51 protein-coding genes, 3 tRNA genes and 1 pseudogene (1 of these 55 running past the window's edge) are annotated in these 57,671 nt (G+C 34.1%); 35 read left to right on the top strand and 20 right to left on the bottom strand.

Annotation, left to right across the window (positions count from 1 at the left end):
• Positions 1–455: the 3' portion of an NAD(P)-dependent oxidoreductase gene (locus OEW74_RS14990; protein ID WP_265429241.1), read on the top strand. It extends 196 nt beyond the left edge of the window; 455 of the gene's 651 nt are visible here — the last part of the coding sequence; the start codon falls outside the window, past its left edge; it ends in the stop codon at positions 453–455.
• Between the two features lie 133 nt (positions 456–588).
• Here OEW74_RS14990 and OEW74_RS14985 read toward each other — a convergent pair whose 3' ends face one another.
• Complete coding sequence (locus OEW74_RS14985; RefSeq protein ID WP_265429240.1) at positions 589–1,602, bottom strand: M23 family metallopeptidase; 1,014 nt, start codon at positions 1,600–1,602, stop codon at positions 589–591.
• Positions 1,603–1,826: 224 nt separating this feature from the next.
• Between OEW74_RS14985 and OEW74_RS14980 the strand changes: the two genes are divergently transcribed.
• The 6 genes from OEW74_RS14980 (at position 1,827) to OEW74_RS14955 (ending at position 7,122) form a co-directional block, all read left to right on the top strand.
• On the top strand, positions 1,827–2,867 hold the full coding sequence (locus OEW74_RS14980) for an NAD(P)H-dependent glycerol-3-phosphate dehydrogenase (protein ID WP_265429239.1): 1,041 nt from the start codon (positions 1,827–1,829) through the stop codon (positions 2,865–2,867).
• Between the two features lie 205 nt (positions 2,868–3,072).
• Entirely contained in the window at positions 3,073–4,578 is a 1,506-nt protein-coding gene (mqo, locus tag OEW74_RS14975; protein WP_265429238.1) for a malate dehydrogenase (quinone), read from the top strand.
• Positions 4,579–4,661: 83 nt separating this feature from the next.
• Entirely contained in the window at positions 4,662–5,054 is a 393-nt protein-coding gene (locus OEW74_RS14970; RefSeq protein WP_074231781.1) for a hypothetical protein, read from the top strand.
• A 17-nt stretch (positions 5,055–5,071) separates the two neighbouring features.
• The gene (locus OEW74_RS14965) at positions 5,072–5,755 is read left to right on the top strand and encodes a DUF1684 domain-containing protein (protein WP_265429237.1); all 684 of its coding nucleotides are present in this window, start codon (positions 5,072–5,074) and stop codon (positions 5,753–5,755) included.
• Between the two features lie 3 nt (positions 5,756–5,758).
• Positions 5,759–6,244: a GNAT family N-acetyltransferase gene (locus OEW74_RS14960; RefSeq protein ID WP_265429236.1), complete on the top strand. Its 486-nt coding sequence runs from the start codon at positions 5,759–5,761 to the stop codon at positions 6,242–6,244.
• 68 nt (positions 6,245–6,312) lie between these two features.
• Positions 6,313–7,122, top strand: coding sequence for a glucose 1-dehydrogenase (locus OEW74_RS14955; protein WP_265429235.1), 810 nt, complete (start codon positions 6,313–6,315; stop codon positions 7,120–7,122).
• A 1-nt stretch (position 7,123) separates the two neighbouring features.
• Here the strand turns inward: OEW74_RS14955 and recO are convergent, their stop codons facing one another.
• The 4 genes from recO to OEW74_RS14935 are packed head-to-tail and all read right to left on the bottom strand — an operon-like array spanning position 7,124 to position 11,772.
• The gene (recO, locus tag OEW74_RS14950; RefSeq protein WP_265429234.1) at positions 7,124–7,810 is read right to left on the bottom strand and encodes a DNA repair protein RecO; all 687 of its coding nucleotides are present in this window, start codon (positions 7,808–7,810) and stop codon (positions 7,124–7,126) included.
• Positions 7,810–10,065, bottom strand: a complete 2,256-nt coding sequence (locus tag OEW74_RS14945; protein WP_265429233.1) for a hypothetical protein — start codon at positions 10,063–10,065, stop codon at positions 7,810–7,812. The genes recO and OEW74_RS14945 overlap by 1 nt, the downstream gene beginning before the upstream one ends.
• A 1-nt stretch (position 10,066) precedes the next feature.
• A complete protein-coding gene (locus OEW74_RS14940; RefSeq protein ID WP_265429232.1) occupies positions 10,067–11,017 on the bottom strand; it encodes a bifunctional metallophosphatase/5'-nucleotidase in 951 nt (316 codons plus the stop codon).
• Positions 11,017–11,772 (bottom strand): 5'-nucleotidase C-terminal domain-containing protein, encoded by a 756-nt coding sequence (locus tag OEW74_RS14935; protein WP_265429231.1) that lies wholly within the window; start codon positions 11,770–11,772, stop codon positions 11,017–11,019. The genes OEW74_RS14940 and OEW74_RS14935 overlap by 1 nt, the downstream gene beginning before the upstream one ends.
• Positions 11,773–11,878: 106 nt before the next feature.
• Here OEW74_RS14935 and dapA point away from each other — a divergent pair, with 106 nt between their 5' ends.
• Positions 11,879–12,751, top strand: a complete 873-nt coding sequence (gene dapA, locus OEW74_RS14930) for a 4-hydroxy-tetrahydrodipicolinate synthase (protein WP_265429230.1) — start codon at positions 11,879–11,881, stop codon at positions 12,749–12,751.
• 307 nt (positions 12,752–13,058) lie between these two features.
• Positions 13,059–13,556, top strand: a complete 498-nt coding sequence (locus OEW74_RS14925) for a GNAT family N-acetyltransferase (protein ID WP_265429229.1) — start codon at positions 13,059–13,061, stop codon at positions 13,554–13,556.
• A 3-nt stretch (positions 13,557–13,559) separates the two neighbouring features.
• On the opposite strand, the gene OEW74_RS14920 is transcribed toward OEW74_RS14925, so the two are convergent.
• The 7 genes and pseudogenes from OEW74_RS14920 to OEW74_RS14890 form a co-directional block, all read right to left on the bottom strand.
• Positions 13,560–14,126, bottom strand: a complete 567-nt coding sequence (locus OEW74_RS14920) for a hypothetical protein (protein WP_265429228.1) — start codon at positions 14,124–14,126, stop codon at positions 13,560–13,562.
• A 23-nt stretch (positions 14,127–14,149) separates the two neighbouring features.
• Positions 14,150–16,240 (bottom strand): annotated as a pseudogene (gene recG, locus OEW74_RS14915) (ATP-dependent DNA helicase RecG); the annotation flags it as partial.
• A 124-nt stretch (positions 16,241–16,364) separates the two neighbouring features.
• On the bottom strand, positions 16,365–16,898 hold the full coding sequence (locus OEW74_RS14910; RefSeq protein WP_265429227.1) for a thioredoxin family protein: 534 nt from the start codon (positions 16,896–16,898) through the stop codon (positions 16,365–16,367).
• A gap of 20 nt (positions 16,899–16,918) precedes the next feature.
• Positions 16,919–18,430, bottom strand: coding sequence for a peptide MFS transporter (locus OEW74_RS14905; protein WP_265429226.1), 1,512 nt, complete (start codon positions 18,428–18,430; stop codon positions 16,919–16,921).
• Positions 18,431–18,467: 37 nt separating this feature from the next.
• A complete protein-coding gene (locus OEW74_RS14900; RefSeq protein WP_265429225.1) occupies positions 18,468–19,463 on the bottom strand; it encodes a PDDEXK nuclease domain-containing protein in 996 nt (331 codons plus the stop codon).
• Between the two features lie 66 nt (positions 19,464–19,529).
• The gene (locus OEW74_RS14895) at positions 19,530–20,924 is read right to left on the bottom strand and encodes a peptide MFS transporter (protein ID WP_265429224.1); all 1,395 of its coding nucleotides are present in this window, start codon (positions 20,922–20,924) and stop codon (positions 19,530–19,532) included.
• Between the two features lie 132 nt (positions 20,925–21,056).
• Positions 21,057–22,724 (bottom strand): peptide MFS transporter, encoded by a 1,668-nt coding sequence (locus OEW74_RS14890; protein ID WP_265429223.1) that lies wholly within the window; start codon positions 22,722–22,724, stop codon positions 21,057–21,059.
• 87 nt (positions 22,725–22,811) lie between these two features.
• Here OEW74_RS14890 and OEW74_RS14885 point away from each other — a divergent pair, with 87 nt between their 5' ends.
• Both OEW74_RS14885 and OEW74_RS14880 read left to right on the top strand, forming a co-directional pair.
• A complete protein-coding gene (locus tag OEW74_RS14885; RefSeq protein WP_265429222.1) occupies positions 22,812–23,057 on the top strand; it encodes a hypothetical protein in 246 nt (81 codons plus the stop codon).
• Positions 23,050–23,349, top strand: coding sequence for a type II toxin-antitoxin system RelE/ParE family toxin (locus OEW74_RS14880; protein ID WP_265429221.1), 300 nt, complete (start codon positions 23,050–23,052; stop codon positions 23,347–23,349). Before OEW74_RS14885 ends, OEW74_RS14880 begins: the two co-directional genes overlap by 8 nt.
• Before the next feature lie 56 nt (positions 23,350–23,405).
• On the opposite strand, the gene OEW74_RS14875 is transcribed toward OEW74_RS14880, so the two are convergent.
• Positions 23,406–25,535 carry a S9 family peptidase gene (locus OEW74_RS14875; protein ID WP_265429220.1) on the bottom strand — a complete coding sequence of 710 codons (2,130 nt, stop codon included), beginning with the start codon at positions 25,533–25,535 and terminating at the stop codon, positions 23,406–23,408.
• A 116-nt stretch (positions 25,536–25,651) separates the two neighbouring features.
• Here OEW74_RS14875 and OEW74_RS14870 point away from each other — a divergent pair, with 116 nt between their 5' ends.
• Entirely contained in the window at positions 25,652–26,116 is a 465-nt protein-coding gene (locus OEW74_RS14870; protein ID WP_265429219.1) for a hypothetical protein, read from the top strand.
• 12 nt (positions 26,117–26,128) lie between these two features.
• Positions 26,129–26,320: a DUF6496 domain-containing protein gene (locus OEW74_RS14865; protein WP_265429218.1), complete on the top strand. Its 192-nt coding sequence runs from the start codon at positions 26,129–26,131 to the stop codon at positions 26,318–26,320.
• Positions 26,321–26,391: 71 nt separating this feature from the next.
• Here the strand turns inward: OEW74_RS14865 and glgP are convergent, their stop codons facing one another.
• Both glgP and OEW74_RS14855 read right to left on the bottom strand, forming a co-directional pair.
• Entirely contained in the window at positions 26,392–28,056 is a 1,665-nt protein-coding gene (gene glgP, locus OEW74_RS14860) for an alpha-glucan family phosphorylase (RefSeq protein WP_265429217.1), read from the bottom strand.
• Between the two features lie 18 nt (positions 28,057–28,074).
• Positions 28,075–28,860 (bottom strand): DUF3667 domain-containing protein, encoded by a 786-nt coding sequence (locus OEW74_RS14855; protein ID WP_265429216.1) that lies wholly within the window; start codon positions 28,858–28,860, stop codon positions 28,075–28,077.
• A gap of 190 nt (positions 28,861–29,050) precedes the next feature.
• Between OEW74_RS14855 and OEW74_RS14850 the strand changes: the two genes are divergently transcribed.
• A complete protein-coding gene (locus tag OEW74_RS14850) occupies positions 29,051–29,848 on the top strand; it encodes a hypothetical protein (protein WP_265429215.1) in 798 nt (265 codons plus the stop codon).
• Between the two features lie 132 nt (positions 29,849–29,980).
• Entirely contained in the window at positions 29,981–32,077 is a 2,097-nt protein-coding gene (locus tag OEW74_RS14845) for a T9SS type B sorting domain-containing protein (RefSeq protein ID WP_265429214.1), read from the top strand.
• A gap of 51 nt (positions 32,078–32,128) precedes the next feature.
• Here the strand turns inward: OEW74_RS14845 and OEW74_RS14840 are convergent, their stop codons facing one another.
• Entirely contained in the window at positions 32,129–32,488 is a 360-nt protein-coding gene (locus tag OEW74_RS14840; RefSeq protein WP_265429213.1) for a nuclear transport factor 2 family protein, read from the bottom strand.
• Between the two features lie 70 nt (positions 32,489–32,558).
• On the opposite strand from OEW74_RS14840, the gene OEW74_RS14835 reads away from it, so the two are divergent.
• The 3 genes from OEW74_RS14835 (at position 32,559) to OEW74_RS14825 (ending at position 36,123) form a co-directional block, all read left to right on the top strand.
• Positions 32,559–33,152: a DUF1572 domain-containing protein gene (locus OEW74_RS14835; protein WP_265429212.1), complete on the top strand. Its 594-nt coding sequence runs from the start codon at positions 32,559–32,561 to the stop codon at positions 33,150–33,152.
• Positions 33,153–33,217: 65 nt separating this feature from the next.
• Positions 33,218–34,564 (top strand): tRNA (N(6)-L-threonylcarbamoyladenosine(37)-C(2))-methylthiotransferase MtaB, encoded by a 1,347-nt coding sequence (mtaB, locus tag OEW74_RS14830; protein WP_265429211.1) that lies wholly within the window; start codon positions 33,218–33,220, stop codon positions 34,562–34,564.
• 56 nt (positions 34,565–34,620) lie between these two features.
• A complete protein-coding gene (locus OEW74_RS14825) occupies positions 34,621–36,123 on the top strand; it encodes an FMN-binding glutamate synthase family protein (RefSeq protein ID WP_265429210.1) in 1,503 nt (500 codons plus the stop codon).
• A gap of 47 nt (positions 36,124–36,170) precedes the next feature.
• Here the strand turns inward: OEW74_RS14825 and OEW74_RS14820 are convergent, their stop codons facing one another.
• Entirely contained in the window at positions 36,171–36,905 is a 735-nt protein-coding gene (locus OEW74_RS14820; protein ID WP_265429209.1) for a hypothetical protein, read from the bottom strand.
• 54 nt (positions 36,906–36,959) lie between these two features.
• On the opposite strand from OEW74_RS14820, the gene OEW74_RS14815 reads away from it, so the two are divergent.
• Positions 36,960–37,397, top strand: coding sequence for an RNA-binding S4 domain-containing protein (locus OEW74_RS14815; RefSeq protein WP_265429208.1), 438 nt, complete (start codon positions 36,960–36,962; stop codon positions 37,395–37,397).
• A gap of 25 nt (positions 37,398–37,422) precedes the next feature.
• On the opposite strand, the gene OEW74_RS14810 is transcribed toward OEW74_RS14815, so the two are convergent.
• Positions 37,423–37,938 carry a shikimate kinase gene (locus tag OEW74_RS14810; RefSeq protein WP_265429207.1) on the bottom strand — a complete coding sequence of 172 codons (516 nt, stop codon included), beginning with the start codon at positions 37,936–37,938 and terminating at the stop codon, positions 37,423–37,425.
• Between the two features lie 116 nt (positions 37,939–38,054).
• Here OEW74_RS14810 and OEW74_RS14805 point away from each other — a divergent pair.
• The 3 genes from OEW74_RS14805 to OEW74_RS14795 all read left to right on the top strand — a co-directional run bounded on the left by OEW74_RS14805 (position 38,055) and on the right by OEW74_RS14795 (position 38,398).
• Positions 38,055–38,127, top strand: a tRNA-Lys gene (locus tag OEW74_RS14805).
• 35 nt (positions 38,128–38,162) lie between these two features.
• Positions 38,163–38,245 (top strand) — tRNA-Leu (locus tag OEW74_RS14800).
• Positions 38,246–38,325: 80 nt separating this feature from the next.
• Positions 38,326–38,398 (top strand) — tRNA-Lys (locus OEW74_RS14795).
• Positions 38,399–38,487: 89 nt separating this feature from the next.
• Here the strand turns inward: OEW74_RS14795 and panC are convergent.
• Positions 38,488–39,336, bottom strand: coding sequence for a pantoate--beta-alanine ligase (gene panC, locus OEW74_RS14790; RefSeq protein WP_265429206.1), 849 nt, complete (start codon positions 39,334–39,336; stop codon positions 38,488–38,490).
• A 167-nt stretch (positions 39,337–39,503) separates the two neighbouring features.
• On the opposite strand from panC, the gene OEW74_RS14785 reads away from it, so the two are divergent.
• From OEW74_RS14785 to OEW74_RS14750, 8 genes are all read left to right on the top strand, one after another.
• Positions 39,504–40,274: a glycogen/starch synthase gene (locus tag OEW74_RS14785; protein WP_265429205.1), complete on the top strand. Its 771-nt coding sequence runs from the start codon at positions 39,504–39,506 to the stop codon at positions 40,272–40,274.
• Between the two features lie 11 nt (positions 40,275–40,285).
• The gene (locus OEW74_RS14780; protein WP_265429204.1) at positions 40,286–41,890 is read left to right on the top strand and encodes a DUF4270 family protein; all 1,605 of its coding nucleotides are present in this window, start codon (positions 40,286–40,288) and stop codon (positions 41,888–41,890) included.
• A 28-nt stretch (positions 41,891–41,918) separates the two neighbouring features.
• Positions 41,919–43,772, top strand: a complete 1,854-nt coding sequence (gene glmS / locus OEW74_RS14775) for a glutamine--fructose-6-phosphate transaminase (isomerizing) (protein WP_265429203.1) — start codon at positions 41,919–41,921, stop codon at positions 43,770–43,772.
• Between the two features lie 108 nt (positions 43,773–43,880).
• Complete coding sequence (gene gldK / locus OEW74_RS14770; protein WP_265429202.1) at positions 43,881–45,293, top strand: gliding motility lipoprotein GldK; 1,413 nt, start codon at positions 43,881–43,883, stop codon at positions 45,291–45,293.
• Positions 45,294–45,349: 56 nt separating this feature from the next.
• Positions 45,350–46,042, top strand: a complete 693-nt coding sequence (gldL, locus tag OEW74_RS14765; RefSeq protein WP_102979805.1) for a gliding motility protein GldL — start codon at positions 45,350–45,352, stop codon at positions 46,040–46,042.
• A 41-nt stretch (positions 46,043–46,083) separates the two neighbouring features.
• Positions 46,084–47,673, top strand: coding sequence for a GldM family protein (locus tag OEW74_RS14760; RefSeq protein ID WP_265429201.1), 1,590 nt, complete (start codon positions 46,084–46,086; stop codon positions 47,671–47,673).
• A 17-nt stretch (positions 47,674–47,690) separates the two neighbouring features.
• Complete coding sequence (gldN, locus tag OEW74_RS14755; protein WP_265429200.1) at positions 47,691–48,629, top strand: gliding motility protein GldN; 939 nt, start codon at positions 47,691–47,693, stop codon at positions 48,627–48,629.
• A gap of 119 nt (positions 48,630–48,748) precedes the next feature.
• Positions 48,749–49,780: an NAD(P)/FAD-dependent oxidoreductase gene (locus tag OEW74_RS14750; protein ID WP_265429199.1), complete on the top strand. Its 1,032-nt coding sequence runs from the start codon at positions 48,749–48,751 to the stop codon at positions 49,778–49,780.
• Between the two features lie 33 nt (positions 49,781–49,813).
• On the opposite strand, the gene OEW74_RS14745 is transcribed toward OEW74_RS14750, so the two are convergent.
• Positions 49,814–50,194, bottom strand: a complete 381-nt coding sequence (locus tag OEW74_RS14745; RefSeq protein ID WP_265429198.1) for a hypothetical protein — start codon at positions 50,192–50,194, stop codon at positions 49,814–49,816.
• A gap of 296 nt (positions 50,195–50,490) precedes the next feature.
• Between OEW74_RS14745 and OEW74_RS14740 the strand changes: the two genes are divergently transcribed.
• From OEW74_RS14740 to OEW74_RS14720, 5 genes are all read left to right on the top strand, one after another.
• Positions 50,491–50,826 carry a hypothetical protein gene (locus OEW74_RS14740; protein WP_265429197.1) on the top strand — a complete coding sequence of 112 codons (336 nt, stop codon included), beginning with the start codon at positions 50,491–50,493 and terminating at the stop codon, positions 50,824–50,826.
• Between the two features lie 144 nt (positions 50,827–50,970).
• Positions 50,971–52,053 (top strand): efflux RND transporter periplasmic adaptor subunit, encoded by a 1,083-nt coding sequence (locus OEW74_RS14735; protein WP_265429196.1) that lies wholly within the window; start codon positions 50,971–50,973, stop codon positions 52,051–52,053.
• A gap of 73 nt (positions 52,054–52,126) precedes the next feature.
• Positions 52,127–55,321 carry an efflux RND transporter permease subunit gene (locus OEW74_RS14730; protein WP_265429195.1) on the top strand — a complete coding sequence of 1,065 codons (3,195 nt, stop codon included), beginning with the start codon at positions 52,127–52,129 and terminating at the stop codon, positions 55,319–55,321.
• Positions 55,308–56,750, top strand: a complete 1,443-nt coding sequence (locus OEW74_RS14725; RefSeq protein WP_265429194.1) for a TolC family protein — start codon at positions 55,308–55,310, stop codon at positions 56,748–56,750. Before OEW74_RS14730 ends, OEW74_RS14725 begins: the two co-directional genes overlap by 14 nt.
• A gap of 159 nt (positions 56,751–56,909) precedes the next feature.
• On the top strand, positions 56,910–57,608 hold the full coding sequence (locus tag OEW74_RS14720; RefSeq protein ID WP_265429193.1) for a hypothetical protein: 699 nt from the start codon (positions 56,910–56,912) through the stop codon (positions 57,606–57,608).
• The last annotated feature ends 63 nt before the right edge of the window (positions 57,609–57,671 follow it).

The following is a 57,671-nucleotide window of genomic DNA, read 5'->3' as shown; positions in this document are numbered from 1 at the left end:
CGGTAATCAGCAGTTTTAATGCGGGTTGGACGAACCCAAATCTTTATAACGATTTCCTAAATGGTTCAATCAATATCGAAAAAGCAGTTGAAAAATCGGGCGTGAAAAGATTTATTACAGTTGGTGGTGCAGGAAGTTTATTTATCGATGGAAATCAATTGGTTGATGGACCAGATTTTCCGGCAGACATCAAGCCAGGAGCAACTGCAGCAAGAGATTATTTAAATAAAATCAAAGAAAATACAACTTTAGACTGGACTTTTTTCAGCCCCGCAATCGAAATGCATCCAGGAACAGCAGGAATCAGAACCGGAAAATATAGAACCGCTCTTGAAAATCCTGTATTCAATGAAGAGGGGAGAAGTGTACTTTCTGTAGAAGATGTCGCTGTTGTTTTGGTTGATGAATTGGAGCAAAACAATCACATCCGAGAAAGATTCACCGCAGCTTATTAATTATTTTGAAAATCCCGAAGGGACGACTTAACAAAGCATCGGATAAAATCCGATGAAAACCGATTCAACAGATCAAAAAAGCTTCGGCGACACCAAAGGTGCCGCCGAAGCTTTTTTGATACAAATAATTTATTTACAAATTCATAAACAACTTCGGATTAACCGGAGCATTGTTTTTATGCACTTCATAATGCAAATGCGGTCCCGTAGAACGTCCTGAATTCCCTGATTTTGCAATCACTTGTCCAACTTTTACTTTCTCATTGGTTTTTGCAACCAATTGTGAAAGATGACCGTAAAGTGTTGCCAATCCATTTCCGTGAGATACAATGACGCAGTTTCCATAACCGCCTTTCTGTCCTGAGAAAATCACAGTTCCGGCGGCAGTTGCTATAACATCAGATCCAAAAGGAACGGCAATATCCAAACCTTTGTGAAATTGCATTTGATCAGCTTCTGCAGGAGCATTATTCTTTTCTGCCGGAGTTTTAGAAGCAGCTACATTTTTAGTTGTAGAGTTTGTTGGAGAAGGAGAAGCTGCACTTGCTGCTTTTGGAGTTACCATCACCTTTATTTCTCTCTTATTGCCGTAACTGTCGGTTACTTCTACAATTTTTTCTACCGGTTCAGCTTTTACTTCAGGTTTTGGAGTTGCTGCAACGGCGGTAGGAGTTGCTGCAATTGGTTTTACAGATGCATAAACAGTTTTAAAAGGAATTGGGTTTTTTCTAATTCCAAAGTTGGATGAAATATACCCTTCAGTAGGCATTCCTAGAGGAACCTGCATTAATTTTTTCTGCAAGTCCATCAGATATTGGCTGTATCTGTTTGATTGTTTTGCCAGATAAACTGAGTTTGAAATACTGTCGTTATCAAGAACCATTAGTTTTTCGCTCTTAATATCTTTTGATTTTAGAAAAGAATTCAGTTGAGAAACCGTTTGATCTACCAAGCCAAGATCTGTTTTCATTTTCAGATAATCAACGCTGTCTTTTTCTGTATTTATTTTTACCAAATTTACTTCATAGTTTTTGTCATCTTTCTCAGAAAACAATTTGGCAATGAAAATACTTTGTGCAAAAACGACCAGTGAAAGCCCTCCAATTAGAACTGTTACTTTCTTTTTGCTGCCTAAAAATTTCTTCATTTTTCTTTCTCTTAGAATTTAAAAAGGTTTTAAGGGTGCAAATTTAGGTAAAAATAAACTTTCGACCTTATTCTTAACAAAAATTTAGAAAATATTGTAATAAACGTATTTTTAGATATTTAATTGTGCGAGAGTGTTAAATTTTTCAAAAAGTGATTCATGTTGGGTGATATAAAGTTTCGATATTTCTCGGTTTTAATATATTTGCAAATCACATTTCAATTATGGCGAAAAAGAAAAACAACTCAGAATCTTCTACTTCTAAAAAAACCAAAAATGACGTTGCAGTTGGCGTTGTTGGTAGCGGAAGTTTTGCAACAGCAATTGTAAAAATGCTTGTTGAAAATTGCAAAACCGTGCATTGGTGTGTTAGAAATGAGTTTGTAAAAGGAGCAATTGAACTGCGTGGGCACAATCCTACTTATCTTACGGCAGTTAATTTCAATCTTAAAAATTTAAAATTAACAACTGATGTCAACGAGTTGGTGACAGCTTGTGATGTTGTTGTCTTGGCAACTCCATCTATTTATCTTTCAGATACTTTAGATAAAATGACTTGTGAGTATAAAGACAAAATCTTCGTTTCGGCAATTAAAGGGATTATTCCGAAAGTGAACGATGTTGTGGCACATTATCTGAAAGAAGAATTCCAGATAGGATTCAGAAATCAGGCGGTTATTGCAGGACCGTGTCACGCTGAAGAAGTTGCAATGGAAAGACTTTCTTATCTTACGGTGGCAACGGTGGAAGACGAAGTTTCTGAAAAACTGGTTAATATTTTCAATTCAGATTTTATCAAAGTAAATTCCAGCAAAGATATTTTAGGAAACGAATACAGTGCTATCCTTAAAAATATTTTTGCAATCGGAGCGGGTATTGCAAGCGGTTTGGGTTACGGTGATAACTTTACGGCAGTTTTTGTATCGAATGCGATTAGAGAGATGGAAACTTTCCTTGAAGCGATTTATGAGGCTCCTAGAGATGTTAACGAAAGTGCTTATTTGGGAGATTTATTGGTTACAGCATATTCTTTGTTTTCAAGAAACAGAAATTTAGGAAATCTTATCGGAAAAGGATATACCGTGAAATCTGCAATTCAGTCGATGAACATGGTTGCAGAAGGATATTACGCTGCAGATTCTATTTATAAAACAGCAAAACAGAAAAAACTGGAATTACCGATTATTGATACGGTTTATACAATTTTGTATGAAGGCAAAAATGCTGAAAAACAATTTAGAAAACTAACGGCAAAGCTGAACTAGAATTAATTTCCTTTAAAAATATATAGAAGCATCAGTGATTTTCATTGATGCTTTTTTATTGAATATATCGATTCTATTATTTAAAATTGATAATTTCCATCGTCTTCGCTGGGTTGGTAAAAATTTTGTTTTCGGCACAGAATTAAATAGTTAAATCTTATTTTAATCTAAAACTTTTCCCGAAATTCGTATTAAAATTCACACAATGCCACATTCAATTACTAATAGAACGCCTAAGCCAAAATATGATATTGTGCTTATAGGAGGCGGAATTATGAGTGTTACTTTAGCCACTTTACTTCACGAGTTTGATCCCAATTTAGATATTGCTATTTTCGAAAGACTGGGAAGATTTGCCAAAGAAAGTACCGCTGCATGGAACAACGCAGGAACGGGTCACTCTGCATTTTGTGAACTCAATTATACACCCGAAAAAGAAGACGGAAGTATAGATATTTCAAAAGCTGAAAAAATTGCAGAACAATTTGAGATTTCAAAACAGTTTTGGTCTTATTTGGTTGACAAAAAATACATTCAGAATCCTCAGGAATTTATTAATTCTTGCGCTCACATGAGTTTGGTTTTTGGTGAAAAAGATGCAGAATATCTTAAAAAAAGACACGAAGCAATGAAAAATTCACCTCTGTTTTCAGAAATGGAATTTTCTACCGATCATGATATTTTGAGAAAATGGATTCCTTTGGTGATGAGCAAAAGAAACCAATCTGAAGTTTTGGCAGCTACTAAAATGAATATCGGAACCGATGTCAATTTTGGGACATTGACCCGAAAAATGGGACGCCATCTTGTAGAAGATTCTCATGTAGAAGTTTTTTTGTATCACGAAGTAAAAGACATCGATCCCAAAGAAAACGGAAAATGGGAAATGAAAGTAAAAGATCGCATCAACAATCATAAACAGGAAGTTGTTGCAGATTTTGTTTTTATTGGAGCAGGAGGTTATGCATTGCCTTTGCTCGACAGTTCAGATATCAAAGAAAGTGCAGGTTACGGAGGTTTTCCGGTTTCCGGAGAATGGTTGGTTAGTCATAATCAGGAATTGGTAGAAAAACATCATGCAAAAGTTTACACTCAAGCGACAGTTGATGCACCGCCAATGTCTGTTCCGCATTTAGATTTAAGAATTATTGATGGTAAAAAAGCGTTGCTTTTTGGTCCTTTTGCGGGTTTTTCAACAAAATTTTTGAAAGAAGGAAGCTATCTCGATTTACCTGAAAGTGTGAATACCAAAAATCTCCGTTCATTATTTGGAGCTTGGTGGCATAATATTCCTTTAACGAAATATCTAATTCAGCAGGTTGCAATGACAAAAGCTCAGAGAATGCAGCATTTGAGAGAGTTTGTGAAAGATGCAAAAGAAGAAGACTGGGAACTGAAAGTTGCCGGACAACGTGTTCAGATCATCAAAAAAGATGATAAATTAGGTGGTAAATTAGAATTCGGAACTGAGGTTGTCGTTAATGATAAAGGGACGATTGCTTCACTTTTAGGAGCATCTCCGGGAGCATCAACTGCGGTTTTTGCGATGTTGAATGTTTTAGAAAAATGTTTTCCTGAAAAATTAAAAGGAGAATGGAAAGATAAATTGTTGGAAATGATCCCGTCATACGGACAAAAATTATCCGAAAATCCTGAACTGGCAAAAAGAATGAGAGCTCACAGCAAAGAAAAATTAGAGCTTAAGCATTAAATATAAGTGATAAGTAATGGGTAATAAGTAATTTTGTAAAGTTGCTTATTACCCATTATCAATTAATCATTACTCATACCAAGATGGAAGTTATTTCAAAACCGATTATTGCAAAGGAAATCCTTGAAGCTCTTCAGACAAAAATTGAAGAAGAAAAGCAGGTGATTGTACATTGCTGTTTTCCTGCGTCACCGTTTTTGGGAAATTTGATCAGAATTTGGAATACTACTTACCTTGTTGATAATAGTTCCAGCCATAAAAGTAAACTGATTCACGCTGAAAATATTACGATTTATCCGAACTGGACGGTTGTTCCGTTTATGAAAGATTTCTGGTTTACATTAGTGTTTTCTGGTTTGCCAAAAGATTGCAAAAGCTTTGATTTTAAAGAAATAATTCCTGAAGAAGGTGGTTTTTTTGTGAAATCAATTAAAAGAAATTCATCAGATATTTACCGGATAAAAATTTCGGAGTAATTTTTATTAAATCTAAAATGAAGAAAATTATATTAATTCTTATAGCTGTCTTTCCACTTTTCGTGTTTTCTCAAAAAAAGAAAAAAACAAAGCATGCAGTACCTATAATCAAACCAATGATTTGTACTGAAAAAGATATTTTTGGATATTTAATGATAAGAGAAATAAAAAAGTTTCAAACAGATTTAAATAAAGAATACCTCGACAAGAAAGAAACACCTTTGCGAGGAGATAATTATACAAATTTTAAACAACATCCTTTCTTTCCTATTGACTTAAAATACCGCGTAATTGCTGATTTCGTTAAAAATGAAAACCCTGAACCTTTTGATCTACCCACTTCTTCAGGAAAATCGAAGTCATATCAGGAATACGGGAAGGCCCACTTTACGATTGACGGAAAATCTTATACTTTAACGATCTATCAAAGTTTAGATCTGATGAAAATGGAAAAATATAAGGATCATCTTTTCTTGCCTTTTCGTGATGAAACCAATCAAAAACAAACTTACGGCGGAGGAAAATACATGGATTTAAAAATCCCGAAAGGCAACACGATTGTGTTAGATTTTAATCAGTCTTATCAACCTTTCTGTGCCTATAATGCTTATGATTACAATTGCCCGATTGTTCCTGAAGAAAATAAGCTTCCGGTAGAAATAAAAGCGGGCGTAATGTACAACGATATTTATCATCATTAAATTATGATTGATTTACAGTTTTTTAAACCGAAAGATTTATCTGAATTAAATTATGAGCTTGATGAAATTCAGGCGCAGTTTTCAGCTTTGCCAAACCAAGCTTTGGAAAGAATTGAAGCAAGAAATCAAAATGATGATTTTTTTGCCTATCCGATTACTATTTTTTCTGATGAAAAAGCGGCTGGTTTTTGTGTTTTAGATTTTGGTGATGATAAATTAGAATTAACTGATAATCACAATTCGGTTTTACTTCGGTCATTGTCTATAAATCCTGAATTTCAGGGAAAAGGAGTCGGTAAATCTGTGATGATTGTTCTGGATGATTTTATTAAAGAACATTTTAAAGATTGTAATGAAATTGTTTTATCAGTGAATGAAAGAAATGATTTGGCTTTTCAAATTTATACGAAAAAAGGATATGTTTATGCCGGTAAAAAAATAGACGGAAGAAGCGGGCCTCAGTTTGTGATGTCTAAAATTTTAGATTAATTTAAAAATCAAACAGTCAGTTTGGCGTGATACTTTCAATTGATTTTAAACATCATTAAAATCAAAATATGGAAGTTTTATTAAGAAATCAGGTTGCCATTGTTACAGGCGCATCAAGCGGAATCGGAACCGGAATTGCAAAATCTCTTGCTTCAGCCGGGGCAACAGTTATCATCAATCATTCATCTGAAAAATCTAAAGATGAAGCCCAAAAAGTTTTAGGCGAAATTCAGAAAAACGGCGGAAACGGAATGGTTTACCAATGCGATGTTTCTAAAGAAGATCAGGTGGTAAAAATGTTTTCAGATGTAATTTCAGAATACGGAACCGTTGATATTCTGGTTAATAATGCCGGAATTCAGAAAGATGCCAAATTTATCGATATGACTTTGGAAGAGTGGGATACTGTAATGGGCGTGAATTTGCGTGGTCATTTTTTGTGTTCAAGAGAAGCTGTTAAAGAATTTCTCCGCCGGGGAATCGATACAACCCGTTCTGTTGCTTGCGGAAAAATCATTCATATAAGTTCGGTTCACGAAATTATCCCTTGGGCGGGTCACGCAAATTATGCAGCAAGTAAAGGTGCCATAAAAATGCTGATGCAGACTTTGGCTCAGGAACACGGCGCAGATAAAATCAGAGTTAATTCTATTTGTCCGGGAGCAATTCAAACGCCGATTAATAAAGATGCATGGGAAACTCCGGAAGCGATGAATGATTTAATGAAGTTAATTCCATATAACAGAATTGGTCAACCTGAAGATGTTGGAAATTTGGCAGCATTTTTAGCGAGTGATTTGGCCGATTATATTTCCGGAACGAGTATTTTCATCGATGGAGGCATGACAAGTCTGGAAAGTTTTTCAAACGGCGGATAATTTATTCGAAAATCTGCTGGATAATTTCAAGTGAATTAGGCGTTTTAAAATCGGTAATGTGGTAATGATAATAAACCAGCACACTGTCTAAAAAGGTTTTTCTCATAGCTTGCGGAATTTTTATTTGATAAGGATTCTGAGAGGATAAAATCAATTTCCATAGCTGAGAATTTTCACTGTCGAAAAAATGATGAGTTCCTATATTGGAGAATGTTCCTGTTTCGGGATCCAAATAATTTCCATCTCCTAAGAGTGGTGCAACACCCTGAATTTTTAAAATTTTAATTAAAAGAATAAGATGAGAACGGTAATTTTGCTGACTGAGTTCAAAAATAAATTCATCAATCGTGTGAAAGATGATCTGATTTTGATTCTCATTTCTTAAAATCTGATTCAAAAAATCTGCAATAAAAAATATAACCGTATTGGCTTTGATGTCTGTATAAACATCATTTACCTCCGTAATTTCAAATTTTGAAATAGTTTGAATTCCGCTGTTTTTTCCTGCATTAACAGAAAAATTAAGCTTGTTCAATGGAAGTAAAAACGCCTTTTTCTTATTTTTTTTGCTGTAAATTCCTTTCAGAAAATAAGTTTGAAAACCATCTTCTTCGGTGAAACAATGGAGAACTGCGTCGTTTTCTCCATATTTGATGTATGAAAGTAAAAATCCGTCTTGTGAAGTCATTAATTAACTACCGCTATTTTTGCTGTAGCTTTATCTGAGCCGTCTTCGTTGGTCATCAAAACAAAATAAATTCCTGAAGCAACTCTTTTTCCTTTCTGGTTATTAAGATTCCATTCGTAATATCCGGTTCTTGCAACGGCAGAATGTACAAGATTTCCAGCTGCATCAGTAATTCTGATGTTTGTTTTTTCAGCCAAACCTTTGATGGTTACATTGCCTTTAAACTGAGAATAAACCACAGGATTCGGATAAACCAAAACATTTCCAAAGTCTTTAGTTACATCTGCAACATCACCTTGGTAAGTAACGATTCCGTCAAAAGTCACAAAATAAACTTTGCCTGTTTTTTTATCAACTTTAATATCGGTAACAGTATTCGTTGGGAGCGGAGAATTATCTTTATTGAAAAATTTTATAGTTTTTTCTCCGTCAGCAGATAAATAATAAACACCTCCGTCTTCTACAGATACCCATTTCTGGTTTCCGCCATCTACTTCGATATGTAAAATAGTAGCATCTCTGAAAAGTTCTTCGGCAAGTCCGCCTTGTTCGATGACAATAGCTTCAAATTGAGGGTCGTTTTTAATTTCGGTTGCTGCATTGGGTAAAATTCTTATTCCGTCTTCAGTACCTAGCCAAGCATCTCCTGATTTATCCATTGCAAAAGAAATTGTATTTGCAGGAATATTGTTTGATTGATCTAAATAATATTGTGTATCATCAGAAAGACTCGCTGTTTTTTTGGTGTCGTAAACTAAGAAATTAACTGTTCTTGGGATAGGAATCCACAATAAATCATTACTGAAAACAGGATATTGAATCCCGGTACTAACGTTTAAATCTTTTAATAAAAAATTATCTGTTGCTCTGTCATAAAAAGCTAATGCTGCAGTTGGTCCGGAATATGCAATAGATGCAATAATGTTATTCTGATCATCTGAAGTAAAGCCCACAGGTCTTCTTCCATAACCATTGGGTGCACCTAAGTCATAACGTTTTACAAAGTCAAAATCTTTAGAAGTTGAATTGTATTTCATTTTATAAATCCCATGACCTCCAAAATTATTAGTGTAATAATTCGAAAAATATACTTCTGAAGTATTTGCTGGGTCTGGAAAAGCATCTACAACATTGAAACCTATAGTTGTTCCAACAAAAATAGAAGGATAAACCCATTCAGTTCCAGTAAAATAATAAAAACCCGGATTTTTTGAATTAACTTGAGTTTCATTATATCCGTTTGCTCTAATTCCTGTAGAAACTAAAAGCTGATTATCATTAAATAATCTTATTTTGTAAGAATCATTGAAATAGGGGCCATCTGGTTTGTAGGATATATTATCATCGGTTTTAACTCCGGAAAGTTTAGTTCCGCCATATACTTTTGAGCCAATTGTTGTTGCCGTATTGCAAGCTTCTCCCACACTTGTGCTACCACCAAAATTTCCATTTGTATTATAAGTGTAAATTCTGCTGCCGTCTGTAATGATGATATTGTTTGAATTTACAACCACATCATTAATCCCACCAAAAGTTTGTGCAATGGGAGTTGATGTTCCGCTATCGTAAATGTAAGTTGCAGTAGCAGATGAAAAAGCTAAAACAGATTCTGAATCAATATTTGTAAAGTTTCCGGGCATTTCTGTAGCCCAGGTTGTAAACACAGGAAAAGTAGTATTCATTTCATGGGTTTTCAATCCGGTATTGGTTACTGAAAAAACTTTATTTCCTAAAATAGTCGCTTCATTACTGGCTTGAAAAACACCTCCGTTAATAAAGAAAGCAGAGTCAGCAAATTCTTTCTTTTTTAAATCAAAAATAGAAACTCCATAACCTACAGAAACAACTGCTTTATCTCCTGTAATAGAAATGTGATTGATTTTTTTGCTTCCATTGTATCCCGTTGCAATTGGGATATCTACAACATACGTTACGCCTTGTGGAGTAATAATGTCTAAGGCTCCGTTTTGATATCCAACTAAACCTATTTTTGTTTGTGGATTGTAATCAAAAGCAGAAATTTTCACATCATGAAGACCATTAGCCTTTGATAACTTGGTAATTTCTCCTGAAGAAATTGTATAATAAAAAATCCCGTTTTCTGTGGCGGCAACGATTTTTCCGTTATCTTCTTTCATCGCCAGAACATTGTTGTAAGAGAACAGGTCTGCCCATTTTTTTGAAGAAATATTCTGCGCATTTACAAACTGCAACGCTGCGAAAATACCAAAAGAAAGTAATGAGATTTTTTTCATATTATACTGTTATGCTGCTGTCGATTGCCTGATTATTCCAGGAAATCTGTTTTATATTTTTGTTTGAATCAAAAAAGAAATCTATTCTGCCTAAAAGAAGACCTGCCCAACCTACTTGGTTTACCAACACGTTTTTCCCCTGTCTGTTTTTAAAGGTTTGAGGTTCCGGTAGAAAAGTATGAGTGTGACCTCCCAAAATTAAGTCAATATTTTCTGTTTTTGAGGCTAAAATTTTATCACTTATTTTTTCGGGTTCATCTTTGTAATCATATCCGATGTGAGAAAGACAAATCACAAGGTCGCATTTTTTCTCATTTTTTAGAAAATTAGAATAATGTTGCGCCACATCAATAGGATCAGACCAAATGGTTTCTCCGTACTGTTTCTTCCCAACCAAACCATCCAACTGAATGCCTACCCCGAAAATTCCGACTTTGATGCCGTTTTTGTTGAATATTTTATACTGCGAAGTTTTTCCGTCGAGAATTGTGTTTTTAAAATCATAATTCGAACAGATAAATGGAAACTCTGCATTAGGCAAAACCTTTAGAAAACCATCTAAACCATTGTCGAAATCATGATTTCCCATCGTTGATGCATCATATTTCATCATCGACATCAGTTTAAACTCCAGTTCACCTCCGAAAAAGTTAAAATACGGTGTTCCCTGAAAAATATCACCAGAATCCAGCAACAAAAGATTGCTTTCTTCGCTTCTTATTTTTTGTATTAAACTTGCTCTTCTCGCAAAACCACCCTGATTAGGATTTTTGGTATAGCTTTCGTCAAAAGGTTCAATTCTGCTGTGTTGATCGTTGGTATGAAGAATCGTTAATTTGTGAGCAGATTTGAATGAATTTAAACTCAATTCTTCCGCCATCATCAAATTGGGAGCTAAAGACATTGCTAAAGTTCCGCCACCTATTGTTTTTAAAAAACTCTTTCTATTCATTATTTCTTCCCAATAAAATTTAAACGAATATCTTCCTTCGGATTGATTTCAGCATTTTTCTTAAAATAATCAATAAATAAATCTCTCAATTTCATTCCTGTAGGAATTGATTCTCCTTTGCTGAAAAATTTCATATTATCACCTCCCAAAGCCAGATAATCAGACGTTGCAATATAATAATCCTGATTCGGATTTACCTCTTTTCCGTTGATTAAAGTTTTGGTTAATTGTCCGTTGTTGGTTTCTATATATAAATGAGAAACCGGATTATTTACCTGCGTTTTTGCATAGTAATCAAACAATCCCTGCAAATCTGAACCTTTCATTTTTACAATGATGACTTCATTTTCAAAAGGCATAACTTCGAAAACATTTTTCAGAAGAATGTCTCCTTTTCCAATCGTAGTACGAATTCCGCCGATATTGATTAAGGCAGCATCTACGTTTTTATTAAGATTGGCTTTTGTCCAAACATCTGCTCCGTCAAAAGTGTAGTCAGCTAAAAGGTTTCCCAAATTACTGTTGTCTCCTTCCTTGGTAAGATTTACTTGGGTATAAGAGATTTTTTGGTTCATCTCTTTGTTAAGTTTCAGAGTGTAAGGCTCGATAAATTTCGCAAAACCTTCATCGTCCTTCAGCTCTTTATTAATAGAAATGTTCTTCTGTGTCTGCACATTGGCAACCTGTAACGGTGTCGTTTTACAGGCTGTAAGTGATAACAAGGCAATTCCTAGCAATAAGAATTTATTTTGCATAATATCTTTAGTATATGCAAATATAATTATATGTATAATAAAATAGGATTAAATATTGTAAATTCTTGTATGAATTGATTAAATTTGGGGAAAATAATTCGAACAGATGAGCATTTTAAAAGGAGTAGGTGTTGCTTTGGTAACACCCTTTAATGAAGATTTATCCGTAGATTTCGAAAGTTTGACAAAACTTGTTGAGTACAACATCGAAAACGGAACCAACTATTTGGTAGTATTGGGAACTACAGCTGAAGCTGCTACACTTTCTTCAGACGAGAAGAAACAGGTAGTTGAGCACATCATTAAGGTGAATAATAAACGTCTTCCTTTGGTTTTAGGAATTGGCGGAAACAATACTCTTGAAGTCAAACAGCAAATCGAAGAAACTGATTTATCAGATTTTACGGCTGTTTTATCGGTGTCTCCTTATTATAATAAACCTAATCAGGAAGGGCTTTATCAGCATTATAAAATGTTGGCTTCTACCGGAAAGAATATTATCATTTATAACGTTCCTTCAAGAACTGGACAAAATGTAGAAGCTGAAACTACTTTGCGTTTGGCAAATGAATTCCCGAATTTATTCTTAATTAAAGAAGCTGCACCAAATATTCTTCAGTATTTTGATATTTTGAGAAAAAAACCTGAAGGTTTTAATTTGGTTTCTGGTGATGATGAATATACACTTCCTGTAACTTTAGCTGGTGGAAATGGTGTAATTTCTGTAATCGGGCAAGGTTATCCAAAAGAATTTTCTACAATGGTTCAGCTAGCTTTTGATAAAAAAGTGGATGAAGCTTATGAAATTCACAATAAATTAGTGGAGATCACAAGACTGATTTTTGCAGAAGGAAACCCTTGCGGAATTAAAGTTGTTTTGGCAGAAAAAGGATTGATCAAAAATTATTTGAGACTTCCATTGGTTCCTGCTTCAGAAGGGCTTTATGCGAAAATAAAAGCTGAAATGGCGAAAATATAATATTTTATTAAATATCAAAATTTACGCTCTGTTTGTCATGCTGAAAGCATCTTTACAATCTAGCTTAGATTCCTACGAAATGACAAACTTTGCGATAATAAGAGTGAAAAGTATAATGCTTTTCACTTTTTTAATCTAAAATTTTTAACACATGAGTCACATTAGTTTTTAGTTACCATGTTTGAAAACAGTTTAGAGCACCTTAGTTTTGAAAATCTTTGATTTTCTCTCTCTCATGTGTTCTGAAATATTTTCAAGACTAATTTAAATCTTTGTGACTTATGTGTCAAACACAATCTTATTACTAATGAAATTAATCAAAGCAACAGAAGAAAATATCCTTTTAATTCAGGATCTAGCCAAAAGATCTTGGGAAAATGCCTATGCAGAAATTTTATCTATTGAGCAGATGGAATACATGTTAAGCACAATGTATTCTCAATCTGAAATTTCAACTCATCTGAAAAATACTGATTATCATTATTATCTTGTTTTTGATGAAAACTCCAATGAATATGACGGATTTATTGGTTTTGAAAATCATTACGAAGAAAACACAACCAAGCTTCACCGAATTTATTTGGTTCCTGAAAGCAAAGGAAAAGGTTTAGGCAAAAAAACGCTTGAGTTTTTAAATAAAAAAACGTTAGAAAGTGGAGATAATAGAATTATTCTGAATGTCAATAAGCATAATTCAGCGAAGAAATTCTACGAATCTCAAGGCTATAAAGTATATGATGAAGGTGTTTTTGATATTGGAAATGGGTATGTGATGGACGATTATTTGATGGAATTTGTTCTGTAATTCTTATTCTTCAAAAATGTTTTTCGTTGTAAATTGGCTCAACTTTAAAACTCTTATAACATCATCTTTTTTGGAGGAAAGTATCGAATTTTTATGTTCTTCTTCAGGTTGTTTGTATACATTGGTTTTCTTATCCCAAAATAGATAATCAAAAAAATCTTTATCCCAATTTATTACAAATATCTTTGATTTTTCTACAGACTCAGAGATTTCAATTTTTTTGAAATCTACGGGTCTTGCTTTTATGATTGTTTTGCTTTCTGTTTCAATGAATATTGGTTTTTCATTTTGCAGATATATGATGAATTGTTGGTAACCGCCTACATTATCCTTTGAATAATCTACGATTTTGACTGTCTGGTCTCCCTTTTTGAAAACATCAATATTTTCATCTTGTCCATATTTCTTAACCTTAGCAATTTTATCCGAAGGAACTTTATAGATCGTTAAGCTCTCGTCATTATTTATATCCAAAACTTTTTTTTCAATTTCAGAAATAATATTTTTGTTTTGAGCATTAGTATTTATTGCTAGAATAAAGAAAAGGGCGGTTGAAAATATTTGCTTCATCATGGATGATTTTTTGGTTTAAATTACGAAATCTTACTCCACTTATTTTTCCCTTTATAATTTTGGATATAATAATATTTAATGATCTGATGATCAGTTCCTGATAAATGCGGATCTGCTTCCAATATTTTATCAACCATTTTTTTTGTGGTTTTAATGATTGGTGCATCATTCACCAGATCGAGTCTTTTAAAATCAACGACACCGCTTTGCTGAGTTCCCAAAATATCACCTGGACCACGCAATTGCATATCGACCTCAGAAATTTTAAAACCATCATTGGTTTCGGTCATCGTTCTGATTCTTGTTCGGCTTTCGGCAGACATTTTATCGGAGGTCATCAAAATACAGTAGCTCTGTTCGGCTCCTCTTCCAACTCTTCCACGAAGTTGGTGAAGCTGTGAAAGACCAAATCTTTCAGCACTTTCAATTACCATAACTGAAGCATTTGGAACATTTACACCAACTTCAATTACGGTTGTTGCGACCATAATTTGTGACTTTCCTGAGGCAAAATAATTCATCGCGGCATCTTTTTCATCGGGTTTCATTTTCCCGTGAAGCATCGTTACCTCATAATTCGAAAAGTTGTCCATAATATGCTCTAAACCTTCCATCAGATTTTTATAATCTAAAGTTTCAGATTCTTCAATCAACGGATAAACAAAGTAAATCTGTCTGCCTTTTCGTATTTCTTCATGACAGAAATGATAAACATAAGTTCTGTCTTTTTCTCTTCGATGAGCGGTAATGATCGCTTTTCTCCCAACCGGCATTTCATCAATCACAGAAACGTCGAGATCCGAATAAAAGCTCATTGCTAAAGTTCTCGGAATCGGAGTTGCGGTCATCACCAAAATATGAGGCGGAATTTTATTTTTAGCCCACAGTTTCGCTCTTTGAGCGACCCCAAATCGGTGTTGCTCGTCGATAATTGCCAATCCGAGGTTTTTAAATTTTACTTTGTCTTCCAAAACAGCATGAGTTCCTACCAAAATCGACAGCTCACCATTTTCTAATTCATGGTGAATAACCTTTCTCGCAGAAGCTTTTACCGAACCCGTCAAAAGGCTGACTTTAATTTCTGTGTCTTTTAATAGATCTTTAATTCCGTTGTAATGTTGCTGTGCCAGAATTTCCGTCGGAGCCATCAGACAGCTCTGAAAACCATTGTCTAAGGCGATCAACATTGTTAATAAAGCGACCATCGTTTTTCCTGAACCTACATCTCCCTGCAAAAGTCGGTTCATCTGAATCGGCTTTTTCATGTCCATTCGGATTTCCTTTAAAACTCTTTTTTGAGCTCCGGTGAGTTCAAATGGAAGATGTTTTTCGTAAAATCCGGTAAAATGATCACCAACAATCGGAAACGGATTTCCTACAGATTGTGTTTTATGATGAAGCTTTTTTAAAGCATATCCTAGCTGAAAGAAAAATGATTCTTCAAACTTTAAACGCTGATTTGCCTTTTCAAAATAATCTAAATTTTTTGGAAAATGAATGTTTAAAAAAGTCTGTTGCCTCGATAAAAACTTCATCGAACTCATTATAGATTCCGAAAGATTTTCCTGAATAAGATTAGGAATCTCTTTGCAGATATTTCTCAGAATTACCTGAAAGAATTTTTGATTTAAACCTCTTTTCGTTAGCTTTTCAGAACTTGGATAAATAGGTCTTAATCTGTTGTCTTTTTCTTTGTTCTCATCAAGTTCAATTTCCGGATGCGGCATCGAAAACTGATTGTTAAACGCATTGATCTTTCCGAAAATAAAAACTTCGCGGTTGACAGGAAGTTGTTCTTTCAGCCATTTCGAATATTGAAACCAAACCAGATCCATACTTCCGGTGTCGTCATTAAATTTTGCGGTCAGCCTTTTTACTTTTCCGGTGAGGATTTCCTGCACATTGGAAATTTTTCCTTTCAGCTGAATTTCAAGATTGCTTTCCTGAAGTGCGTTTACTTTGTAAACTTTATTTTTATCTAAATACCGGATCGGGTAGAAGTTGAGAAGATCTTCCACAATAGAAATTCCCAACACATTTTTAATGAGTTTGGCTCGCTCAGGACCGATTCCTTTTACATATTCTATGGGGGTTTCTAAAGTCATTTTCCGAGTTTCGTGATGTGTGCTTCGAGTTTTTTATCCGTGTTTTGAATGAAAAAATAAAAGCTCGAATTTCGGTAAAATAAAAAAGACTTCCAAAAAACGGAAGCCTTAATTATATGTTTTAAAACGATTAATCTTTTATTTTAGATCTGAATTTTTTCTGATAATCTTCCCAATCTTGCTTGGTTTTTACTTTTTTGTACAGATCATTCGAGATAAACTCAAGATAAGGTTCTAATTCTTTTGCAGACAATTCGCCTTGCAACATTGTAATAGGTTTTCCATTTTCATCTAGAAAAACTGTACTTGGAACTGCATTTACATTCATAAACTGCGTGAATTCGTGAAGCGAATTTCTTCCTTTTTTGTGAGAAGTGTTTTCATTAGAGAATTTTCGACCGTAGATTTCTATGGTATTTTTATCTTCAGAATTAAATTTAACGGGATAATAATTTTCATTTAAAAACTCATAAATTATGGGATTTCCATACGTTTTTTTATCCATGATTTTACACGGGCCACACCAATCTGCATAAAAATCGATGATGATTTTTTTAGGCTGTGTTTTCTGTGCATTTAATGCTTCTTCAATCGTCATCCATTTTACTTGGGAAAAGGCAAAAACAGAGTGAATAACGAAGATCAATGCAAATATTTTTTTCATCTTATTTGTGATTTAAATTGTTAACGGACTTCCTGCATGAGTTTTTTCACCCACGGAGATATCAAAATTAATACCACACCGGCAATTACGGCATATAATCCTAGTTGTTTGTAACCTTCTGTGTATGTAATTAATGCGTCATAGTTTGTTGAGCCTTCTTTTGCATCCGCTAAACCTGCGCCAATAATTCCAGCAACATATTGACCATAAGCTGAAGCAAGAAACCACATTCCCATCATCATTCCCTGGAGATTTTTGGTGGAAAGTTTCGTCATAATTGATAACCCGATAGGTGAGAGGCATAATTCACCCAAGGTGATTACTAGTAAAGCTAATGTAAAGAAGTTTAAAGAAGTAATTCCCTGTAAATCCGCAAACAATCTGGTCGCAAATAAAACGTAATAGCCTAATCCTAAAAATACAAATCCTAACCCGAATTTAATAATTGTGTTGGGCTCTATTTTTCTTTTGCTCATCCAGATCCATAATAACCCAAGTAATGGTGCAAGGAAAATAATGAAAAATGCTCCTCCGGAATTGTTTACACCATTTGGGTCTAAACCGAATAGATCTTTATTTAAATTTTTAGCAGCAAAAATACTTAATGAACCTCCACTTTGCTCGTAGATCCCCCAGAATAAAATTGAAAACAGAATGAAAATTAAGGCCGCGAAAAGTTTTTTTCTTTCGGTAGCTGTTACTTTGCTCATTTCAAAAAATAGATAAATTAACGTTAAAGGTCCCACTGTCCACATAAAATAATCGGTGTATTCCGGAACGGAAACCATGGTCATAATGATTGGAATGAATATCAATGATAAAATATACACTCCATATTCTTTCCATTTGGGCATTGGAGCTGATTTTGCTTCATGATCAGGATGTCCTGGCTGAAGACCTATTGTTCCTAAACTTCTCTGGGTAAATATGAAATTGATTAAACTGATCACCATTACAATTGCAGCTAATCCGAAAGCAACATTCCAATGCAAACCTTCTGGTATTAAATGGGAAAGTAATTCTCCTTTTCCGATGGCAATACATAAATATCCACCAAGTAAAGCTCCTAAGTTAATTCCTGCATAAAAAAGCGAAAATCCTGCATCAGCTCTCGAGTCATTTGGTTTGTAAAGCTGACCAACCATTGAAGAAATATTTGGTTTAAAAAAACCTGTTCCCACAACGGTAAATGCAATTCCTAAAAAGAAAAATTTATGGGGATCTGTAGCTAAAATTAAACTTCCGATAATCATTAAAAGCCCGCCCCAAAAAAGAGATTTTCTGAATCCTAATATTTTATCTGCGAAAAGCCCACCCACGAAAGTGAAAGCATAAACGAAAGCCTGTGTTGCTCCATATTGAAGATTGGCTTCTTTTTCATGGAAATTAAGTTGTGAAATCATAAAGAAAACCAACATTCCACGCATTCCGTAAAAGCAGAAGCGTTCCCACATTTCGGAAAAAAAGAGTGACCATATTTGCTTTGGATATTTTCCTTTGAAATTTTGTATCTCGTCGAGCGTTAAGTTCATAATAGAAAGTAATTAGAGTATATAATTTTGAAATCGATTAAGATTGTTGTTTTTTGTCTTCCTCATCAAGCTCAAAACGAATTCTGTCTTGATCAATAATTTGTTTTAATTCTTCTTCTTTCGGAAGGTACAATAAATATTTGCTTGCAAATAGATTGTTTTTGTCATTTAAAACAGAATATTTTACAATAGTTTCGTCTTTTTCGGAACATAAAAGAATTCCGATAGTTGGATTGTCGTCTTCGCCTCGTTTAAGATCATCATACATTCTTACGTACATATCGATTTGACCAATGTCTTGATGTGAAAGTTCTCCTGTTTTTAAATCAATAATAACGAAGCATTTCAGAATGTAATTATAGAAAACTAAATCTATGTAAAAATCTGAAGTGTCTGTGCAGATATGTTGTTGTCTTGCTACAAAAGCGAAACCTTTCCCAAATTCTAAAAGAAATTTTTGAATATGGTCGATAATTCTGGTTTCAATTTCTTTTTCTGAAATTTTTTCGTCAGATTTTATCCCTAAAAACTCAAAAATATAAGGATCTTTTAAAACACTATGAATGGTTTCGTGTGAGGATTTTTTATGCTGTAAAACTCTTTCGTAAGCAAGAGAATTGATTTGTCTTTTTAAATCCCGATAGTTCCAGTTATTTTGGATTGATTCATTAATATAATAATTCATTTTATCTGAATTATCTAACCTTATTAACAATCTATAATGTGTCCAGCTCAATTGTTGACGCAATGCGTCAACAATTGGGAAAGCCTGATAAAACTTTCTCATATTGGAAAGATTTGTATAATCAAATCCCTTCCCAAATTCTAAAGTGAGTTTTTTTGAAAGGTTTTTTAAAGTATATTTTCCATATTCCGCTCTTTCTTTTCCTTTTTGTTCGTCTTCAACAATTAATTGTCCGATTTGCCAGTAAGTTAATAATAGAGTAGAATTCGCAATACGAAAAACTTTTTCGCGCGATTGATTAATAATTTCCTTTATGGATTGAAACAAAGAATCTTCAGAAACTTCCATCTTACGAATGTAAAAAAAAACCTCTGAAAAAATCAGAGGTTTTAATTATTATTTTGAAAATACTTTTTATTTTACGCCATGCATCATTTTGCTGATGAATTTGCTTAGTAAAAGAAGCAATAATCCACAAGCAATAACAAATCCTGAAATGTATGTAAATACTTGCCCTGCTCCCAAAGTTTCTACAATTGAAGCTAAGAATCCTCCGATGAAGTTAGCGATTGATGAAGCCAACATCCAAACTGCCATCAAGATTGAAGCTAATTTTGGTGGAGATAATTTTGTAACAACTGATAAACCTACCGGCGAAAGACAAAGTTCACCAATAGTGTGTAGTAAATAAGTCATAATCAACCACATAATTCCTGCTTTGTTTGCAATATCAGCAATGTCTCCGTTTGCATTACGTTCTGCAACAGCTCCAAGCATAAACCAGAAACCAAGACCTAAGATAATCATACCAACACCCATTTTTACAGGAGTAGAAAGTTTTTTACCCAATTTAGAACTCCAGAATATTGCAAATAATGGCGCTAATGTTACAATGAAAATAGGGTTAACCGACTGAAACCAAGATGTTGGAATTTCAAATCCGAAAACATTTCTATTGATAAATTTATCTGTATATAAAGATAGAGAAGATCCTGCCTGTTCGAAACCAGCCCAAAAGAATACCGCAAATAAGAATAAAATAAAGATTACTGTAATTCTTTGTCCTTCTTCAGGTTTAGTTAAAGCTTTTCCTGTTACTGGGTTGATAGATTGTCCTTCAGTAGTTACTTTATCTTCAGTTCCTGTTGTTTTTACAGGTTTTCTACCCAAATCTCCCAAATATTTTTGAGCAAAAATATTAAATACAACCTGACCTAAAAACATTCCGATTCCCGCTGTAAGGAAACCGTATCTATATCCATAAGCAATAGAACCGTCTGCATTGGTTGTTGCAAAAAGGTTATCTGTAAAATATCCGATAATGAAAGGCGCAATTAAAGCTCCTAAGTTGATTCCCATGTAGAAAATAGAGAATGCAGAATCTCTTCTGTCGTCGCCATCTGCATATAAACCACCCACTAAAGTAGAAATATTAGGTTTAAAGAAACCATTTCCGATGATTAGTAAGGCTAAACCGATGTAAAGTCCGGTTGTGGTATTCATTCCGAATAATACAAACTGTCCAATCATCATGGTGATACCACCGATTGTAATTGCCAAACGTTTTCCTAAAAATTTATCGGCAAGCCAACCTCCGATAAGCGGTGTAAAATAAACAAGACCGGTGAAGTAACCATATAATAAGGTTGCATTCTGCTCATCCATTCCTAATCCTCCTTCAATTAATTTCTTAGTTAAATAAAGGATCAAAATTGCACGCATTCCGTAATAAGAAAAACGCTCCCACATCTCGGTGAAGAACAAAAGGTACAAACCTTTAGGATGTCCTTTCTTCTGTACTGTATCCATATTTGATTGTTAAATTTCTGTTAAGACCCACAAATATAGTTTTTTTTGGGTTTTTGGCAAGGTTTTAATTCTATTTTTAAAATAAAAAAGCCGCAGAATCGTCTACGGCTATTTATTTCTTATTTCGGGGGATTAATTTACACCCTTTTCTTTCATGATTTTATTAAGTCTTTTTAATATTGAAAGTCCCAGTAAAGTAGCTAAAAGCAATAATCCGAAATTTACAATGAAGAAATTAGCTTTATTGTCATAGTCGTACCAGAAGCTCGCTAAAACCCCAGAAAGTTTGTTTCCGATTGATGTTGAAAGGAAAAATCCACCCATCATCAAAGCTGTTAATCTTGGTGGCGAAAGTTTTGAAACCAAAGATAATCCCATCGGCGAAAGACAAAGTTCTCCGACTGTAATTACTCCATAAGCTGCAACCAACCATAAAGCAGATACTTTTACTAAACCGTTTTGTCCGGCATAAACAGCTCCAACCATTACCAAACATGATAGTGCGGAGATAAATAATCCTAAAACAATTTTTGAAGGAGTACTCGGTTCTTTTCCTTTTCTGCGAAGCATCATGAAGAATGCAACGACAACAGGAGTCAATAGAATTACCCAACCCGGATTAATCGACTGGAACAATTCTGTATTGTAAAGATTTACTGTTTGTGAAGGATTGGCTTCCAGTTTTGCCTTGTCTGCTTCAGAAATATTTCTGAAATAAATATCTTTTCCTTGCTCCTTTAAAGCTTTGCCGTCTTTGTCTTTTTTTACCTGATATTGGTCGTCATACACAGAAACTTCTTTGTCAAGATAGTCTTTTTTGTCAACTAAGAAAATTGATTCTAAAGGTTTTTCTATAGCTGCAGGAACGGTTCTTTCTGTGTAAAAATTTGCCCAACGAGTCAAAGCGGTTCCGTTTTGCTTGAAAACAGCCCAAAACATTAAGCTTACCGCAAAAATTGCCAATAATGCACCAATTGGTTTTTTGTCTTCTGCATTTGCTTTTACATAAAGCATGACGTAAAAATAAATCACAGGAATACACGCAAAAATAAATGCGTCTGTACTGTTGCTTCCGAAAATATTGCTTCCAAAAATATAGCCAGGTAAAAACCAACCAATCAATCCGAAAATTACTGCAGGTAAAAATACTTTCACCAAAACATCAGAAATTTTAGTATCTCCTTCTTGTGCAGGTTTCAAAACATTTGCCTGAAGAATATGCTGTCTTCCGATGGTGAAAACCAAAAGTCCTACAAACATTCCTACTCCGGCGGTCATGAAAGCTGGTCCCCATCCGTATTTGTTACGCATGAAAGCAGCAATAATATTACAGACAAAAGCACCAATGTTGATTCCCATATAGAAAATATTGTATCCTGCATCTTTATTGGCTTTGTAAGGTTCTTCGTTGTATAAATTTCCTAACAATGTAGAAATACTTGGTTTAAAAAATCCGTTTCCGATGATAATTAAAGCTAATGAAGCATAAAATAGAGGGAGTTCTTTAAAAAAACCAATTCCGAGATAACCCAGTCCCATCAAGAATCCGCCAATGTAGATTGCTTTGATGTATCCTAAAACTCTGTCGGCTAAAAATCCACCCAAAAATGGCGTTAAATAAGTCAGTGCGATAAAAGTTCCGAAAATATCATCAGCGCTTTTATCGTCAAAAGCCAATCCGCCTTTTTCGCTGTCGATCATGTACAGCACAAAAATTCCGAGGATTAAATAATAGCCGAAACGCTCCCACATTTCTGTGAAAAATAGATAGGGAAGTCCTTTAGGATGTTTGGTTTTCATGTATAAGATTTTTACAATTTCACAAATATAAAATTTTAAAAACAATATTTGAATTTTATTAACTTTGAGTAAAATAAAAGATAGAAAATGGAAACCACTATAAAAGATATTGAAAGTAATTTGGAAACCTTACCGAAAGAGTTTCTGTATGAAGTAAATGATTTTATTGATTTTCTGAAGTATAAATATTTTAAGGAAAAACAATATGAAGTTCCTGAATGGCAAAAAGATGAAGTGAGAAAAAGAGTGAGGTATTCACAAAATCATCCTGAAAGTTTTGTTTCTGAGTCTGAAATGAATGATTATCTAAATGACTTAGAAAGTGGTGACTAAATTAATATACAGCCATTTTGTAAAAAATGATTTAAAAGAAATCAATGATTGGTACAGAAAAATTGATAAAAAACTCTGGGCTAATTTTCTTAAAGACTTTCGTTCTAAAATTAATTTTATAAAAGAAAACCCTTTAGCTTGTGAACTTAAATATGATAATAATAGAATCGTTTTTCTCAAGAAATTTCCCTTTGGCATTCATTATTTCTATAACAAAGAGAAGAATTTAATTGAAATATATTCTGTTTTTCACACTTCCAGAAATCCAGAACAATGGAGAGACAGAAAATAAAAAATCCGAATCTTAGGTGAGATTCGGATTTTTTTATATTTAATTCAGATAAAATCTTAAAGATTCTCCAAAATAAAATCTGTCATTTTTTGATATAATTGTGGTCTTGTTTGTCCACCGTAAATTCCGTGGTTTTTATCAGGATAAGCCATAAACTCAAACTGTTTTTTGTTTTGAATTAAAGCTTCAGAGAATTCCATAGAATTTTGGAAATGTACGTTGTCATCGGCTGTTCCGTGGATCAATAAGAATTTACCTTTCAACAAATTAGCATAAGTTGTAGGCGAATTATCATCATACCCTGCAGGATTTTCCTGTGGTGTTAGTAAAAATCTTTCGGTGTAAACTGAATCATAATATCTCCAGTTGGTCACTGGTGCAACGGCGATTCCTGCTTTGAAAACATCGGCACCTTTTGTCATTGCCAAACTTGCCATATATCCTCCAAAACTCCATCCGAAAATTCCGATTCTTGTTTTATCGATATATTTTTGATTTCCTAACCATTTTGCTGCAACAATTTGATCTTCAATCTCGTATTTTCCTAAGTTTTTATAGGTTACTTTTTTGAATTTTGCTCCTTTATAACCAGTTCCACGTCCGTCTACACAAGCAATGATGTATCCTTTTTGAGCCAACATTTCAAACCAAAGTGCATTTCCATTGTCCCAAGAATTAGAAACTTGTTGAGATCCGGGACCAGAATATTGGTACATGAATAATGGATATTTCTTGTTTGGGTCGAAGTTTTTAGGTTTAATGATCCAAGCGTTCATCTGATCTCCTGCAGCATTCGGAATCGTAATAAATTCTTTTACTGCAAATTGATCTGCTTGTAATTTTTTAAGCTGATCATCATTATTTTGAAGTTCTTTCAACTGCTTTCCGTTCCCGTCTTTCAAAACAAAAGTGTAAGGTTTTGCTGCTGTAGAAGAAGTTTCGATGAAATAATTGTAATTCTTACTGAAGTTTGCGTCATTATTTCCTTCTGCATTTGAAATCAACTGCGATTTTCCATTCTGGATATTGATTTTAGAAACCACTTTATTGATGCTTCCTTTTTCTGTAGTCTGAACGAAAATTTCCTGAGATTTAGGATTGTAACCATAGTATTCTGTTACTTCCCAATTTCCTTTTGTAACCTGCTTTTTCAGCTTTCCATCTTTGTCAAACCAATACAAATGACGGAAACCATCTCTTTCTGAAGCCCAAAGAAAACTGTTGTCATCAAGGAATTCTAAAGTTACATTGTCTGTATCAATCCACTTGTCATCAGTTTCTGTAAACAATTTTTTTGCTTCACCGGTTTTGGTATTTACTTTTAAAACATCAGACGCATTTTGTGTTCTTTGTGAAGTAATTAAAACAATTTCATCTGCATTCGCTGTCTGAATAACATTTGGAATGTAATAGTTTTTAAATTGATCAAGATCTACTTTTGTCTTTTTCCCGTCTGCTAAATGATAAATATGAGCGGTTGCAACAGAGTTTTTTTCTCCAGCTTTAGGATATTTATAACGCATTTCGGTCGGGTAAAGTGATTTTCCGTAAAGAGGAATGTAAATTTCCGGAACATCGGTTTCCACCAATTTTACAAATAAAATGTCTGCTGAGTTTTTAGTCCATTCATACAATCTTGCATGTCCGAATTCTTCTTCATATACCCAGTCTGCCAAACCATTCAGAACTTTATTTTTCACTCCGTGTTCTGTAATCTGAGTGATTTTTCCTGAATTTAAATCCTGATAAAACAAATTGTTATCAACAATGAAAGCAATTTTGGTAGCATCTGGTGAAAATCTTGGTTCCTGAACTGGTTTTCCGTCATTTAAACTCAAAACTTTGCCAGATTTTAAATCTTTAACATCATAAACTCCTAAAAAAGAATGTCTGTAAATAGGCTGACTTTCTTTTAATAAAAGAATCTTAGACTCATCATCAGAAAACTCATAGCTTTCAAAATTTCCATCGACCAGATTTCCTTCTTTTTGAGATGTTTTGTAAGAATATTTTGCAATTCCACCTTGCTCGATGACCAAATAATTTTCACCGTTTTTCATAGATGCAATTCCGGCAATGCCTTTGCCACGGTAGTATCCTGAATATATTTTATCTAAAGTGATTTCCTGTGACGTAGCATTTTGAAACGCTGCAATAACAGTAAGGGTAAGTAAGAATTTTTTCATTGCTTAATTTAAAGAATTTCAAAGATAATAATTTTATTAATCTGATAAGAAAAAGCTTTTGTTGCAATGTTTTGGCAAAAGAATTGAATATATTTTATAACCAAAGAAAAATAATTATGGAAACTAATAAAAAACTTAATCGTTATGATCTAAAAGATCAAGTAGTAATTACAGGATTTTCAAACTTTAATGAGGCTGAAAATTTTGTACAAAATGAAGGCGGGGAATTGGTTGAGGTGGCTTTTAAAGATGGAAACGATAATCCGCAGATTACTGATGAGGCAGGAATTATTGAGAAAAAACTCCATTATTTTGTAGAAGCAGGTCCGGAATATAAATTTATACATTCTTCTGATCCCGGTTTTAAGCAATATGCAGCTGAACTTCAAAAGATCAAAGCAAGTATGGATAAAACAGGTCCTGAAGAAAGATATTTTGCCAGTTTTGAAATTGAAAATACGGAAGATCCAATTATTGTTATAAAAAATGATCATTTAGAATCGGTAACTTCAAGAGAGCGATCAAAATATCTGAAACACGCCTGTGTTTATGAAATCGGTGTTTCGAAATCCAAATCTTAAAATTTAAATATCATGAGCAAGACAAAATATTCAGAAAAAGCTCAGGAAAAAGTGGGAAAAGTGATGAAGGAGTTTAAAGAAGGTGAGTTAAAATCTTCCTCTGGAGAAAAAGTTACTAACAGAAAACAAGCCGTTGCAATCGGTATTTCTGAAGCTAAAGAAGCTGGCTTGAAAGTTCCCAAGCAGAAAAAGAAAAATGACTAAAATAAAAATCGGTTTGAGTATTTCAAACCGATTTTTATTTGGATTAATCAGAAATGTGGTTTTTAAAAAAATTACACTTTATGATTATACAAAATGCTGTAATATTCGTCTGCCATTCTATCGCTGTTGAAATTTTGCTTCACATCTTTCATAGAATTTTGCTGTATTTTTCGCCATTTATCAGGTTGATCGTAATAGATTGGAAGAATTTCGTTTTCAAGAATTTCATATAATTTGTTGAAATCATATCGGTCTTGTTCATAAATGCTCATATTCATGTAATCTGCTTTCGGAACAACGAAAGAATTTTCTCCGTGTTTTGCAAACTCAGGAATCCAGCCATCGTCAGTGGAAAGGTTTACAGAACCGTTCATTGCAGCGGTCATTCCTGATGTTCCTGAAGCTTCTCTGGGAACTCTCGGATTATTTAACCAGAGATCTGAACCTTGTTTTAAAGATTTACTTAAAGCCAATTCATATCCCGTTAAAACCGCCATGTTTTTGTGGTTTTTGCTTTCCTCTACCAAAACATTGAAGGTGGAGATCGAAGAATAATCCATCGGATAAGGTTTTCCCGCCCAAATAATCTGAACCGGATATTTTGGATTGTTGAGTAGTTTTCTGAATCTTTCTTTATCCTGCAAAAGCAAATCTGCTCTTTTATAACCTGCAAACCTTCTTGCCCAAACTATTGTAAATATATTAGGGTCAAATAAATTTCCGGTTTGATCGGCTACAATTCTGAATAATCTCTTTTTTAAAATTTTCTTTCTGTAGTCGAAAAGAGTGTCGTTTTTTTCGTCTTTAGAATTGTAAAGTTCTTTGTCGCCCCAATATTTGAATTCCTGTGCATTGGTAATCGATTTGATTTCACAGATTCCGGGATATTTACTCCACATTGCTCGGGAAACTTCACCGTGTAGTTTTGAAACACCGTTTGCAATTCTTGCCATTTTCAAAGCACAAAGTGAATGATTGAAAAGTTCTCCGTCAGAACCTTCTATCGCTTTTGCTTCTTCCATGCTTAAACCTGAGAAATAAGACATATCGTAGCATAGTTTCAGATTGTGCTTTTCGTTTCCTGCTTCTTCAGGGGTATGTGTTGTAAAAACCAGTTTTTCTTTTACTTTCTGAATATCTCCGTCGTATTTTTTCAATAAATGAAACGCTGCAGGAAGTCCGTGAGCTTCATTCAGATGATAAACATCTCTTTCGATATTCATTTCATCTAAAAGTTTTGCACCTCCTTTTCCCAGAAGGATGTATTGTGCAAGTTTTGTAGATTCGTTGGCGTCGTACAATCTGTGGCAAATTGTTTTTGAAATATGATCATTTTCAGGTACGTCTGTGGAAAGAAAAAACATCGGTGCAGTATTGAAAATTTCAGGATCAAGATACCAAACTTTTACCCAAACCGGAGCACTGTGAATTTCAATTTGAAATTTTATCCCTGTATCTTCAAGAAAGCTATACATTTTTCTTGTCCATGTAGGTTGTAAAGTCTGATCATGATTTCTCGCCTGATCGTAATACCCGAATTTCCATAAAATTCCGATCCCGATAAGATCCTGATTAAGATTGTAGGCACTTCTCATATGTGAACCTGCTAAAAAACCTAATCCTCCGGAATATATTTTTAAAACCTGCTCAAGAGCAAATTCCATTGAAAAATAAGCGACTTTTTCAGCATATTTTGGATTAATACTGAAAGGTATTTGAAAATTTTTAAAATCCATTAAATGTGTATTTTATTGTTATCGGATAAAATCCGGATTTGAATTTAAATAATAAATTACTACTCCAAGCAAGATAATGAAGGTAATTGAAAAATTTATAAGTAAGCTTAAAATAAAGTTAACAATTACTTTACCAACTTCAAATTTTGATAATAACTGAAAGATTGTCCAAATGAATATTCCATAAATAAAAATATTGCCTATAAACATGATTCCGGGTAATACTTTATTGGCCAAAAATAAAACTATTGTAATGATCATTGTCTGAATCATGCAGAATGAAAAAATGAGTAACCATTCGAAAAATGAATATTGTGTCATTTTTTTGAAAACGAAATAAAAACCAATGGACGTTAACGGAACTTGCAATAAATATAAAAGTGTAAGGTGATTAAAAATCCATTCTGCAGCTTGGGTAAAAAATGTGATTACTATCTTTTCCGTATCGTTTTGATTAGTTGATTGTATTGTGTCAAGACCTGAAAGAATATTATCACTATATACATAATGGTTAATCAAGACCATTATCGTAGATAGAATAACAATATAAATAATCGGGCTAAAATGATTTTTTCTTTTGCCTTCCAGATATTCTCTTATCATAATTCCCGGCTTTGTAAACAAAGCTTTGGTGGTGTGTATAATTCCTCCGTCGAGGTGCAGTATTCCGTGAACTAATTCGTGGATTACATAGTGTAAATTTATTTTATGGGTATCGGTATTTTGTCCGCATTTGGAGCAAAACTTATCATCTTCATTCAGACTGTGGTGGCAGTTTTTACATTCAGCATGTATTGCGTTCATAAATAGTAGTTTTTATTCAAAGATAAAAATTCAGAGATAAAATTAAATATTAAATGAATTTTAAATTTTTTGTTTTTCACTGAATGTATCTTATAATTTCATATATTTAATACATAAATTTTTGATTATCAAAAACTTTCAGTCTTAACCGTGAAAACATGTGTCATTATTAACTTTTAAAAGACCACACATGAAAAGAGCATTTTCTGATGAAGATTTAATAAAAAATCTCAGCCTGTATCATCTCAATCGGCATTTGAAGAAGAAGCCGATGGAAAAATATCACCGAAAGATTGATGAATCAAAACTTCATGACCGCGAAAAGTATAAGAAAAAAGCAGAAATTTTATTGCTTAACTCTTTTATGCATCATTTTCCGGAAGTTACTTTTGATAATCTTACCTGCGAAAGCCCCGATTTTATTGCCACTCTTAACGAAAAAAAGATAGGAATAGAATTGACAGAAGTGATTAATCATCTTGAAATGAAAAAGGTGGAAAGTAACTTAAATAAGATTTTCCGTCAGGCAGAAATATTACTCGAACAAGAAGACACTACGAAATATCGTGGTGTTTATTTTTTAGAATTTCATACAAATATTAAGTTTGATTCTCTGGAAAATCAGCAGGAAATTATTCTGAATATTTATAAAAGCATTAAAAAAGGAAAACCTGTTGGCTGTGTGAAAAATATCCGAAAATCTTCTCACCGCAGAAATGTTTTTATTACGTATGAATATAATATGAGCCTTTTTGATGAGCTCTGTTCCGAGAAAATTATTGAACTGATCGAAAAAAAGAACGAAAAATTTCCATATTACGATACTTCTGTTGATGAATGTTGGCTGGTTATTGTTTCAGATATGAATTCTATTGCATCGCGATATACTTTTATTCAAGACAGGGAACATTTAGCTGAGGTAAAAAGCCCTTTTCATAAGATCTTTCACCTCGAAAACCTTTGTGGAAACATGACTAGTATTAAATAGTTTTGCTAAATAGGTATGAATAATTTAATATGAATATTGTTTTATTAATAAATATTTTGTTTTTGTCATTATTTGGTGAGATTAATTAAATTTAGCTATATTTGATATACTTTAACTAATAATCAATTAGATATGAAAAAAACTCTACTATTCATTCTTTTTTGTATTTCACAAAGCTTTTATTCACAGGCAGATTGTTCTACGGCTTTAGCTGTTTGCGGAAATTCTAGTATTACATATAGTCCCACAGGAATTGGTCTGGTTGATGAATCATTGGGAGGCTGTCTCATAGATGGCGAACACAATTCAATATGGTATAAATTAACAATTGCGACCAGTGGAACGCTTACCTTTGATTTGATTCCCACCAATCCCAATGCAGATTATGACTGGGCGATTTATGGACCAAACGCTGTTTGTGGAAGTTTAGGTTCACCAATTCGATGCAATGCGGCAACCGTAATCGGAGTAGGCGCTGCAACAGGGTTGAATATGACAAGTACAATTACAAGTGCAGCGGGAGGTTCTACAACTCCTTATTGTCAATATATGGATGTAGTTGCAGGGCAAACTTATTATTTATATATAGACAACTGGGTTGGAGCAGGTGGAAGTACAACAGCGCCATTTTCTTTAACTTGGGGCGGAACTGCTACTTTAGCTTCTCCTTTTACAAACCCTGCATTACAGCCGAATCCGTTTGTTCCGCCGGGAATTCCTGCGGCTAACCCGAATGATCCGAGAGAGATTCTTATCTGCTCAAGTCCTGCTTTGTTTGATTTCAGTACACTAACTGCAGGAATCTTAAATGGAAACCCCAATTTTACGATTTCTTATCATACATCACAAAATGATGCGCTTTCCGGAGCAAGCCCTATTACAGCACCTTTGATTGTGAATACAACTACAACTTATTATTATAGTATTCATTATCAAGATCCAACGAATCCTAATAATGTACTTAATTCGTGCCGCCAAATTGGTGCTTTTAAATTTAAATTAGGAAATATAACGGCGAATGATGCTACAATTTTTGCGTGTAATAACAATAAAAGTGGTCAAGCTACATTTAACTTAACTACTGCAAACGTTTTTGGGGGTACAAACGTGACAATAACTTATTACCCTACCTTGGCTGCTTTAAATTCCGGAACAGGGCAAATTTCAAATCCAAATATACATTTGTCAGCTGAAGGAATTGTATATGCTGATGTTAAAACAAACGACGGCTGTTCAGATGTAGCGGAGATCACTCTGCGTTTTTACCCTGAAGTTGTAGTAAACGATGCTACTTTGAGAGCTTGTATATTTGATGTTAATCTTAAGACGGCTTCTTTTAATCTTACGACAGCTTCTGTGACAGCTCAGTCTGGGGTTACCAAGAAATTTTATCCTTCGCTTACAGACGCTACGAACGGTACAAACGAAATAATTCCTTTCACTAATTTTATTTCACCCAATGCTATGGTTTATGTAAAAGTAATAGATGGAAACGGTTGTTATGGGATTTCTAAAATCACCCTAGAAGTAATTCCGCCGGTATATTCCACTGTTTTAAAAGATAAAACCATTTGTATCGAAGATAAAACCACTTTGGATGCAGGAGCTGGATTTGATGGTTATGAATGGAGTACAGGAGCGACAACACAAACGATCTCTAATGTTGGTGTAGGAAATTATTGGGTGAAATTAAAAACCGGAGAATGTATCATTTTGCAAAATGTAAAAGTATATTCTTCAGAACAGCCGGTTATTACAAGTGTTGATATTTCTAATACGACTATAACAATTAATGTAAACGGAGGAAAAGCTCCTTACCAATATTCAATGGATGGTATCGCTTGGCAAGATTCTAACGTATTTACGAATGTAAAAAGAGGAGATCATAAAGTCTACGTGAAAGACGCTTACGATTGCGAACCAATAGAAATCGGAATTGTCGTTCCTAATTTGGTGAATGTGATCACGCCAAACGGAGACGGCATCAATGATGTAATAGATTATTCTGCTTTGGCAAGCAAACAGAATTTGATCTTCAATGTTTTTGATAGATACGGAAACAAAATTTTCCAGGCAGATAAGCTGAATAATTATAAATGGGACGGAACTGCAGGTAATAAAAAAGTTCCTACCGGAAATTATTGGTATTCTGTATCATGGAACGAAAATGATAAAAAAGGAACACCAATTAAGTACTCAGGCTGGGTATTGGTGAAAAACAGAGAATAATTAGAAATGATTAAATAGAACAAGAGCCATCTTTTTTTAAGGTGGCTCTTGTTAATTAAAAGATTTTGTATCTTTAAAATAATCAGAGAGATAAAGTATTTTTCCACATTCTGAAAATTGTATGATGGTACAGATTTCATTAGTGTAACTTCCTTTTCCGGATATGTTGCCTAAAGAGTTGGTCTGGTAAAAATATTTGTTATTTCCTAGGTTGAAAATTTCAGAAACGCTCCATTCAATTTTTTCATATCGTTTGAAAATAGCCCTGAATAACGCTAAGATCCTGCTTTTTCCTGAAATTTCTTTTGTAGGCGGAATCCAAATCACAGTTTCATCTGTAAACCATTTTTCAAGCTTTTCAATGTTTAAGGAGTTTAAATCCTGCATAAAATGGCTAATCTTACAATTCATAGGTTGCAATTTACATTTATATACGTGAAAAATCTTAAATTGGTTTTAAATAAAATATTAAACATTCATCATGAAAGATTTATTTATCAAAAGATTTGAATATTATAAAATGCTCGGCGATAAATCATTTAAGCAACTTTCAGACGAGCAGGTTTTCTGGCAGTTCAAAGAAGAAAGTAATTCCATTGCCGTAATTGTGAAGCATGTTGCAGGAAATATGCTGTCGAGATGGACGAATTTTTTAACGGAGGATGGTGAAAAACCTTGGAGACACCGTGATGAAGAATTCGTAAATACTTTTAAAACGAAAGATGAGGTTTTGCAATATTGGGAAAAAGGCTGGAACTGTCTTTTTAATGCTTTAAATCAGATTAATGATGAAAATTTATATTCAACAATTTATATAAGAAACGAGGCGCATTCGGTGATTGATGCAGTTTTCAGACAATTGGCTCACTATCCTTATCATATCGGTCAGCTTGTTTTTATTGCTAAAATGATGAAAAATGAAGACTGGAAAACGCTTTCTATCGCAAGAAATAAATCTCAGGATTTTAATAAAGAAATGAAAGATAAATTTGCAAAAGATGAGTCAGAAATTCAAAATTCGTCTTCTGTTTGCTTTGCGAATAGTCCTGAAGTAAGAGACGATTATAAACTATAGACCAAATCAATTTAAGGTTTATATTAAATTGATTATCTTTGCACCCACAAAATTCAGGAAAATAAATGTCTCACTTTCATAGAACTGCCGCATTTCATACTCTTGGCTGCAAATTAAACTTTGCGGAAACATCTACTATTGCTCGTCAATTAACTGATGCTGGTTATGATAAGGTAAGCTTCGATGATAGAGCAGATATTTATGTAATCAATACTTGTTCGGTTACCGAAAACGCCGACCGTGAATGTAAACTTCACGTAAAAAGAGCCATGAAAGCCAATCCTGAAGGTTTGGTGGTAATTGTTGGATGTTATGCACAGTTGAAACCCGAAGAAATTTCACAAATCACTGGGGTAGATTTGGTTCTTGGAGCCAAAGAAAAATTCAATATTTTGAGTTATCTCGACGATTTAGAAAAATCTGAAAGCGAAGGTGTGGTTCATTCATGCGAAATCGAAGAAACCGATTTTTTTATCGGAAGTTATTCTATTGGCGACAGAACCAGAGCTTTTCTGAAAGTTCAGGATGGGTGCGATTACAAATGTACGTACTGTACAATTCCTTTAGCAAGAGGCATTTCACGTTCAGATACCATCGAAAATGTTCTGAAAAATGCCAGAGAAATTGCGGCAAAAGATATCAAGGAAATTGTTTTAACAGGTGTAAATATTGGTGATTACGGTAAAGGTGAGTTCGGGAACAAAAGACACGAACATACTTTTTTAGATTTAATTTCTGAACTTAATCAAGTTGAAGGAATTGAAAGAATCCGTATTTCTTCTATTGAGCCTAATCTTTTGAAAGACGAAAGCATCGAATTGGTTTCTAAAAGCAAGAGTTTTGTACCGCATTTTCATATCCCTTTGCAATCGGGAAGTGATGAATTGCTGAAAAAAATGAAACGTCGTTATCTTACCAAATTGTATAACGACAGGGTTCATAAAATCCGCGAAGTAATGCCCGATGCGGCAATTGGTGTGGATGTTATCGTTGGTTTCCCTGGCGAAACCGAAGAATTATTCATGGAAACGTATAACTTCCTGAATGAACTTCCTATTTCATATCTTCATGTATTTACTTATTCTGAAAGAGAAAATACCGAAGCAGTAGGAATGCAGGGTGTTGTTCCAATCCCGGAAAGAAAAAAACGTAATAAGATGCTTAGAATTCTTTCTGAAAAGAAGAAAATGGCATTTTACCAGACTCAATTAGGAAAAACGCTTCCTGTTCTTTGGGAGCATGAAAATAAAGACGGCAAAATGTACGGCTTCACAGAGAACTATGTGAGGGTGCAAAAAGACTTTGACCAGGCTTCAGTAAATCAAATTGAATTTCTAAATTTAGAAAAAATCCTGTCAGATGGCACGGTTTCTGTGCAATCGTCTTACGAAAGTTTTTTAGCAAAAGCATAGCCTGTTTGCTATATTTCCACTAAATTTATTCTTTAACGTTTTAAATCTATATTCTTATGAGAGATAAGTTTTTATCTTGGGGAATTGTATTGGTAGCTGCAACATGGGTTGTGGCGTTACTGATCAAAGCACATTATTGGATTCCTACGCTGTTAACAGCAATTTATGCATTAGGAGTTTATAATTCTTACCAAACAAAACATGCAATTCTAAGGAATTTTCCGGTTTTGGGATATTTCAGGTACTTTTTTGAAGGTATTTCGCCTGAAATGCAGCAGTATTTCATTGAAAGAGAAACAGACGGAAAACCATTTCCGAGAAATCAACGTTCTGCAGTCTACAGGCGTTCAAAAAATATCAGCGACACCGTTCCTTTTGGAACTCAGCTAGAAGTAAATCACAGAAAATATGAGGGCATTAAGCATTCTATTTATGCTAAATCTCCAAAAGAAGAACTTCCGAGAGTTTGGGTAGGAGGTGAGCAATGTACTCAACCTTATCATGCGTCGTTGTTTAATATTTCAGCGATGAGTTTTGGTGCATTGAGTGACAGGGCTCAAATTTCGCTAAATAAAGGTGCAAAAAAAGGAAATTTTTACCATAATACAGGAGAAGGAGGTATTTCACCTCACCATTTAGAAGGAGGAGATCTTTGCTGGCAAATAGGAACCGGATATTTTGGTTGTAGAGATGATGAAGGAAAATTTAATCCTGAATTGTTCACAAAATATTCTACGCTTCCCAATGTAAAAATGATTGAGATTAAATTATCTCAAGGTGCGAAACCTGGTCATGGTGGAGTTTTGCCGGGTGTGAAAAATACTCCCGAAATTGCTAAAATACGTCACGTCACACCAGGAATGACGATTATTTCTCCACCTTCTCATTCGTCTTTTTCTGATGCTGCGGGATTGTTGAGATTTGTACAACAGCTGAGGGAACTTTCTGGTGGTAAACCTGTTGGTTTTAAGCTGTGTATAGGTGATACCAAAGAGTTTGAAGATATTTGCGTTCAGATGAATGTTCTGAAAATTTATCCTGATTTTATAACCATCGACGGAGCAGAAGGAGGAACCGGAGCAGCACCACCTGAGTTTTCGGATGGAGTAGGGATGCCTTTGGAACCTGCTTTAATATTTGTAAATCGTACCCTGAGAAATTATAATCTTAGAAGTAAATTGCGCATCATTGCGAGTGGAAAAGTATTAACAAGTTTAGATATCTTAAGAGCGGTTGCAATGGGAGCAGATATGTGTAACAATGCGAGAGGATTTATGTTTTCTCTTGGCTGTATTCAGGCTTTGAGATGTAATAACAATAATTGTCCGACAGGTGTTGCAACACAGGATAAAATGTTAATTAAAGGGCTTGATGTAACTGATAAAGCGGAAAGGGTATATCATTTCCACAAAAATACATTGCACACTTGTAACGAATTAATTGCTGCGGCAGGAAGAAGTTCTTACGAAGAAGTTGATGCAAGTATGTTTATGCGAGGTGATGAGTTTGAGCATCTTTCAGATAAATATTTCCCGGATATTTTAGGGAATGTGAGATAAATAAAAAACGCTTCGAAATCCGAAGCGTTTTTTTATGTTTAAATTGTTTATTGTTGAGCAGAAGGTCTGTGCTTCGCTCCGTAAATTTGAAAACTGAAAACAAAAGAAGCATTTTGAAGATTGTAATAATTTGCATTTCTTGCAAATGCTGCTTTAGAAGGAACAATAATTACGCCCTGTAAATTATAAGAACTCTCGTTTAATAAATTTTCAAAACCGGTAAAATATTTTAAACCTTCTTTTAAACCTTTAATTTCGTAATAATTACTATCGCTTTGTCCTACACTTGTTTTTACAGATTTTTTCACATAATAAAACATAGGATCAGTTGTGGGAGACCCATTTCCGTCGATAGTGTTTAAAAGAACCCCTGCATTCCCCAATGACACATTTCCGTCTACATCTGTCGCAAGATAATAATTGGCTCTCATCATTGTTCTGATTTGAGTAGAATCTTCTATTGCAACACCAGTTGAAGGAGGCGTGGTATCTTCTGGCTGCGCTCCGGTTCTTTTAATATAAATAACTCCGGAAGGAAGCTTTTGAGGATTCAGCTCAGAAAGTTTTTTCTCATTATCATCAGCTGCATCCGATGTGAAAGCTTTTATGTTTCCCTGCGTATCCAAGTAGTTGTTATCCATGAATTTCTGAATAGCCTGCTCGTCATAAGAGTTTCTTACATTGATGTCTTCCGGTTCTACGAAAGTTTCCACTTCATCATCCTTTTTACAAGCTGCGAAACACAACGATCCTGCAAGGATATACAAAAATATTTTTTTCATTTCAAAAACTTTAATTACTTTACAAATAATATAACGACAAAAGTATAAAAAAATATGAGAATAGATAAATTTTTATGGAGCATTCGTTTTTATAAAACAAGATCGGTATCTGCGGATGAAATAAAAAAGAACAGAGTTTCTATCGGAACCTCGGTTGTAAAGTCTTCTAAAGAAGTAAAAGAAGGGGATATTATCAAAATCCGTAAAAACCAAATCGAGTATAAAATTAAAGTAATACAGATTCCTAAAAGTAGAATTGGGGCCAAATTAGTTCCGCTTCATATCAAAGATGTGACCGATAAAGATCAGTACGAGCAATTAATGATGAGAAAAATGTCTCAGGAATATTATCGCAACAGAGGAGAAGGTAGACCTACCAAAAAAGACAGAAGAGATATGGATGATTATGTAGAAAACGACGTAACTGCAGATTTTACAGATTGGGATGATTTTTTTGGTGAAGACGGGAATGATTCTGAAGCCAACGATTAAAAATAATTAAGGAAAAGAAAAAGCTCTAGAGATAGAGCTTTTCTATTATCTCCTGAATAATGTCTTCAGGATTTTTATTATCTGTATTAATACTAAACTGTGCTTTGTTATAAAAAACATTTCGCTCAAATAAATGTTTGGCAATAAATTCCGGGATATCTTCATCGGGAATTTTTGCAATTAAGGGTCTTTTTTCTTTCTGTTTTGAAATTCTTTCAGCTAAAGTTGAAATAGAAGCTCTTAAAAAAAAGCTTTTCGAGTTATTATTAATAATTTCCATATTATTATAATAAACCGGCGTTCCTCCACCCAAGCTTAAAACGATGTTTTCTTGGCTGGCTAAAATTTCCTCCAAAGTTTCTCTTTCTAGCTTTCTAAAGTGAATTTCTCCCTTTTTCTCGAAGATTTCGGGAATAGTCAATTTATTTCGACGAGAAATTTCTTTATCGAGGTCAATTAATTTAAAATTTATTTTATCGCTTAATATTTTGGAAATGTGAGATTTGCCACTTCCCATGTACCCTACTAGTGAAATTATCATGAAAATATTTTAAACAAATTTGCGAAAAAGTTTTGAGATAATGAAAAAAGTCCTATCTTTGCACCACTAAAAACAAGGGACATTACTTAACAATGAAACTTGATAATAAAGTGACCGACTCGGTAGCTCAGCTGGTAGAGCAATACACTTTTAATGTATGGGTCCTGGGTTCGAATCCCAGCCGGGTCACTAGCGAAAAATTACTAGATTTTTGTAATTTTATTGCCTGTGTGGTGAAATTGGTAGACACGCCATCTTGAGGGGGTGGTTTCCTAAGGATGTGCTGGTTCGAGTCCAGTCGCAGGCACTGCAGAAAAAATTATTTAATTAATAATTGATATTTTATAAAATTAATTTTATATTTGTCGTCGTTAATTGGATGTGACCGACTCGGTAGCTCAGCTGGTAGAGCAATACACTTTTAATGTATGGGTCCTGGGTTCGAATCCCAGCCGGGTCACAAGTTTACTGAAAAGTAAATTTTTTTCATATTAATATTTTGTGATTTGGTGTTCAAAGGCTTCCTTCCGGAAGCCTTTGATTTTTGTGTCAATCCAAATGCATATTATCAATCAGTCTTACTCCGTCTACATCAACTACAATAAAGGCTCTGTAAGAATTTTTATCTTCTCTTTGATTGGTTTCTTTTAATGTACTTTCATCAGCAATTAAAAAATATTCTAGTTTCATGTTTTGTTGATGAGAAAAAATTTCGTCTACATTTTCTTTAATGTTAAAAACTGAAGTGTTTTTAAACCATTCTTTAACTTTTGTTAATGTTTCGAAAATTATTTTGGCATCTTCTTTTCTTGCCTCAGTGAGACGTTGGTTTCTTGAGCTTAAAGCTAAACCATTTTCTGCTCTGTAAATAGAAACTCCTTTTATTTTAATAGGAAGTTGCTTTTTTTCGACCATTTTTTTGATAATAGCCAATTGCTGAAAATCTTTTTCTCCGAAATAAGCATTGTCTGGCTTTACCTGTCTGAAAAGTTCTTCAACTACAGTTCCTACGCCGTCAAAATGCCCCGGTCTTGATTTTCCTTCCATTTCGTTTTCCAAACCATCGTAGTCGTAATGCTGGCTTTCTGTTTTCTCAGGATAAATATCTTCAACTTGTGGAAGGTAAACAGCGTCTACCAGTTCTGAATTTTTTAGAATAAATATATCACGATCGGTATCTCTAGGGTATTTTTCGAGATCTTCAGCATTGTTAAATTGTGTAGGGTTTACAAATATTGAAGAAATTACCAAGTCGTTTTCTTTTCTGGCAGCCTCGTATAATGACAGATGACCATTGTGTAAAGCTCCCATTGTAGGTGCAAAACCTATTTTTTTGCCCATTTCCTTCTGTCTTTCTATAAAATCCTGAAGTGTTTTTTTGTTTTTTAGAACTTCCATAGTTTATTTTAATAACAATTCAAAAATACTAATATTAAGATATTTATTTTTAGTTTTCCACTAATATCTTAACAACTATCGTAAAAAAATGTTAATTAGGATAATGTTGAATGTTTTTTCGTAATTTTGCATATTAAGCGTTATTTAAAAATTATATAAAAAATTATATGCCCAATCAGAAAATACTGTACATTACCACAGAGATGTACCCTTATCAGGAAGATACAAATTTAGCAGCGGTGGTAAACAAGATGGCACTTAAAATGCACCAAGAAGGCAATGATGTAAGAGTTTTTATGCCAAGATTCGGACAGATAAGTGAGAGAAAATTCCAGCTTCATGAAGTAATTCGTCTTTCAGGGATGAATATTATTATCAATGATTTAGATCAGCCTTTAATTATTAAAGTGGCTTCACTTCCGGGTGAAAGACTACAGGTTTACTTTATCGATAATGAAGAATACTTTAAAAGAAAGCAATATTATTTTGATGACGAAGGAGTAGCTTTTGAAGATAATGACGAGAGAGCTATATTCTTTGCACGCGGTGTGATAGAAACGATCAAGAAACTAAACTGGGTTCCGGATGTTATCCACTTAAACGGATGGATGTCTTCTTTCGTGCCTATTTATCTGAAAACATACTACAAATCTGATACTTATTTCAAGGATGCTAAAATTGTACTTTCATTATATAATGAGAAAGATGCAGCTTTGGCAGGAAATGTAGGAGAGAAACTGCAGTTTGATAATATTTCAGATTTAAATGCGTTAAATAAACCAAGCTTCGAGAGTTTCGTAATTGAAAGTATGAATTATGTAGACGAAGTTGTAAAAGGTGACGAGTTTTTGAACGGTGATCTTGATAAAGGTTTCAATGAAACGACTACTTCAAAATCTGAATACCTTGATGTAGACTCTATCAGTAAATTATATTAATATACATTTTGATGATTTATAATATTAGAAAAATTTTCACCATTCTTTCTGTAATGGTTTTAGGTGGTGTTTTGGTTTATAACTGCGAACCGGAACCAGATTCTTTAGGTGAGCAACTATTTTTAAATGGTGCGGCAGAAGGAGCTGAAACTTCTTATGATCTTATTGCTTATAATATTAATAATAATGATACCATAAGAACAGATGCATTCAAATTATTAAATCTTATTAGCTCTGGCTCAACTTCTTCAACTGCTGTTTTGGGAGCTTTTGATGAGAATCAGTTTGGTAAGCAAAAAGCTTCTTATTTTACTCAAGTAAGATTAGCTTCTTATAACCCTGATTTTGGAACTAATGCGGTGGTAGATTCTGTGGTTTTGGTTCTTAAGCCTGTGGTGTCTTTAGATTCTCTTACAACTACCACAAATGAAAGTTATGTTTATCCGGATGGAAATGTTGATGCTAAAAAAGTAGTTAATACATATCCTATTAAAAAATATGGTAAAGCAAAACTTAACGGAGGTAAGCTTACTCTAAGGGTAAATGAAGTTACTGAATTTATGAATGGGGTTAATGATATTGTTTATTCTAATAAAAACTTCTTGACAAATACCACAGCTTTAGGTTCAAAAGAAATCAAAGATGGAAGTGTAAGTTCTGTTGTCGTTACAAAAGATTCTGATAACACTGAATTATTTACTTCATCGACCCCTTCAGTAAGAATTCAATTGACACCGTCTGTTTTCCAAACTAAAATTATTGATAAGAAAGGACAGCCAGAATTAAATGATGTGTCAAATTTTATCAGACATTTTAGAGGGTTGAAAGTATCTGTTGTTGAAAATGACGGTTACTTATTTCAGTTTACTCCAAATGATATGCAACTTATAATGTATTATAAGAATGATAAAGTTGAAAATGGAACAACTACAAGACCTCAAACAAAATATGAGTTTGATGTAAAAGGGACAAATGTACATTCTGCTTATTATGAGTATGATAGAACTAGTGCGGCTATTCAAAGTGTAATACCAAATACAACAACCGGAGATAAGAAATTGTATGCACAAGGAATGGGTGGTAATTCCATTGGTGTAAAATTCAAAAAAGAAGAGATAGATAAACTCAAACAGTTATATCAAAATGATAAAGCAGCTATTATCAGTGCAAAAATCAGAATCTATACAGATAAGTCAGAATGGTCTAATCCTTATGTAAAACCTACTAACTTTACGATTGTTCAAAGAGATAAAGACTCTAGTGGAAAAGAAACAACAGCATTTACCACAGATTATACTTCTCTAGGAGCTTTATTTATCCCGTTAAGAGCGTATGATTTGGATAAGAACCCTGCTTATTACGATTTTACAGTAACCAAATCTTTAAAAGATATTGTTGAATCGGGGGCTGCTTATAATGATAAATATTTCAAAATAGATCTTGCTCAGTTTGCACCTAACTCTTCAGGTACTATTGCGGGATACAATTATACTACCAGAGCCTTTTCTATGGGAAGAGCTGTCTTTGTAGGATCAGACCCAACAAACGCTGAGAATGATACAACCGTTACTCCTAATGAAATTAAACTAAGAGTGACTTTCGGAACAAAAAAATAAAATATTAAAAAATACACTTGATTAAAATATGTGCGGAATAGTTGGTTATACAGGTTTTCAAGATGCTTATGATATTGTTATCAATGGTCTTAGAAGATTAGAATATAGAGGTTACGACAGTGCCGGAATTGTTTTAGAAAATACTGCCAACAGCTTTAGTGTTGAAAAAACCAAAGGAAAAGTTGATGATTTAGTCAATATTTCTCATAATTTAAAAGGAACTGCAAAAATAGGAATGGGGCATACGCGTTGGGCAACTCACGGTGTACCAAGCGATAGAAACTCGCATCCTCATGTTTCTAACAATGGGAAAATTGCACTTGTTCATAATGGTATTATTGAAAATTATGATACAATTAAAACAATGCTTACCGAGAAAGGGTTTTCTTTCAAATCTGAAACAGATACAGAAGTTTTAGTTAATCTTATTCAGTATTTTACTGAGCTTAGCTCAGAAACTGATTTTCCTGAAGCTGTAAGATATGCTCTTAACGAAGTTTATGGAGCTTATGCTATTACAGTAATGCACGAAGATTATCCAGGACTTTTGGTTGTTGCAAGATTAGGTTCTCCGTTGGCAATCGGAATTGGTGATAAAGAATATTTTATTGCGTCTGATGCTTCTCCTTTTGTTGAATTTACAAAAGAAGCGATTTACCTTGAAGAAGGTCACATGGCAACTATATCATTAGAAGGCGGTGTAGACATCAGAACAATCACAGAAAATTCTAAAATAATTCCTGAAATTCAAGAATTAAAATTAAGTTTAGAGCAGATCGAAAAAGGTGGATACGAGCATTTTATGTTGAAAGAAATCTTTGAACAGCCAAAATCTATTCACGATACAATGAGAGGAAGACTTATTGTAAATGAAGGTGTTATTAAAATGGCGGGAATTTGGGATCATGTAGAAAAATTCAAAAACGCTAACAGAATCATCATCATTGCTTGTGGTACTTCATGGCACGCAGGTCTTATCGGTGAATATTTAATTGAAGAATTTGCAAGAGTTCCTGTAGAAGTAGAATATGCTTCAGAATTTAGATACAGAAATCCGATTATTACAGATAAAGATGTTGTAATTGCTATCTCTCAGTCAGGAGAAACTGCAGATACAATGGCTGCATTAAAACTAGCTAAAGAAAAAGGTGCATTTATATATGGTATATGTAATGTAGTAGATTCTTCTATTGCGAGAATTACAGATGCGGGATCTTACACTCATGCAGGACCAGAAATTGGTGTTGCTTCTACAAAAGCGTTTACTGCTCAGTTAACTATTCTTTCTTTAATTGCATTAAAATTAGGAAAACATAATGGTAATTTAGGAAATGCTGAATTTATGAGTCTTATCTCTGAACTGGATGCGATTCCTAAGAAAATCGAAGAAGTTTTGGAGGGAACTCACGAGCTTACTCAAAATATTGCAAAAGACTTTATTAATGCAACCAATTTCCTTTACTTAGGAAGAGGTTACAATTATCCTGCAGCTTTGGAAGGTGCTCTTAAATTAAAAGAGATTTCTTACATCCATGCTGAAGGTTATCCTGCGGCAGAAATGAAGCACGGACCAATCGCTCTAATTGACGAAAATATGCCAATCGTTATCATTGCACCTAAAAAAGGACACTACGATAAGATTGTAAGTAATGTGCAGGAAATTAAAGCTAGAAAAGGTAAAGTAATTGCGGTAGTAAACAAAGGAGATACTCAGGTAAGTTCAATGGCAGATTATGTAATTGAAATTCCTGAAACTTCAGAATGTTTTTCTCCAATAGTAGCCTCAGTGCCTTTACAGCTATTAGCTTATTATATAGCAGTGTATAGAGGTGCTAATGTAGACCAGCCAAGAAATCTTGCAAAATCAGTAACTGTAGAGTAAAAAGTACTTGGAAATAAAATAAGTTCAGGTTTTTTTCGTTATTCTAAAAAAAATCTTAAAAGTTTCTTAAAAAAATTATATATTTACGGCTTAATTATAAAAATTAACATGAAAAGGATATTTCTTTTATTATTGTCTGCGTCGGTAGCATCGGTATCTTGTTCAGGTGGTGGATCTTCTTCTGTAGGGAAGCCTGGAACAAAAGGAGAATTGATACCTAGAGAAAAAACAAAATCATTTGTTGCACAAAGACCTTATGGTATGGTGGCAATTCCTGGCGGTTCGTTTATTGCTGGTATGGCCGATGAATCATTTACCAATAATGGTGAAACTGCACCTTTGAAAACTGTAACTGTTGCTCCTTTCTTTATGGATGAGGCGGAAACTACTAATGCAGAATACAGGGTTTTCATCAATTATGTAAGAGATTCTATCGCTAGAACTATGCTTGCTGAAGCAGCTGGTGAAGGTGGCGATGGTGGTGGCCGAGGTGCAAGCATCGGAGACTATGCTTATCTTGCTAAAAAAGAAGAAAATTTAACACCATATCAAGAATATCTTGAAGGAGCCGGAGGTAGAGACGGTTACGATGATACTAAAAGATTAGATTGGAAAATTCCATTACATTGGAATACATCAAAATATCCTGATGTAGAATATGCTGAAGTTCTTGAGTCTATGTATTTACCTGCATCTTCTAGAGTAGGAAGTGAAAGACTTATTGATGTTAGTAAATTAAAATATGGTTATAGATGGGGAGATATGGATGTTGCTATCGCTGATAACGAAAGAGGTGCAAACTTCTTAAGAAGCGAAAGTATTGCAATCTATCCAGATACAACAGTTTGGGTAAATGATTTCCACTTTACTTATAATGAGCCTTTATTTGAACAGTATTTCTGGCACAAAGCTTACAAAGATTATCCTGTTGTTGGGGTAACTTGGGATCAGGCAAGAGCATACTGTGATTTCAGAACTAAATTAAAGTCTGATTATAACGAAAGCTTGAAAAGAAAACAACAAAGACCTTTACGTTTCCGTCTTCCTAACGAAATGGAATGGGAATACGCAGCAAGAGGTGGAAAACAAAATGCTACTTATCCTTGGGGTGGTCCTTATTTAATGGATGATAGAGGTTGTTATTTAGCAAACTTCAAGCCAAAAAGAGGTAGCTATATGGAAGATGAGAAAAAAGGAACTTACACTTACACTGCTCCTGTAAAAAAATTCAAAAAGAATACTTTCGGATTATTTGATATGGCAGGTAACGTTTCTGAATGGACAGAATCAGGTTATAACAATTCTGCTTATGGATTCTCTTCTACTTTAAATCCTTCTATTAAATCTAAAGTAGATAACAAAAAATCTGTAAGAGGAGGTTCTTGGAAAGATGTTGGTTATATGTTGATGACAGGTGCAAGAGACTGGGAAAACAAAGATTCTGCAAGAAGTTATATCGGTTTCAGAACAGTACAAGATATTCCTGAAGCAGCTGTTAAAGCGAAAAGAGTTAACAGATAATATTGCTTAAATTATTTTTATTATCAATTTATAACATTTAAAAAAAACTAACTTATATGTTTAAGACTAAAGATGCTTGGATGAATTTCTTCTATTCATTCGGTGCTGCAATTGTAATTCTTGGAGCTTGGCTTAAAATTACTCACATTACCTTGGGACCAATTAACGGAAACATCGCTCTTACAGTAGGGCTTGTAACTGAGGCGATTATCTTTATTATTTTTGCATTCGACCCTCCTGCTGCTGAAGAGTCGTACCACTGGGAAAATGTTTATCCTGAATTGTTGGATAAGCATGCAAATCCAAATCCTCTACATTCAAATATCTCTGCAAAGAATACAGTAGATCATTTTGCGGAATTAGAGAACTCTCTTTCAAGTAAGTTAGATAAAATGCTTCAGGATGCTAAGCTTGACGTACAATTATTTGATAGACTAAGAACAGGGATTGATAAATTCTCAAGCTCAGTAGATCAAATCAACCAAACTGTTGACGTATCTGCTTCTACACACAAATACAATGACCAATTAAACAAAGCTGCTTCACACATGGAAAGCATGAATGCTCTTTATGCAATGCAGTTAGAAAATGGTCAGAGACAATCAGATTTTGCTAAAAAATATGTTGATGATATGCAAAAATCAGCAGAGCAATCTGAGAAATTTAATCAAGAATTACAAGGTTTAACAACTAACTTAAACAGCTTAAACAGAGTTTACGGTGGTATGTTAACTGCTATGAAGTCATAATTCCTTAACCATTATTTAAACAAAAAACTAAAGAAAAAAGAATGGCAAAAGGAAAACAGACTCCACGTCAGAAGATGATCAACCTGATGTATTTGGTGTTCATCGCTATGATGGCCCTCAACATCGATGTTGAAATTATCAGATCATATTATGATTCTACAAGAGCCTTAAATGAAACAAGGTTTTTGACAGAGCAGAAAAATGAAGATATTTTTGAAAAAACATTAGAGGCTAAAGCTGAACAAGTGCCCGATACTTATGCAACAGCTTGGGAACAGTATAAGGGACTGAAAGCTAAGATCGATGTATTGGTAAAAGCAGCTGAAGATATCAAAGTAACGCTTAAGAAACAATCAGACTTCCATGATAAAGATCCTAAAACAGGAAAAGACATGGATGTAAGTGAAAACTTCTCAGCATTGAACAATAATGAGGCTACAACTGAATATTTCTTTAAGGATGGTGATGAAAACACACCTTCTGCAAAAGCTTTAGAGCTTAAAAAGCAATTAGATGATGTAAGATCTTACATTGTGGCTAATTTTGGAGGTAACCCACAGTTGTTGAAATTAGTTGAAAGAGCAAATAGATCTATCATTGCAGAGTATCCTGCAGGGAAATCTCCAAATGGTAAAACTTGGTTTCAGAATAAATTCTATCACCAACCTCTTATTGCTGCGATTTCAAATCTAGAGATTATTCAGAATGATGCAAGAAACGTACAGTCAGATGCATTGGCGTTAATGCTTCAGGAAAAAGTTGATGCTAGTATTAAGTTTAATCAATATGAAGCAATTGTTTCTGCTCCAACTGATGTACAAGCTGGTAAAAAAGCTGAGGCTATTGTTATGTTAGGTAACTATTCTAACAGTAGTAAAATTAGCATCAGTGGTGTTAGCAGACAAGAAAATGGAAAAGGATTCCTACCTTTAAATACTGGAGGTCTTGGTGAGAAAAAGATTGGTGGTGTAATTACTTTAACAGATGCAACTGGTAAAGCAACGCAATATCCATTTACACATACTTATAATGTAATCGCAGGTCCACAACAAGTAAAACTTGAACAAGGTCTGTTACTTTCAGCTGATAAGATGAACGTTATGTATAGAGGACTACAGAATCCTGTTTCAGGATCTATCCTTGGTGCAGATAATGCTCAACTATCTTTAACAGCTTCAAGTGGAAATGTATCAAGCTCAGGTAAGGGTAAATGGAATGTAAAACCAACTACTGGAAATACAATTAATCTGACACTTTCAGGTACTGATCCTACAGGTAAGAGAGTATCTCAAGTATTTGAATATAGAATTAAAAATGTACCTCCTCCACAAGGTCAAATGAGAGGACAGAATGCTCTAAGCATGCCGGCTAGCTCAATTAAAAACCAAACTGTACAGGCAGCGATTCCAGATTTCGACTTCCCGGTTAGTTTCACTGTAACTGAATTTATGGTTAGAGTTCCTGGTAAAGCAGCAATGTTGGTAAAAGGAAATTCATTAGAACCTGCAGAAGGTTTATTGAAAAATGTAAGATCTGGAGATATTGTTTCGATTATTGAAATCAAAGCAACAGCTCAAGGATTGGAAGGACCTGTTAAGAGAATTACTCCAATCGTTATTAATGTTCCATAAGGTTAAATAGAATTATTATGAAAAAATATATTAGCAGTCTTTTAGTATTAGCATCTGGGTTTGCATTTTCTCAGACTATTCTAAATGCCTCTTCTCCGGAAGAGTTCAGACAGATGAGAGCTGAAAATATGAAAAAAGTAGGAGATACTGTTGTTAGTAATAAAGTTACTCCTTTAGAATATGGCTTTGTAGATGAGAAAGACATCTTAAAAAGTATGACGGTATGGGAAGTTATTGATCTTAATGATAAGATTAATCAACCATTCTATTATGATAACCCAAATGGATTATTATCTAAAACTACCAGATCTTTATATCAAGTTTTGTTAGATGGAGCTATGAGTGGTCAAATTGAAGAAGTTTATGATGACGAAAACTTTTCTACCAAACTTACTCCTGAGCAAATAAAAGCTAGATTACAAAAAATTGTAACTGGTGATGCTATCGTTGATATTATTGCATCAGGTAGAAAGCCTACAGAGCAAGAAATAAAAGAAAATACCGATATTTTTGAAACTACATCTGAAAATGTTAAGATGTTAAAAATTATGGGTATGTGGTTTATTGACAAAAGAGATGGTATGATGAAATACAGACCTCTTGGTATAGCTGCAATGGGACCAGACCCTAATGTTCAAGGTGTTTTTGATGCAAATGGTAATCCAATTGCTGGTAAAGATGAATTAATCGATTTATTTTGGATTTATTATCCAAAAGCGAGAGATATTTTAGCAAACAATTATGTATACAACAGAGCAAATTCGTCAGCGGATTTATCTTTTGATGATATAATTAATGCAAGAAGATTCTCTTCGATCATCTACAAATCAAGCAGCGGTCTAGGTGACGGTACTATTAAAGATTATATTCCTAGAAATGCTGAAGAGCAGTTGGCTGAAAGCCAAAGAATCAAGGATCAGATTCTTCAAATGGAAAACGATATGTGGAATTACTAAATTTCACTTGATATTTATAAAAAACCTGAGTACATTTACTCAGGTTTTTTTATTATATAATCACCTTTTTATATAGCTGTGGCAAGTGATTATATATGAATTTTAATAGAATCCTTTATATGAAAAATGTAGATTACATCATTGTTGGTGATGGTTATGCGGCTTTATTTTTTGCTCATCAGTTGCTTTTAAATAATAAATCTTTTGTAATTTTCTCAGAAGGAAAAAAAAGTGCTTCACAAATTTCTGCAGGAATTATCAATCCGGTAGTTTTAAAAAAGTTTACGACATTTTGGTTAGCACAAGAACAAATAGATTTCTTGAAAAAATCTTTAAAAGAAATTGAATTTTATACAGGTGAAAATTATTTGATAGAATCTCCTATTCATAGAATTTTTCATGATGAGAATGAACAAAAGCTTTGGCTTAAAAAATCGGTGAATGATGACCTAAAAAACTTTTTAGATGAAAATTTCGATCATTTAAATGGGGTAAAAAACGACTTTCAGACAGGAAAGGTCAATCAGTCAGCGAGACTTAATGTTAAGGGATTTTTCACTGGTTTATTAGGTTATTTAGAAAATAAAGGGAATTTAATCAAAGAAAAATTTGATTATTCTAAAATCGATACTTCAAATTCTGTTTACAAAGATTTTAGCTTTAAAAATATTTTGTTTTGTGAAGGAATGGGGGTAAAAGAAAATTCATACTTTTCAGATATTGCTGTTAATCCAAACAAAGGACATCACATTCGTGTAAAACTTTCTGAACCTATTCAGCAGGATATTACCATTAAGAAAAAACATTTTTTATTTCCTTTGGAAGATAATCTCCATTTTTATGGTGGAACGTATGATAGAGAACAATTGCATCACGAAATAGATAATTCTGCAGTCGAGCAATTACAAAAAGGGCTTTCAGAATTTTATCCAAACGATTTTGAAATTAAAGAAGTGCATTTTGGCTTCAGACCAACCGTAAAAGATAGAAGACCTATTTTGGGAAGGCATTCTCAGCATTCCAATTTGTATGTATTTAATGGCCTAGGAGCTCGCGGAATTCTTAATGGATGTTATTTCTCAAAGACATTATTTGATTATATTGAAAATAATATTCCATTACCCAAAGAGATTTCAATCGATAGATTTTAAAGAAAAAGACGCTTTTTTAAGCGTCTTTGTTTATTATTGTAAAGCCATTTTTTTGGTTGGCTGATCTTTTTTTGCATGAAATAAAACCATATCGGCATCTTTTTTTAAAAAAGTGACTTCATTTTTGGTCTCTGTAAATTGATATTTGTTATCTGCTGTAGAAAAACTGGGGTTTTCTATGTTTTTTTTGAGCTCATAACTTTGTCCGTTTAATCTTACAACAACAGTGTTTTTAGTATTATTGGTAATAATTTCCATTTCGTCACCGTGACGGTCTACAACAGTTGTCTTTGTAATGTCATCCTGAGATGTATGCGCTTCTTGCTTTACTGCTGCTGTGTCTGGGTCTTTGGCGGAATGTGTACACGCCGATAATGCGAGGATTATAAAAAATCCGACGGGAAAATTCTTCATCTGTAACTTTGGTTTTTAAGGGTTTAATAAATTGTTTTGGTGGTACAAAATTACAAATATTAGTTGTTAAAATGCGTTAAATTTTAATAATTTAAAAGATTTATATGGTTATAAAATGATTTTTTTTAAAGTTAAATTTAATGAATCGCTTCTCTCATTGATTTTTTCAGCGTATTTCAAGAAGAGTTAAATTTTGTTAATAGTGAATCGAGTATTAAAATCAAGACATACATTTGCATCTTGAAATGAGAAACTATATCGTATATTTTTTGACCAGCCTTTTTCTGCTTTTTATAGTGGAAAGCAAACTTAATGTCAAAACTTTACGCAGTGATTTTTCTGGTCATGTTTCTCATAATTATCCAAACAAGCTTAATCATACCAAATTACCTGCAAAATTTTCTGTTAATCAAATATCAGATACTACAGATGGTTTTTCGATAGAATTGGCTGAAGACGATTTTCAGTTTTCAGATACGGTGCAGGCAATTATTGTTTTTGCCAGTGTATTTGGGTTGATTTATTCATTTGGATTATTATTCAAAAAAAGGTTTAAACCTTCAATTTCCGAATTTTTACAGCATTTCAATTCTGTAAAAACATTTATTCTGATTCGTTCTATCAGAATCTAAAATTTCATTTTTCGATTTTCTTTTTTGTTCCAAAACCGGAACAAAAATACGTTGCGTTGTGTTTGGAATGATTTCACAATGTAAAAACTCCAGAATTATTTATTCAAATTAAACTTTTAACGATTATACCACTCTAAAATTATGATGAAAAGAGTTGTCTCAGGTGCTGTCTTAAGCGCTGTTCTCTTGCTGTTTAGCTGTAACGAGAAAAAGGAAGAAAAACAAGAAGATTCAGTGTATCCGGTGACTTCACCTGTGAAAATGGATACGATTATTAACAAAGATTTTGTAGCTCAAATCCAATCTGTAAAAAACATTGAAATCCGTGCTCAGGAAAAAGGTTTCCTTGAGAAAATCTATGTAGACGAAGGTCAATATGTAAAGGCCGGACAAACATTATTCAGAATTATGCCTCAATTGTATCAGGCTGAATTATTAAAAGCAAAAGCTGAAGTAGAGCAGGCTTCAATTGAGCTGAGAAATGCAAGTACTTTAGCAAGCAACGATATTGTTTCTAAGAACGAAAGATTAATGGCAAAAGCTAAATTGGATGCTGCCAATGCTGAAATGAAATTAGCACAAATCCATCTTTCATTTACAGATATTAAAGCTCCGTTCTCTGGAGTGATCGACAGAATTCCTTTAAAACTGGGAAGTTTGGTAGACGAAGGTGATCTTTTAACGACGCTTTCAGACAACACAGATATTTACAGTTATTTCAATGTTTCTGAACCTGAATATCTTAATTATCAGAAGAATGTTGCAGACCGAGGAAATCAGAATGTAAATCTGGTAATGGCAAACGGAGATTTATTTAATCAAACCGGACAAATTCAAACCATCGAAGGTCAGTTTGATAACGAAACCGGGAATATTGCTTTCAGAGCTAAGTTCCCAAATCCTGAAAAACTATTAAGAAATGGTGAAACAGGAAAAGTCCGTATGACTTTACCGTTGAAGAACGCTTTAATTATTCCTCAGAAAGCAACCTACGAAATTCAGGATCAAAAATATGTTTTTGTTGTTGATAAAAATGGAGTAGCAAAATCTAAAAATATTAAGGTTGCCTATGAACTTCCGGATATTTACGTTGTTGCATCTGGTCTTTCAGGAGGTGATAAAATCTTATTGGAAGGAGTTCAGAAAGTGAAAGACGACCAAAAAGTAAAAGTGAAATTCCAGGATCCGAAGAAAGTTCTTCAATCTTTAAAATTAAAAGCAGAGTAAAAATAAATGATAATTGATAAGCGATCATTGATCCATCATTCATCATTAATAATTTATCATTTATAATTTTTTTATGTTTAAAAAATTCATACGCAGACCTGTTCTGTCGATTGTAATCTCTTTGATTATCGTTTTTATGGGAGTTTTATCGTTAATGAAACTTCCTATTACTCAGTTTCCTGCGATTTCGCCACCAAAAGTAAATATTACGGCAACTTATCCGGGTGCGAATAACGAATTATTGATTAAATCTGTAGTTATTCCATTGGAAAGAGGGCTAAATGGTCTTCCGGGAATGAAATATATGACTTCCGATGCAGGAAATGATGGTGAAACTTCCATTCAGGTAGTATTTGATTTGGGAACCGACCCAAATGTTGCAGCGGTTAATGTTCAGAATCGTGTTTCTTCGGTAGTGAATAAGCTTCCACCTTTGGTTGTGCGTGAAGGGGTAAAAATTACCCGTGAAGAACCCAATATGTTGATGTACATAAACTTGTACAGTGACGATCCTAAAGCTGACCAAAAATTCCTTTTCAACTATGCAGATATCAATGTAATGTCTGAATTGAGAAGGGTAAGTGGAGTAGGTTTTGCCGACATTTTGGGAACCAGAGAATATGCAATGCGTATTTGGCTGAAACCTGACAGATTAACGGCTTACAATATTTCAGCCGATGAAGTAATGGAAGCTTTAAACCAACAAAGTTTGGAAGCTTCTCCCGGAAAAACGGGGGAAAGTTCGGGGAAACGTTCTCAGTCTTTTGAATATATTTTGAAATATTCAGGACGTTTTAATAATGAAAAAGATTACGGAAATATTATTCTTAAAGCTAAATCTGCCGGCGAATTTGTAAGATTAAAAGATGTTGCCGATATCGAATTTGGTTCTTCGATGTACGATATTTATTCTACATTAAATGGAAAACCATCTGCTGCGATTACAGTAAAACAATCTTATGGTTCTAACGCAAGTGACGTTATCAAAAACGTAAAAGTTTTAATGAAAGACCTTGAAAAAACTACTTTTCCTAAAGGAATGCATTATGACATCAGTTATGATGTTTCAAGATTCTTGGATGCATCCATTGAAAAAGTAGTGCATACTTTATTTGAAGCCTTTATTTTGGTAGCAATCGTGGTATTTTTATTCTTGGGAGATTGGCGTTCAACATTGATTCCGGCAATCGCAGTTCCGGTTTCATTGGTAGGAACTTTTGCAGTGATGTCCGCATTTGGAATTACTTTAAATATGATTTCGCTTTTCGCTTTGGTAATGGCAATTGGAGTCGTCGTCGATGATGCAATTGTTGTGATTGAAGCGGTTCACGCCAAGATGGAAGAAAAAGGTCTTTCTGCATTAAAAGCAACTGAAGAAGCGATGCACGAGATCAGTGGAGCGATTATCGCAATCACATTGGTAATGGCGGCGGTATTTATTCCGGTGGCATTTATGTCGGGTCCGGTGGGTGTTTTCTATCGCCAGTTCTCTATTACAATGGCTTCATCGATTATTCTTTCAGGAGTTGTTGCGTTGACATTGACTCCGGCTTTATGTGCTTTAATTCTAAAAAATAATCACGGGAAAGCTAAAAAGAAAGGTCCGATCACGATCCTTTTAGATAAATTTAATAATGCATTTAATAAAGGAGCGGGTAAATATGAAAAGGTATTGAATAAAACAGTCACTAAAAAGTTCATCACACTTCCTTTGTTATTGTTTTTTTGTGCTTGTACTTACTTTTTAAGCAACTCATTGCCTTCAGGATTTATTCCTAGTGAAGATCAGGGAATGATCTATGGGATTATCCAGACTCCGCCGGGTTCAACATTAGAAAGAACCAATCAGATTGCAAGAGAATTGTTGAAAGAATCTGAAGATATTGATGGAGTACAGTCCGTTTCATCTTTAGCTGGCTACGAAATTCTTACAGAAGGAACAGGTTCAAATTCAGGAACGTGTTTGATTAACCTTAAAAGCTGGGAAGAACGCTCAGAATCTGCTGCTGAGATTATAGAAAAGCTCGAAGAAAAAGCTAAAAATATTCCGGGAGCGAATATTGAATTTTTTCAACCGCCTTCTATTCCTGGTTATGGTGCTGCAGGTGGTTTTGAATTAAGACTTCTCGATAAAGCAGGAAGTGGAGATTACCATAAAATGGAGCAGGTAAGTACCGATTTTGTGAAAGAATTGAAAAAACGTCCGGAATTAGGTTCCGCATTCACGTTCTATTCTGCGAGTTTCCCTCAGTATATGCTTAAAATAGATAACGATCTGGCAGAGCAAAAAGGCGTAAGTATCGAAAAAGCAATGGACAATCTTTCTACTTTGATTGGTTCAAACTATGAAACAAGTTTCATCCGCTTCGACAGACCTTATAAAGTGATTGTTCAGGCGGGGCCACAATATCGTGCTTTGCCAAGTGACTTGATGAAATTGTATGTGAAAAATGACAAAGATCAAATGGTTCCGTATTCCGATTTTATGCATTTGGAAAAAGTGTATGGTCTTTCAGAGATCACGAGACATAATATGTATAATTCTTCTGAAGTAAGTGGAACTCCGGCTCCGGGTTATAGTTCAGGACAGGCGATCAAAGCCATTCAGGAAGTTGCTGATAAAACGTTACCAAGAGGTTTCGGGATCGACTGGGCAGGAATTTCAAAAGACGAAGTAGGTCGTGGAAACGAAGCGGTTTATATCTTCTTGATCTGTTTAGGATTTGTTTATTTAATTCTTTCGGCGCAGTATGAAAGTTTCATTCTCCCTTTACCAGTAATTCTTTCCTTACCGACAGGGATTTTCGGAGCGTTTTTATGTCTGAAATTATTAGGATTGGAAAACAACATTTACGCACAGGTTGCAATGGTCATGCTGATCGGACTTTTAGGTAAAAATGCGGTATTGATCATTGAATTTGCAGTTCAGAAAAAAGCAGAAGAAGGAATTTCGGTGGCAAAAGCAGCGATTGAAGGTGCAGCAGTGCGTTTCAGACCAATTTTGATGACCTCATTTGCATTTGTTGCAGGATTAATTCCTTTGGTAATGGCAACCGGACCGGGAGCTGTAGGAAACAGAACTATCGGAACCGCGGCTGCAGGAGGTATGCTTTTAGGAACCGTTTTCGGACTGATGATCATTCCTGGATTATATTACATTTTCGGAACGATTGCCGACAAAACAAGATTGGCAAAATACGAAGAAGAAAATCCTTTAACAGAACAAACAGAACCTTACCAACACGATGATAAACATGAAGATTTATAATAAATATATTGCAGCCATTGCCGTATCGCTTGTTTTGGCGGGCTGTAAAGCTCCGATGGCAACGGTGATTCAAGACGACGTAAAAAATAATATTCCTGAGAATTTTAAACAAGATGAACAGCAGGATGTTAATAACAACAGCGGAACAACACCGTGGAGACAGTTCTTTACTGATCCTAATCTTGTAAGTTTAATTGAAACTTCTCTTAAGAATAATCAGGAGTTGATGATTACCCTTCAGGAAATTGAAATTGCCAAAAGTGGAGTGGTTGCTAAAAAAGGAAAACTTTCCCCAATTGTGAGAGCTGGTTTAGGAGCCGGAGTAAAAAAAGCGGGTCGTTACACCAGTGAAGGAGCGGGAGATGCTTCAACTGAAATTGAACCAGGAAAAGAAATGCCTGATCCGCTTGGGAATTTCGAGGGAGGTTTGATGGCAAACTGGGAAATCGACATCTGGAAAAAACTCAGAAATGAGAAAGATGCAGCCGTTGCTCATTATCTTTCGACTGTGGAAGGAAAGAATTTTGTTCTTTCAAATCTGATTGAGGAAGTTGCTGATAATTATTACGAATTACTGGCGCTTGATAACCAATTGGATATTATTCAGCAATATATCAAACTGCAGACGAGAGCTTTAGAAATTTCAAAAATCCAGAAACAGGCAGCTGCCGCAACAGAATTGGCAGTGAAAAAGTTTGAAGCTGAATTGGCTAAATCAAAAGCGACAGAATACACGATCCGTCAGGAAATCACTGAAAAGGAAAATCAGATCAATGCGCTTTGTGGTCGTTATCCGCAACCGATCGTAAGAACTAAGGAAAGCTTTATGTCGACCATTCCGCAAACGGTTTATACAGGAATTCCGTCTCAGTTATTGGCAAATCGTCCCGATATTAAACAGGCTGAATTAGAATTAAAGGCTGCAAAACTAGATGTTGAAGCGGCAAGAAAAGAATTCTATCCAAGCTTGGAAATCTCTGCAACTTTAGGATTGGAAGCTTTTAAACCTTCTTATTTAGTTAAAATGCCAGAGTCTATTGCTTACAATTTGGTTGGAGAATTGGCAGGACCACTGATTAATAAAAGTGCGATTAAAGCTAATTTTCAAACAGCAGATGCAAAACAAATTCAGGCTTTGTATGAATATGACAAAACCATTCTGAATGCGTATTTAGATATTTCAAATCTAATGTCGAAAGTGAAAAATATTGACCAATATTATCAGTTAAAATCACAAGAAACACAGGCTTTAGACCAATCTATTGATATTGCTAATCAGCTTTTCAAAAACTCAAGAGCAGATTATTTGGAAGTTCTTTTAAACCAAAGAGATGCTTTAGATGCAAAAATGGAATTGATCGAAGCCAAAGAAAAACAGTTAAGCACTGTTGTCGACATCTACAAAAGTTTAGGTGGCGGCTGGAAATAAGGTTAAGTTTTTTTATTCATATATCATTATTTCATTCGTTGAAGTCCGGTTCTAACTTTAGAGCCGGACTTTTTATTGAAAATAATTTACATCAAAATAAAACGCGTCAAGTTTTGGCGCATTACCACTATAGCTTTGCAGTATAAAATATTGAGAGTTATGGAAATCCCGTTTTATTTAAGCTTCAGAGAATTTGAAAATGATTATTATAACAATCTAGAAAACTGGTTTGAAAACAATCGAAATACAAATGAGACCGATTTTCTTCTTCATCTGAAAGAGATGTATAAGCCGTATTTATGCTATAATTTTTCGAAAGACAGATTGCAGGCAGATGCCGTGATCGAAATAAATAATTGTTTCTTTCCATATCATGAAAACTTTGGAATTTCTTTTAATATGAATCTTAAAAATGCGAAAAATTTTAAAACAGGAATCAGCAACATTTCAGAAATGAAAAGTATCACGATGATGGAATATGCTCAACATATTTTAGACAGAATCCATCAATATTTTCAGAAAAATAAAATTTCGATGAAAGAAAATGAAACGATTCTGGATTACATCAATCATTACGAATTGATCACCGCAAAAGAAAAAACAGGCTACTGCCCCGATTACAATCTGCATCAGAAAAAAATTCCGTTTTTAAAGGCTTTTCTTCCTCGTTTCGGAAGTACGGTAGATATGTCTCTATACCGAAATTTTTATTTTTCGGTGGTACGAATTGCAGATTTCATAGACTCTAAATTGAATGACGTTAAGGCTTTCGACCAAAGTATTTACAGCGAACTAAAATCTGAAGCGATGATAAAAGTTCACATGAGAGGTCATAGTTTTCTTACGATTTGTAATTGATTTTTTTAGGAGCTTAATCCCGCTTTCCGCACTCGCTATTTTTTTTTGGTTTCGGCGGCGGCT

It is taken from the genome of Chryseobacterium sp. YIM B08800 (assembly GCF_026163565.1).
Classification (GTDB): Bacteria; Bacteroidota; Bacteroidia; order Flavobacteriales; family Weeksellaceae; genus Chryseobacterium.
The sequence above is the reverse complement of the archived record's forward strand: the minus strand, read 5'-3'. Positions and strand labels throughout refer to the sequence as shown.

What these genes read in the sequence shown, in the direction of transcription:
- OEW74_RS14945 (WP_265429233.1), bottom strand. Translation starts at nt 10,065, where the DNA reads ATGAAAAAAATCTCATTACTTTCTTTTGGTATTTTCGCAGCGTTGCAG.
- OEW74_RS14845 (WP_265429214.1), top strand. Translation starts at nt 29,981, where the DNA reads ATGAAAAAAACTCTACTATTCATTCTTTTTTGTATTTCACAAAGCTTT.
- OEW74_RS14960 (WP_265429236.1), top strand. Translation starts at nt 5,759, where the DNA reads ATGATTGATTTACAGTTTTTTAAACCGAAAGATTTATCTGAATTAAAT.
- OEW74_RS14885 (WP_265429222.1), top strand. Translation starts at nt 22,812, where the DNA reads ATGGAAACCACTATAAAAGATATTGAAAGTAATTTGGAAACCTTACCG.
- mtaB (WP_265429211.1), top strand. Translation starts at nt 33,218, where the DNA reads ATGTCTCACTTTCATAGAACTGCCGCATTTCATACTCTTGGCTGCAAA.
- OEW74_RS14855 (WP_265429216.1), bottom strand. Translation starts at nt 28,860, where the DNA reads ATGAACGCAATACATGCTGAATGTAAAAACTGCCACCACAGTCTGAAT.
- OEW74_RS14955 (WP_265429235.1), top strand. Translation starts at nt 6,313, where the DNA reads ATGGAAGTTTTATTAAGAAATCAGGTTGCCATTGTTACAGGCGCATCA.
- mqo (WP_265429238.1), top strand. Translation starts at nt 3,073, where the DNA reads ATGCCACATTCAATTACTAATAGAACGCCTAAGCCAAAATATGATATT.
- OEW74_RS14745 (WP_265429198.1), bottom strand. Translation starts at nt 50,194, where the DNA reads ATGAAGAATTTTCCCGTCGGATTTTTTATAATCCTCGCATTATCGGCG.
- OEW74_RS14720 (WP_265429193.1), top strand. Translation starts at nt 56,910, where the DNA reads ATGGAAATCCCGTTTTATTTAAGCTTCAGAGAATTTGAAAATGATTAT.
- gldL (WP_102979805.1), top strand. Translation starts at nt 45,350, where the DNA reads ATGTTTAAGACTAAAGATGCTTGGATGAATTTCTTCTATTCATTCGGT.
- OEW74_RS14735 (WP_265429196.1), top strand. Translation starts at nt 50,971, where the DNA reads ATGAAAAGAGTTGTCTCAGGTGCTGTCTTAAGCGCTGTTCTCTTGCTG.
- recO (WP_265429234.1), bottom strand. Translation starts at nt 7,810, where the DNA reads ATGACTTCACAAGACGGATTTTTACTTTCATACATCAAATATGGAGAA.
- glgP (WP_265429217.1), bottom strand. Translation starts at nt 28,056, where the DNA reads ATGGATTTTAAAAATTTTCAAATACCTTTCAGTATTAATCCAAAATAT.
- OEW74_RS14925 (WP_265429229.1), top strand. Translation starts at nt 13,059, where the DNA reads ATGAAATTAATCAAAGCAACAGAAGAAAATATCCTTTTAATTCAGGAT.
- OEW74_RS14895 (WP_265429224.1), bottom strand. Translation starts at nt 20,924, where the DNA reads ATGGATACAGTACAGAAGAAAGGACATCCTAAAGGTTTGTACCTTTTG.
- OEW74_RS14910 (WP_265429227.1), bottom strand. Translation starts at nt 16,898, where the DNA reads ATGAAAAAAATATTTGCATTGATCTTCGTTATTCACTCTGTTTTTGCC.
- OEW74_RS14750 (WP_265429199.1), top strand. Translation starts at nt 48,749, where the DNA reads ATGAAAAATGTAGATTACATCATTGTTGGTGATGGTTATGCGGCTTTA.
- OEW74_RS14940 (WP_265429232.1), bottom strand. Translation starts at nt 11,017, where the DNA reads ATGAATAGAAAGAGTTTTTTAAAAACAATAGGTGGCGGAACTTTAGCA.
- OEW74_RS14985 (WP_265429240.1), bottom strand. Translation starts at nt 1,602, where the DNA reads ATGAAGAAATTTTTAGGCAGCAAAAAGAAAGTAACAGTTCTAATTGGA.
- OEW74_RS14785 (WP_265429205.1), top strand. Translation starts at nt 39,504, where the DNA reads ATGCCCAATCAGAAAATACTGTACATTACCACAGAGATGTACCCTTAT.
- OEW74_RS14935 (WP_265429231.1), bottom strand. Translation starts at nt 11,772, where the DNA reads ATGCAAAATAAATTCTTATTGCTAGGAATTGCCTTGTTATCACTTACA.
- gldK (WP_265429202.1), top strand. Translation starts at nt 43,881, where the DNA reads ATGAAAAGGATATTTCTTTTATTATTGTCTGCGTCGGTAGCATCGGTA.
- OEW74_RS14890 (WP_265429223.1), bottom strand. Translation starts at nt 22,724, where the DNA reads ATGAAAACCAAACATCCTAAAGGACTTCCCTATCTATTTTTCACAGAA.
- OEW74_RS14760 (WP_265429201.1), top strand. Translation starts at nt 46,084, where the DNA reads ATGGCAAAAGGAAAACAGACTCCACGTCAGAAGATGATCAACCTGATG.
- OEW74_RS14730 (WP_265429195.1), top strand. Translation starts at nt 52,127, where the DNA reads ATGTTTAAAAAATTCATACGCAGACCTGTTCTGTCGATTGTAATCTCT.
- OEW74_RS14725 (WP_265429194.1), top strand. Translation starts at nt 55,308, where the DNA reads ATGAAGATTTATAATAAATATATTGCAGCCATTGCCGTATCGCTTGTT.
- OEW74_RS14970 (WP_074231781.1), top strand. Translation starts at nt 4,662, where the DNA reads ATGGAAGTTATTTCAAAACCGATTATTGCAAAGGAAATCCTTGAAGCT.
- OEW74_RS14905 (WP_265429226.1), bottom strand. Translation starts at nt 18,430, where the DNA reads ATGAACTTAACGCTCGACGAGATACAAAATTTCAAAGGAAAATATCCA.
- glmS (WP_265429203.1), top strand. Translation starts at nt 41,919, where the DNA reads ATGTGCGGAATAGTTGGTTATACAGGTTTTCAAGATGCTTATGATATT.
- OEW74_RS14865 (WP_265429218.1), top strand. Translation starts at nt 26,129, where the DNA reads ATGAGCAAGACAAAATATTCAGAAAAAGCTCAGGAAAAAGTGGGAAAA.
- OEW74_RS14835 (WP_265429212.1), top strand. Translation starts at nt 32,559, where the DNA reads ATGAAAGATTTATTTATCAAAAGATTTGAATATTATAAAATGCTCGGC.
- dapA (WP_265429230.1), top strand. Translation starts at nt 11,879, where the DNA reads ATGAGCATTTTAAAAGGAGTAGGTGTTGCTTTGGTAACACCCTTTAAT.
- OEW74_RS14870 (WP_265429219.1), top strand. Translation starts at nt 25,652, where the DNA reads ATGGAAACTAATAAAAAACTTAATCGTTATGATCTAAAAGATCAAGTA.
- OEW74_RS14965 (WP_265429237.1), top strand. Translation starts at nt 5,072, where the DNA reads ATGAAGAAAATTATATTAATTCTTATAGCTGTCTTTCCACTTTTCGTG.
- OEW74_RS14875 (WP_265429220.1), bottom strand. Translation starts at nt 25,535, where the DNA reads ATGAAAAAATTCTTACTTACCCTTACTGTTATTGCAGCGTTTCAAAAT.
- OEW74_RS14810 (WP_265429207.1), bottom strand. Translation starts at nt 37,938, where the DNA reads ATGATAATTTCACTAGTAGGGTACATGGGAAGTGGCAAATCTCACATT.
- OEW74_RS14820 (WP_265429209.1), bottom strand. Translation starts at nt 36,905, where the DNA reads ATGAAAAAAATATTTTTGTATATCCTTGCAGGATCGTTGTGTTTCGCA.
- panC (WP_265429206.1), bottom strand. Translation starts at nt 39,336, where the DNA reads ATGGAAGTTCTAAAAAACAAAAAAACACTTCAGGATTTTATAGAAAGA.
- OEW74_RS14780 (WP_265429204.1), top strand. Translation starts at nt 40,286, where the DNA reads ATGATTTATAATATTAGAAAAATTTTCACCATTCTTTCTGTAATGGTT.
- OEW74_RS14920 (WP_265429228.1), bottom strand. Translation starts at nt 14,126, where the DNA reads ATGAAGCAAATATTTTCAACCGCCCTTTTCTTTATTCTAGCAATAAAT.
- OEW74_RS14840 (WP_265429213.1), bottom strand. Translation starts at nt 32,488, where the DNA reads ATGAATTGTAAGATTAGCCATTTTATGCAGGATTTAAACTCCTTAAAC.
- OEW74_RS14850 (WP_265429215.1), top strand. Translation starts at nt 29,051, where the DNA reads ATGAAAAGAGCATTTTCTGATGAAGATTTAATAAAAAATCTCAGCCTG.
- OEW74_RS14900 (WP_265429225.1), bottom strand. Translation starts at nt 19,463, where the DNA reads ATGGAAGTTTCTGAAGATTCTTTGTTTCAATCCATAAAGGAAATTATT.
- OEW74_RS14815 (WP_265429208.1), top strand. Translation starts at nt 36,960, where the DNA reads ATGAGAATAGATAAATTTTTATGGAGCATTCGTTTTTATAAAACAAGA.
- gldN (WP_265429200.1), top strand. Translation starts at nt 47,691, where the DNA reads ATGAAAAAATATATTAGCAGTCTTTTAGTATTAGCATCTGGGTTTGCA.
- OEW74_RS14825 (WP_265429210.1), top strand. Translation starts at nt 34,621, where the DNA reads ATGAGAGATAAGTTTTTATCTTGGGGAATTGTATTGGTAGCTGCAACA.
- OEW74_RS14980 (WP_265429239.1), top strand. Translation starts at nt 1,827, where the DNA reads ATGGCGAAAAAGAAAAACAACTCAGAATCTTCTACTTCTAAAAAAACC.